The sequence below is a fragment of the Desulfovibrio sp. DV genome (assembly GCF_001936595.1).
GTDB lineage: Bacteria > Desulfobacterota > Desulfovibrionia > Desulfovibrionales > Desulfovibrionaceae > Solidesulfovibrio.
On the sequence record NZ_MLBG01000016.1, the window covers coordinates 1 to 55,135 of the forward strand.

Genomic DNA, 55,135 nt, shown 5'->3' on the forward strand with positions numbered 1-55,135 from the left:
CCAGCCTACAGCATTGCCGGCAAGGAGAGCATCCTTTTGACGGTCGACGCCAGGGTGACGGTCATGACGCTGGCCCCCGGGCAGAGCATCCCGGCTCACCGGCACAGCCAGGTGACGGATACCACCTTCTGTCTGGCCGGCCTGGCCGCGGTACATTTCCTTGACCCGGACGAGCGCGTGCGGCTGACCACCGGCGAGCGGGCCGTGGTGGCCCCGGGACGCGTCCACAGCGTGGCCAATATCGGGACCATCCCCTGCCGGTTGCTCCTCGTCCAGGGACCGGGGCACTACGATTTTTCTGCCGGCCTGAGCCCGGCGCAACCGGTGTACCCGCGCCTTTAGGCCATGCCGCGTCTCCCGGCTTCCTGCCCCCGGCACGAACCGGCCCACAGCCGTCCCCCGCAACCCGGTGACGCCCGGTTGAGACCGGTTTTTCGTCCAGACGTCATGACAATCGCCTGAGAAGCGGCTATGGTGAGCGTGATTCTCTGCGATCGCATCCAAGCCAAAGGAGCATGACATGGGCGAAAAATCGAAGCTGTTTCACTGTGATGAAAAGATGTTGACCTACGACGCCGCCGTGGTGCTGGAAAAACTCGTGGAGGGCCTCAAGCAGCGAAAGCTTGCCGCCACGGGCGAAGACGGTCCGGTGTGCGTTGATTTACCGCTGGTCGCCGAACTGGAAATCAGCTTCAAGGACAAAGCCAAATCCGGCAAAAGCAAGAAGAAGCTCTCCATTGAAATCGCCTGGAAAGAAGGCGACGCGCCCAGCCTCGACGGCTAAACCGCAAGCCAGCAGGCCAGTCAGGCGCGCGGCACCCCTTTGGGCCGCGCGCCTTTTGCGTTTCTAGCCTGCCGCGCCGGGCCGGACCAGTGGATCGGCAAACAGCTGTTTGCGCGGGATGGCCACGGTAAAGACGCTGCCTTGTCCCGGAGTCGATTCCGCCCAGATGCGGCCGCCATAATGGGCGACGATAGTGCGGCAGATGCTCAGGCCAAGGCCGGTGCCACCGATTACATCCTGGCCGTTGGCCGCGGCCTGGATGAAATTCTCGAAAATTCGCTCCAGGTCGGCGGATGCGATGCCCCGACCTGTGTCGGCGACCTGCATGACCCAGTCGCCGGCAGCATCCGGCGCGATGCGCAGCCGGACCTGTCCGTGGTCTGTGAACTTGCGGGCATTGGCCAGCAAATTGATGCACACCTGCACCATACGGTCAAAATCGGCAAACAGCCTGGGCGTGGCCGGATCGATATCAAGGATAAGGGCGACAGGGCCGTCCTCAAACAGCGAGGCCGTGGCCCGCTCGGCTCGACTGGCCAGTTCCAGGGCGTCCACGGCGCTGTCGCGCCATTCCATCTTTCCGGATTCTATCTTGGACAAATCCAGGAAATCATTGATCAGTTCGGTCAGGCGCCGGTTTTCTTCATTGATGATGTGCAGGTTGTCGCGGATGCGCCGGATGCGCGGGTGGGTCCCCAGGCCGGTGGCGCTGGAGGTCTCGATCAGCCGGTCAATATCCCGCTCGATAAGATTGGCAAAACCTCGGATGGAGGTCAGCGGGGTCCGCAGTTCGTGGGACACCGAGGACAGGATGGCGGACTTGATCCGGTCAAGCTCCAGGAGCCGCTGGTTGGCAGCTTCCAGTTCCACGGCCTTGGACCTGGCCTCCTCGGTACGTTCGGCCACCAGGGCTTCGAGGTCCCGGGTAAGAACGGCCAGGGCCTGTTCGGCCTTTTTGGCCGGGGTATTGTCCACAAGGGAGATGATGGAGGCCTCGCCGCCGGCCAGACTGGTCAAGGTCAGGAGGACAAAGCGGTGTTCACCGTCGTTGCGCACGAACCGGGTCTGCAGGGCCGGGGATTCCCCTTGGCCTCGTCCGGCCAGACCGGCCGAAAGGGCCGCCGCCATGTCCGGGCAAAATTCCGTCCATTGGCGCAGGCCTTCAAGCTTCTCCCGCGAAAGCCCGGCCAGCCGGGTAAAGGCCGGGTTGGCCAATTCGATACAATTATCCGGACCGACCAGGACGGTGGCCGCGCCGATTCCCAGAAACAGGCTGCGATAGCGGTTTTCCGAAGCGATGAGCGACCGCTTGGCCCCTTCCAGCCGGTCGAGCATGATATTCAAGTCCAGGGCCAGCCCGGCAAGCTCGTCATTGCCGGGTAGATGGAGACGCAAGGCCGATTCGCCCTTGGCGATGCGCCCGGAGAGGGTGCTGATATGCTGTAAAGGGCGCAGGATGCGGTGTTCCAAAAACAGCAGCAGCACCAGAAACAGGATCAGGCCGACCAAGGCAAAAAGCCCCAGGCTGGAATGAATGAGCCCCAGTCCCTGGTTGAAAAAATCCCGGCCGATAGTCACGGACATCCAGAAGGCAGGTTGGTTGAAGACATCGCGCACCAGGCCGAGCCCGACACAGACGGCAGCATCTTCAGTCGCGGGGAGAATTTCGATTGCTGCTGCGGTTGCCGGGTCGGGCAGTCCGGGCTCGTCAAGCGCCAGCACACGCACGTCGAGAACGGTTGCCGCGGCCAGTTCGTTGACCGTGGTTGCGTCCAGCCAACTGCCCATGACCAGGGTCCCCCGGGCCGGACCTTGTCGTTCGCTGCGAAGCACGGGCAAGGCGGCCAGGAGCATGGGCCGCCCCCCGATCATGACCACCCCCTGGCGGCCTTCGTCGCTTTGAGCCTCGGCCAGCAGTCCGCCATCCGGGGCCAGAAGGGACAGGACATCCCGGGGTACGTCGACCAAACTGTCGGTTGCGGCATCATAATACCGGCCGCCAACCAGACGCCCCGCCAGATCGAACAGGCCGATAACGGCCAGACGCTGCTTGACGAAGGTTTCCCGGGTCAGATTGGAATCCAAAAACTCCTGCCCGCCCTCGGCCATGAATCGGTAAGCCTCGTCCCAGGTGGCCCAGTCGGACACCAGCAACCCGATGCGGTTGACGCTGACAGTCAAGGCATTGTGGGCGCGTTTGACGTCATTGACCACCAGTTTGCGTTCCATATCGACAAAATTGGAAAGAAAAACAAATCTGGAAACGAGATAGAGACCGACAACAGTCAGGGCTATCGTCAAACTGGTGATGCGAAATGTCTGGTAGCGCAAACCCATGCCGACTCCATAGCAGTACCAGCGAAGAACGTTGTTGCAAAAATGAAGCGTGTGTCTGTGCTCAAATCCGGCTGTCTGACCAGCACGAATTCCCATTTCCTAGCACACCACATCGACCTGCGGCAATCCAAACAAAGGCCTCGCCAACCGGCGCACAAAACGCAGGCAGGCGAGGCACATTTCGAGGCCGGGCTTTTCCCGGACCAAAGAGGCGGGACTCGCGAAATCGGGCGACTACGACAGGATGGAGGGGGACACCCGGCCAACCGAGGCCGTGCCGGTCAGCAACATGGCCGCTTTGAGTTCGGCCCGCATTTTCTCCAGCAAAAAGGCCACGCCCTCGGCCCCGCCGCCAAAAGCCCCAACCACCAGCGGCCGACCAACCAGCACGGCATCGGCCCCAAGGGCAAGGTATTTGAGCACATCGGCCCCGGAGCGCACCCCGCCGTCAACCAGAATCACCCCCCGGCCCTTGACCGCCCGGGCAATGGCCGGCAACACCTCGGCCGCTCCCGGGGTGTGGTCGAGCACCCGGCCGCCGTGGTTGGAAACCACGATGGCCGCAGCACCGGCGGCAAAGGCGATTTCCGCCTCATCCGGCGTCATGATGCCCTTGACGATGAAAGGCAGCGGCGTGGCCTGGCTGCAGGCCTTGAGTTCCTCAGGCGATTTCGGCGACACGGGTTGGCCTTTAAGCGCCATGACCGCCAGTCCGGCCCCGTCCACATCCATGCCAACGGCAGCCGCCCCGGTCTCGGCGGCCCGGGCGAGCAAGGCCAGCACGGCTGCCTGGCCACGTGGTTTGACAAAGGGAATGCCGTGGCCGTCGCGGGCGCTGATGGCGGCCAGTCCGCTGTCGAACATGGCCGGATCGGCCCCGTCGCCGCAGCAGCCTATGGTGCCGGCCGCAGCCGCCCCATCAATCATGCGGCGAATGAATTCCGCCTCGGTCAGCCGCCCGCCCATATTGTAGACCACGCCGGTCAGAGGGGCGGCCAGAATGGGCATGGACAGCGCGCGGCCAAAAAGCGTCAGGCTCGTGTCTGCCTCCTTGACGGAATGCAGGGTGCGCATGGCCAGACGCACCCGGGACAGCGCCTCCACATTGACCTTGAAGGCCGACCCGGTCCCCATGCCGCCCATGCCCGGGGCTTCTCCGGCGCAGGCGCGTCCGTCGCACACCGGACAGACCCGGCAATATCCCTTCAGTTCTTCCCTGGCCGTCTTGCGAAGCGTCGAAAGATCCATCACAGCCTCCCGTAAAGCATCGGTAATACGAACAGCCGGCCAGCGCCGGCCGCTCCTGGCCGTCCTACGCCGGGGCGATGGCGGAGACAAGCCCGGACCCCAATGCCGTAAAGGTGTTACGACCGGAATTCCAACTTTTTTTTCACGTGACTTGCCGATTGCCCCCATGGTAAGCGCCTGCTTCGAATGCTGGCGTTTGCGCCGCCTTCCCCAACGCACAAACGAGGAGCCTATGCGGTCACTCATTGCCTGGTTTGCCATAAGCCTCATCGTCCTCAGCGGCTGTTCCGGAGGCGACAAGGATTCCTTCCGCAACGTTGATCACGACAAAAACGGCCAGATTTCCTACGAGGAATTCCTGTTCGTCTTTCCTGACGCCACCCCGGACCTGTTCGCCCGCCAGGATGCCGACGCCGACGGCGGTCTGTCCGAAGCCGAATACGCAGCCTTCATGCAGGGCGATGCCAAGACTGCCGCCAAGACGCCGGCCACGCCTTCCCAGCCCCCGGTGCGCCCGGGCGACGGCAAGCAGCTGTCCGTGCCGTTTAAAGGCGAGGAAGTCATCGAGATTCCGGCCCCGGCCAGTGAACCCGTGGCCAAGTCCAAGGCCGAAAAGGCCAAGAAAGACAAGGACCAAAAAGAGGCCAAGGCCAAGCCCGAGGCCGGCAAGAAGACCGAAGCCACGGCCTACACGGTCCTTCGCGGCGACAATCTGTCGCGTATCGCCCACAAGTTCGGGGTCACGGTGGAAGACATCACCCGGGCCAACGGCGACATGCACCCCGACACCCTGCGTGACGGCCAGGTGCTCAACATTCCGGCCCGTCCCTAGGACGCGGCTCTTCACCCATGAAAGGATTCGTCATGCGACGGTTCGTCTTCCTGATGGCGGCATCTGCCCTGCTCCTGGCTGCAACGTCGGCCCTGGCGCTGACCCAGGAGGAGATCCTCAAACGGCGTCTGGAAAAGATGACGCAGGTCGATTCCCAGATCCGCGGCGAGGAGCAGCAGCGCCAGGAGCAGATCCAGGAAGCCACGGCCGGGGTCGGCAGCGGTGCGTCCAAACAGTCCACCGAGACCATCGTCATGCCCGATCCGATCCGCCAGCCCCACCCGGAGCCCAAGGCCGGGCTATTTGATCCCAAAAGCAAACCAGCGGCCACCCAGGCTCCCCAGGCCGCGTCGCAGCCCGCAACGCCGCAGCCGGCCCCCCAACCCGCCATGCAGCCTGCGCCGCAGCCCGTGATGCCGCCGGTGGCCCAGCCAGTCATGCAGCCCGCGCCGCAGCCGCAACCCGCGGCCGCAGCCGTGGCTCCGCAGCCGGTCAGGTCGGGGGCGCAGCAACCGGCCGTGGCGGCCGCAGGCGCTCCGCATGATCCCAAAACCGCAGCCTCCCTGGCGGCCATGGCGGCCAAGGCCCAGGCCGGCGGGGACTACCAGACCGCGTTGACCATGCTCGACGAGGCCATTGCCGCCGATCCCAACGATCCTGACTTGCGCAACAACCGGGGCAATGTCATAAGCAACCTGGGCCGGCCCAAGGACGCCCTGGCCGACTATGACCGGGCCATTGCCGCCAAGACCACGGACCCGGCCTTTTTCACCAACCGGGGACTGGCGCACGAGCGTCTTGGAAACCGGGAACGGGCCTGCACCGACTACAAGAAAGCCTGCGATCTGGGTGACTGCGAGTTTTATAAAAGCTACAAGGCCGAGGGCAACTGCCGCTGACAGGGCAGAAATTGCCTCCGACCTGACCATTCTTGCTGCGTCACCCTGAAAGTATTGAAGTGGATCGTTTCTTGCAAGACCATAGGCAGCGACTTGCAGCCGCCTCCCTCTTTCCAGGCGGTGGCGTCGTGTGAGCCAAGGGGGGTCGCTCTGCCTGCCAGCGTACTCATCGTCTGCCCGGATTCCATGGAACTGGCGTTCCTGACCGGGGCCTTGTCAGGGTATTTTTCGGTGCTCGCCGCCCATGACGCCGACGAAGCCGCTCGCCTTGTGAAACGCTTCGGCCCCTGCCAGCTGGCCTACCTGACCCTTGACCAGGACTGTGAATCCGCCATCCGTCTGGTCCGCGACATAAGCGGCAGCGGCACTCGCGTCTACGCCCTGGTCCACCCCCCCTGTCCGGACACCGTGGGCCGGGCGGCAAGCTGCGGCAGCCTTGACGGCGTGTGCCTGCTTCCCCTGGCCCCGGAGGCGCTGCAGGCCAAAACCCGCGAATTTCTGGGCCGCGTCCCCACCGCCGCAGCCAGACCAAGTCCCTGCCGGGCCATCCTGACCCGCGAGGAAGTCGATTTCCTCATCGGTCGGCCGTTCATCAACCGGCTGCCGCCGCCTCGACCGATCTCCTAAACAGACTTTTCCCGGCCAAGCCAGAACCGCACCACATCCTGCGGTTCTTCACGCTCCCGAAGCACGGAAAACTGCCCCTGGCGAATGCCCAGTACCCGGGGCATCTGTCGGCTGTTGTAGCGCGACCACATGGAGAGCGTGTAGGCCCCTACGTCCCGGACGAGGACGATGTCACCAGCACCGATATCCGGCAACCGGGCCTGCCAGACCGGGAAATCTCCGGAAAAACACAGCGGCCCGGCCAGATGCCAGACCCCAATGCGACCGGTCTTTTCGCGTCCCGTTGGATCAAGCAGCCCGGTGCGGTGAGGCCAGGACTTGGGATTATAGCATTCCCGGACAAACAGGTCCGCCCCGAGATGCAGCACGGCCGTGCGATGCCCTTTCTGGCGCTTGACGTATTCCACCCGGCTGGCGGCCACGGCACAGGGCGCGGCCAGCATCCGGCCAAACTCCGTGACCAGGGCCGGATCGCCGGACAAAAGCCCCGGACACCGCTCAGCCAGGGCCGCAACATAGGCGGCCGGAGTCGGCGGCGTGTCGCTGTCGCGATACCCGGCCGGCAACCCGCCGCCCAGGTCAAACGTCTTGATCCGTCCCGCCCCCAATGCCCGGTCGATGTCGCGGCCCAGATCAAAAACAGCCCCCACCCCGGCCACCAGCAGGTCAAGCGGACAGCCCTGGGAGCCGACATGGACGTGGAGCCCTTCAAGCCAGGGATAGCGGGCAAAGGCGTCCAGAATGGCCGCCCGCTCTTCCAGGGGAACGCCGAATTTCGAATAGCGCCCGGCCACGCTCGTGGCCTTGATGCGTCCAAGCCCGGCCTGGGGATTGACCCGCAACCCGGCCCGGGGCGTTACGCCCGTGGCGGCGGCCAGGCCGGCGATGCGCTCCAGTTCCGTCAAATTGTCGGCGTTGATGTAAATCCCAAGCGTCAGCGCCAGCTGCAGTTCTTCCACTGTCTTGGCCGGCGAGTCGAACACGATGCGCGCCGGGGGAAAGCCGGCGGCCAGGGCCAGATGTATCTCCGGCAGCGAAGCGGCCTCGGCCCCGAGCCCAAGCCCGGCCAGGAAGGACAGGATCGGCGGCAACGGGCAGGACTTGACGGCAAAAGCGTGGCCGGTGCGCTCCGGAAAGGCCTCAGCCAGCCGGGTCACATTGGCTTCGAGCCGGTCAAGATCATAGACAATGACCGCTGTGTCCGTTGCACGGAAGAAACCGGCCTCAAGGGCCTGTCTGACAAGGTCCACGGGCGTGCCTCCTGGGTTCAACGCAAAAGCCACAGGCCGGAAACGGCCAGCGTGGCCAGGGTGACGGGCAGGGCCACCCGGGCGTGGCGGCCAAAACCCAGGGAAATGCCCAGCAGCCCCGCCTGATCGGCCACGATCAGATTGGCAATGCTGCCCGGAAGAATCAGATTGCCGGCCAGGGTGCTGGAGACGGCCAGGAGCGTGGCCTGTTCCGGGCTGTTGTGGCCGGGCAGGAGCAGCATGACGGCCGGGACATTGGAGACGACGTTGGACAGGACGGCCGTCATGGTGAAAAGCCACACCGGCTGCTTCAGATCAATGCCAAGCGCCGCCACGCTCCGATAGGCCTCGTCAAGCAGGCCCACAGCCGCCACCTCGCGATTGACCACAAACAGGCCGAGAAAGAGCAGCAGCAACTGCCAGTCTACCAGGGCCAGGGTCTCGCGCGAGGCCATGCGCCGGCTGAGCAGCAAGACGGCGGCGCAGCCAAGGGCCGCGTTTTCCCTGGGTATGCCGCCCCAGACAAAGACCACCATGCAAAGGCCAAGAGCCAGCAGGCCCTTGCCCGACTGCCAGGGGGAAAAAACCGGGGCAGGGATGGCCAGCACCACCTTGGGACCGCTGAAACGTCCCCGGAATCCCCACACCGTTCCGGCATAGGCGAGTAGCAGGCTTGCCGCCACGCAGGGCCACACGTCAAGCATGTAGCCGCCAAAGGAAAGGCGGGCCACCTGGCCGATGAGCATATTCTGGGGATTGCCGATGAGGGTGGCGGCCGAACCGATGTTGGCGGACAGGGCCAGACCGATGAGATAGGGCAAAGGGTTGAGCCCCCGGGCCAGGGTGGCTTCCACAATGATCGGCGTCATGGCCAGACAGACGATGTCGTTGGCCAACAGCGCGGATAAAACGGCGGCAGCGGCCATGAGGCGGGCCAGAAGCCCGGCCGGGCTGGCGGCGCTGGCCACAAGGACGCGGCTTACCCGGGTGTAGAAACCGCCCAGACGCAACTGGGCCGAAACCACCATCAGCCCGAACAGCAGGGCCAGGGTCGGGACATCGGCCGCGCTCCAGGCCTCGGCCACGGTCATTGTCCCGGCCGCGACCAGGACAAGGGCCCCGAGAACGGCCGCACCGGTCCGATCCAGGGCCAGCCCAGGCAGGCGGCCAAGAATCATGGCGGCATAGACCACGATGAAAACGACGAGGACGAGGATAGGCACAGGGTATGGCCCTAATCAGGTTCGCGAAAAAAGTCCAAAAAAAAGGCGGCCCCCCGAGGAGCCGCCAAAGAACCGTTGGGCATACTACTTGGCAAGCAGGGCGGCGTTGGAGGGGTGTTCCCCAAACCAGTGCACGTCCCCGGAATCGATGTCGTAAAGCGCGCCGACAACCTTGATCTTGCCGTCGGCTGCCATCTTTTTGAGCAACGGGCTTTTGGCGTAGGTGTCGGCGATGGCCTGCCACATGTTGGCCTCGATGGAACGGTTGATCAGTTCGGCCAGGTCGTCCGTGGCGAAACGGCTTTTCACGCTAGCCACGGCCGGCACGATGGGGGCCACCAGCTTGCCGATGTTCTCGGTGACATGCTCGCCCTTGACCACTGCCGTGACCGCGCCGCACTTGGTGTGGGCCAGGACAACGACCAGGGGCGCGCCCAGGTGCTCGGCCCCATATTCCATGGTGCCGATCTCGTCGGTGTTGGCCACGTTGCCGGCCACACGCACCACGAAGACATCGCCCACGCCCTGATCGAACAGGACCTCGACAGGAACCCGGGAATCGGCGCAGGACAGGACCGTGGCAAAGGGATGCTGGCCGCCCACCGCTGTCTCATGCCGCCGGGCGGCATCCTGGTGGGGGGCCACGGCCGCACCGGCCACATAGCGGGTGTTGCCTTCCTTGAGGCGGGCCAAGGCTTCATCGGCCGTGATGCCGGCCCCGCCGGAAAAAGCCATGGCCGCCGTCGCCATGCACATTGTCAAAATCGCCACAGTCATCGCTGTAATGTACCGTTTCATCACGACTCCTCCCTGCCTGGGTGTAAAATGGAAATTTTCCCATCCTAACGCACAGAGCCGGTCCTGGTCAAAAACATTTCGCCACGGCCCCTTTACGTCCAGGGCGTCCGCCGGATACAATCTGGCATTCCTGAATGATGCCTTGATCGTAGGGCATCGGCGGAGCCGACAATGCTTCAACTCGTGGTTTTTGGCTGCGGCGCGGCGGTCATGGTCCTGGAAATTGTCGGGGCGCGCATCCTGGCCCCGTTTCTCGGGACCTCGATTGTGGTCTGGACCGGACTGATCGGCGTGGTCATGGCCAGCCTGTCCCTGGGCTACTGGCAGGGCGGGCGCATCGCCGACCGCCATCCCACGGCCCGGGCCTTGTCCGTGGTCATCCTGCTGGCCGCCATCCTGACGGCCGCCACCGCCGTCACCAAGGCCCTGCTCCTGGCCTTCCTGGCCGGGCATGGCCTGGGTCCGCGCCTGGGAGTCATTGCCGCCGCCCTGCTCCTGTTTGCCCCGGCAGCCGGGCTGCTTGGCATGGTGTCGCCCTTTGCCGTGCGCCTGACCCTGCGCGACGCGGCCACGGCCGGAGCCACGGCCGGACGCCTCTATGCCCTCTCAACCCTGGGCAGCATCGTCGGCACCTTTGCCGCCGGATTCGTCCTGGTGGCCGCCCTGGGTTCCACTACCATTTTACTGGTCACGGCCGCCTTTCTGGCCGCCCTGTCCCTGGCCGCCTCCCGCACGGACGTCCGGGCCAAGGGGGCCGCCTTCGGCATCATCCTGCTGTGCGGCCTGTGGCTGGCGGCCGAGAATGCCATGCTGGCCGAAGCCGGCATCCACGACGTGGACACCGCTTACGGCCGGGTTCTGGTCTATCAGGGAATGGACCCGGTCTCGGCCCGGCCCATCCGGGTCATGGCCACCGGCCCGGCCCGCTGCCAATCCGCCATGTATCCCGATGCGCCGGACGAACTGGCCCTGGATTACACCCGCTTTTTCACCCTGGGCCTGGATATGGCTCCGGCTACGCCCAACGTGCTGGTCATCGGCGGCGGAGCCTTCAGCTTTCCCCGCCATGTCCTGGAGAAGCGGCCGCAAGCCTCTGTCACCGTGATTGAACTCGACCCCGGAGTGACGGAGCTGGCTTCACGGCATTTCGGCCTTGCCCCGCATCCGGGCCTGACCATCGTCCACGAGGACGCCAGAATGGTCCTCAATCGTCCGGGCGGACCCTATGATCTTATTTATCTCGACGCTTTCGGCACGGACTACGCCCCGCCTTTCCATCTGGTGACCCGGGAGGCGGCCACCCGCCTTCGCGCCCAACTCGCCCCGGACGGCGCGGTCATGGTCAATGCCATCGGCCCAATCGAAGGCGACGGGTCGCGCTTTGTCCGCTCCCTGGCCGCCACCTTTGCCGCCGTCTTTCCCGATGTGGCCCTCTACGCCCTGGGCAGTCCCCACGAGCCCCGGACGGCCCAGAACGTTATGCTGGTGGCCAGAAACCAGCCTGGTCCCATGCCTGAGCCCAACGATTCGGAATTGCGGCGTTTTCTGGGCCAGCGCCTTGCTCCCGCCCAGGGAGCCGAGGGAGCCGGGGCCATGGTGCTCACCGACGAGCACGCGCCGGTGGAATGGATGTGCGCCCTGCTTTTCGGCAACGACTAGCGGCAGTCGAGTTCAAGCCCGACCGGGCAATGGTCCGAGCCCATGACCGAAGACTCGATCCAGGCCCGTTTGACCTTGGGCCGCAGTTCCTCGGACACGAAGAAATAGTCGATGCGCCAGCCCACGTTACGGTCCCGGGCCTTGAAGCGGTAGTCCCACCATGTATAGTGGCCGGGACCGGGCTCGAACATGCGGAAGGTGTCCACGTAGCCGGCGGCCGTGAACCGGTCGAGCCAGGCCCGCTCCTCAGGCAAAAAGCCCGACGTCTTTTCGTTGGCCTTGGCGTTTTTGAGGTCAAGGGCGGTGTGGGCAGTGTTGAAGTCGCCGCAGACCACAATAGGTTTGCGGCAGCGAAGGTCCTCGGCATGGGCCAGAAAGGCGTCGTAATAGGCAAGTTTGTAGGCCAGACGCTCGGGTCCCTGCCCACCGTTGGGAAAATAGACGTTGAAGAAATAAAACTCTTCGAATTCCAGCTGTAAAAGCCGCCCTTCTCCGCCAAAGACGGCATCGGGCAATTCCGTGGCGATCGACAACGGCTCAACCCGATACAGGCAACCCACGCCGGAATAGCCTTTTTTCACTGTGGAACTCGACCAGACGGCCTTGTAGCCGGCTGTGCCGGGAAAATCCGCCTCATGCCCGGGCTGTATCTTGGACTCCTGCACTCCGGCCACATCCGCGCCACTGCCCGAGAGCCACTCCCAGAACCCTTTCTGCACCACAGCCCGCAGGCCGTTAACGTTCCAGCTCACTAAAATCATGCAATAATCCTACTCCGTTTGTGCACGCTCGTTTGCGTCATCGATCCCGTCAAACATGGCCAGAAACGCTGCCGCGCAGGTCGGACAGAACTGCCGCCCGGCTTCTTCCCGAAGGATATCCAGGGCCTGGCCCAACTTCATGCCTTTGCGGTAAGGCCGGTCGGTGGTCATGGCGTCAAAGGCGTCGGCAATGGCGATGATGCGCGCCCCAAGCGGAATTTCCTCGCCCAGGATGGCCGTGGGATAGCCCTGGCCGTCCCAACGCTCGTGATGGAGCAAAATAAGCGGCAGAACCGGGGCCAGGGAGACGATGGGACGCAGGATTTCCGCGCCGATGACGGCATGCTCCTGGATGCTGGCGTATTCCTCGGGAGTGAGCCGGCCGGGCTTCAAGAGCACCGCGTCGCGCACGCCGATCTTGCCGATGTCGTGCAGATTGGCCCCGATCTCCAGGTTGCGCAGTTCCTTGTCGTCAAGGCCCATGGCCCGGCCCAGGCGCATGGCCATGCGCGACACCCGGGCGGTGTGGCCCTTGGTGTATTCGTCCCGGGCCTCCAGGGCAGTGATCAGGGCCGACATGCTCGACAGGACGTGCTCGTGCTCTTTTTTCAGGTGGCGGTAGCTCTCGCCGAGCAGTTGCTCCACCACGAGCAGCATCTTTTCCACGTCAAAAGGTTTGACGAAATAGCGGGACACCCCAAGGCGTTCGCCGCGTTTGATGTCACTGACATGGCCCCGGGCGCTCATGATGACCACCAGGGTGTTGCGCAATTCCGGGTGGTCCCGGATGCATTCGCACAGGGCGTAGCCGTCCATCTCCGGCATCTCGATGTCGGTCACCACCACGTCGGGTTGCTCTGCCAAAGCGATGCTCAGGGCTGTGGCCCCGTTTTCGGCCGTCAGGACACAGTGGCCGTTTTTGATGAAGCTGTGGCGCAGGAGTTCGCGAGTGAGCTTGCTGTCGTCGACGACCAGAATCTTGTTGTGGCGTTTGCGCTCAGCCACATCCAGGTGCTCGGAGACTTTGCTGGAGAGCATCTCGGCGGTAAAGGACTTAAGCAGGTAGTCGTCGGCCCCGCAGGTGAAAGCCGTGTCCATGTCAATGGGGTTGTCGCTGCTCGACAGGATGATGACCGGCAGATAGCGCCCGGGGTTGTCTTCCTTGAGGCGACGGCACAACTCGAGTCCCGACATGCCCGGGAGCAGGACGCTGGTCAGCACCAACTCAAAGGAGCGCTTGCGGCAAAGCGACAGGGCCGCTTCGGCATGATGGGCGGGCACGACCCGGAAACCGCTTCCAGCCAGGGCCGCCCGGACCACATGGAGCAGCGTCCGGCCGCCATCGACGAACAAAATTTCCCGGGATCCGGGCACATTCGGCCGCTGGGCCAGGGTGTGTTTGAATTCGCCGATGACCTGGGCCAGATTCAGGCGATTGACCGGATGGACGTCTTCCCCCAGAGGATGGCAGGCCAGATCGCGCTCTTCCTGGGTTTCGTCAAACGGGCGCAGACACAACACCGGCAGTTCCCGCCCCAGCGTGGCCGCAGCCGCGCGAACATGTTCGAGGATCTGGCCGCACTCGACTGCGGCATAGGAATCCTGGATGAGCACGACATCAGGCGGGGGATCAGCGGCAGCCAGGGCGGCCGGAGCCTCTTCCGGGGACAAAAAATGGTAATCGACCTCGGTGGTGAGGTAGATCTTGCTGAGAAACGCCCGGTAAAAGACGATATCAATGATACTTACGACACGCATCGCCAGCTCCGCAAAGGCCTTTCCCGCACTGCCGCCGCCCCACGCCGACGGATCAAAGCCACCCCTGGCCGGCTCAAGGGCACTTCCCTGGCGCTCTGGCGTCGGTGAGGGTCATACGATGCGGCACAGACGGGCGCTGAGGCCTTCCGGTCCCAGTTCGATGCGGGCGTAGCCGCCGGCGGCCAGGGCCCCGGGATTGACGACGACAGTGCGGCCCAGGGTGTCCATGGCCGTGGACTCGTGAATATGGCCGGTCAGGCAGACATCAGGCTGGACGCGCTCGATAAAATCCCGCACGGCCCGGCTGCCCACATGGGTCCCTGCCCCCACCCTGTCGGTTGCGGTGCCAAGGGGCGGCGTGTGGGAAACAAGCACCAGATGCGGGCAATGGGCCACTGTCTCGTAGGCCGCCTCAAGCCAGGCCCCAATCCGGTCCTCACCGGCCTCGCTCGGAGTGCCAAAGGGCGTCGGCGTGGACCAGCCGCAGCCGAAAAAGCCCACACCCTGGGCGGTGACCCGGCCGGTGGCGTGGATGTTTATGCCTTCCCCGGTGAGGTAGGCGTCCACCTCGGCCTTGTCCATGTTGCCGATCTGGGCCAGGATGACCGGGTTGACGCCGCGAATGGCCTCGATGACCCGTTTGGCCGCAGCCACGCCGCCCTTGATGGTCAGATCGCCGCTAACGACAATGCCCGAGGCGCTGTCGAGGTCGGGGATCCGCCGAAGGAGCGAAATATCGTCGTGGATGTCGCCCATGCCTAGCCAAAATGCCCTGCCGGTCATCACTGCCTCCATCAGCCGGGTATGCACCCCCGCCCTTCCCTTGGCGGGATTCGCTTGCTACTATGAAACGGTTGTGAAAACATTGCAACCAGATCAACCCGCCATAAGCGACCAGAAGCGCAGCCTATCCGCCGCCAAGGACGACCTGCGCCGACAGATGCTGGCCGGGCGTGCCGCCTTGGCCGAGACTGATGCGTCGTTGGCCAGCCAAGCCGTGGCCGCGCAGGTGTTCTCCCTGCCCGCCTACCGCAATGCCCGGGAAATTGCCGCCTATCTGCCCATTAAAAACGAAGTGGACGCCGCACTTGTGGCCGAAAAGGCCCTGGCCGACGGCAAACGCCTGCTCCTGCCCCGCTGTCGCAACGACGCCCCCGGGCTGCTTGATCTGGGCTGTGTCTCCTGCCTGTCCGATGTCGTAGCCGGCCGCTTTGGCATCCTGGAACCCCGGCAGGCCCTCTGTCGCCCCCCAGAAGCCTTTGCCCCGGACCTGATCCTGGTTCCCGGGCTGGCTTTCGATCGGCGCGGCAACCGGCTGGGCTTTGGCGGCGGCTACTACGACCGGCTGCTGGCCCTGCCCATGGCTGCAGCTGCCTTCGTCGTCGGCCTGGGCTACGCCTTCCAACTGGTCGACCACCTTCCAGCCGAGCCGTGGGACCGGCCGGTCAACGCCGTTGTCACCGACCGGCAAACCCTCCTCGTGCCGCCATTATGAACACCATTCCCTTTGTCTTTCCCGACATCCCGAATGTGGCCTGCGCCTTTGGCCTGGGTCCGGACACCATGGCCTTTGCCGGCGGCGCCGATCCGGCCGCTGTGACGGCGCTGCGCACCGCTCTCAAAGGCGAACTGGGCTTTGCCGCCTGGCATTCGCTGCGTCAGGTGCATGGCGTGGATATGATTTTCGAGCCGGAATTCGAGACCCTCGCCCGTCCGAGCATCGAGGCCGGCGACGGCATGACCGAAACCCGTCCGGGCCATGCCCTGGCCATCAAGACGGCCGACTGCCAGCCGGTGCTGCTCGCCCATGCCTCAGGGCGCTACATCATGGCCCTGCATGTGGGCTGGCGGGGCAATGTCCAGGATTTCTGCGCCCGGGCCGTGCGCTCGTTTTGCGTGCGCTACGGGCTTTCCCCGCACGAGCTTTCGGCCGTACGCGGCCCGAGCCTTGGCCCGGGGGAGTCGCAGTTCACCGCCTTTGACAGCGAATTTGGCGAGGCCTTTCGGCCCTACTACGACCACCGCACATGCCGGGTCGATCTGTGGCGTCTCACCCGGGACCAACTCATTGCCGCCGGCCTGGACCGGGATCGCATCTTTGCCCTGGACCTGTGCACCAAAAGCCTGCCGCAGTTTTTTCCTACCGCCGCGACAAAACCACCGGCCGCCAGGCCAGCCTCATCTGGATCAGGGAACAGGAAAATCCGGTGACCTAGAGCTGGTAGCCTTCGCGCAAAAAAAGCTCCAGGCAGCAGTCGACCACGTCAGGGTCGTAGAGGCGTCCCCGGCCGGACCGTATTTCGGCCAACGACGCCTCGCGCCCCGGGGCCGCCCGGTAGGGGCGATGGGAATTCATGGCCTCGATCACGTCGGCCACGGCCAGGATGCGCGAGGCCAGAAGCACTGCGTCCGCTCCCAGGTGGCCGGGATAGCCCGAACCGTCCATGCGCTCGTGGTGTTCCAGGACCATACGGGCCACTGGCCAGGGGAAGGGGATGCTCTTGAGGATTTCGTAGCCGACGGCGCTGTGGTCGTGGACAATGCCCATTTCCATGGCATTTAAGGCCTCAGGCTTGGCCAGAATTTCGGCCGGCACATGGATCTTGCCGATATCATGGACCAGACCGGCCACCCGGACGCCTTCGCAGGCCTCCTCGGGCAGGCCGAGCCGGACCGCCAGAGCGGCGGCCAGATGGGACACCCGCTGCTGATGCCCGGCAGTGAAGGGATCACGCTTTTCCGAGGTGACGGTCAGGGCGTTGACGGTTTCGGCCAGGGCGCAGCGCAGATTGGCCACGGAATCGCGCAAGGCCTGCTCGGCCATGAGGCGTTGGCTGACATCGCGAAAGACCACCACCGTGCCGATACTGCCCCCCTGTGCGTCCAGGATGGGCGAGGTGGTCTGCTCCACCGGCACATCACGGCCGCCCGGACAGTGCAGCACGGCCTGCTCCCGCCCCGTCGGCCCATCGGCCTCGCCCGGGGTGGCTCGGTACACCGCCTCCAGGGGCTGGCCGACAATGGCCGCGGCCGCGACCCCCAGCAGCGTTTCAGCCGCCGGATTGACGAACACGACCTGGCCGGTTTCGTCCGTGGTGAGCAGGCCTTCGCCCAGGCACTTGAGGGTGATGGCTGTCAGCCGCTCGGTCTTGGCCAGTTTGCGTTCCATGCGCGATTTGTACAGGGCGATTTCCAGGGCGCTTTGCAGTTCGCGCTCCTCGAAGGGCTTTATCAGATAGCCGTACGGACCGGCTGCACCGGCCCGGCGCAGGGTGGCCCGGTCGGAATGGGCGGTCAAAAACACCACCGGTGCGGCGTAGCGTTCCCGGATAAGGGTCGCCGCATCCACGCCGTCCATCTTGCCGGCCAGGATGATGTCCATGAGGATCATATCCGGGGCGAGTTCCCCGACCAGCCGCACGGCTTCCTCGCCGCTATCGGCAATGCCGGCCACGGTATAGCCCAGGCGGGTCAGCCGATGGCGTACGTCGATGGCCACCACGGCCTCATCCTCGACAACGAGGATGCGGGCTGCGCTGGTCGTGTCCGAATCGGTATCAGGCATGGGAGGCGTCCGGGCCGCTGAGGATGTCGGCCAGGGCAGCGGCGATGGTTGGGAAACGGAAGGAAAACCCGAGTCGCAGCAACTTCTCGGGCACGATGCGGGCACTTTGCAAAAAGAGTTCCCGGCCCATCTGGCCAAGAGTCAGGCGCAGCACCGTCTCCGGCAGCCGCAGCCGGGCCGGACGGTCCAGGGCATGGCCCAGGGCGGCGGCCAGATCGTTTTGGGTCAGGGCGTCGGGAGCGGCCAGATTATAGGGGCCCGAGGCCTCCTCGCACTCCAGGAGGAAGCGGATGGCCCGGACCTCGTCGTCGAGATGCACCCAGGGAAACCACTGGCGTCCCGATCCCAGTGGACCGCCGAGAAAAAAACGGTACGGCAGGAGCATCCGGGGCAGAGCCCCGCCGTCCCGGCCGAGGACCACGGCCGTGCGCAAAACGACCCGGCGCAGGCCAAGCGTCGTTGCGGCCGCAGTGGAGGCTTCCCACTGCCCGGCCACATCGGCCAGAAAACCGCTTCCCCGGGGAGCGTCTTCCGCGGCCGGGGCCTCGCCCGTGTCGCCGTAATACCCGACAGCCGAGCCTTGGAGCAGCACCGACGGCCTGCGCTCCACGCGGGCCAACGCGTCCATGACGGCCCGGCCGGCAGCCAGGCGGCTTTCAAGAATGCGGGCCTTCCTGGCTTCGGTCCAATAGCCCGAGGCAATGTTCTCCCCGGCCAGATTGACCAGGGCGAACGCGCCGTCAAGGTGGTGGGCAAAGCCCTGCCCGCTCTTCCCGTCAAAGGGGGCGAAGACCACGCCGCCGGCCGGCCGCCGGTTCCCGCCGCTACGCGAGACGACCACGACCTCGTGCCCTTCCCCGACCAGGGAATGGGTCAATGCCCGACCAATAAAGCCCGAGCCGCCGAGGATGACCACGCGCATACAGGAGCCTCCCAGCCGCACTATGGCGGCTGAAGCCATTATACGTGATCCCGGGAGGATGGCAACTGACAGGCGGGTTCAGTAGGTGAAGTCAAGCTGGTAGGAAACAGGGCGGGCGGCGTCGAAGGACCAGAAAAAAAGGCCGTTTTTGAGCCACGGGGAAACATCCGGGCGTCCAAGGGCCAAATCGAGGGTGAGCACATAGGTGACTCCCCGCTCCAGACGATCCCAGGAGCCGAGGTCAATCAGTATTTCATTTAAATGCTTGCGAAAAAGTGCACCCAGATCCTTGTCAGCCATGGGACCCTGGCTTGGCAGGGTGACTACGAATTCACCGCTTTTCAGTCGGCGCAATTCACTTGCCCAGGTCGCAAAGCTCACTTCCTGGTCCCAGACATAGTCGCGCTTCTGGGCCAGCCTGGCCCGGCAATAGAGCGACAGGCGTTCGCCGGAGGCCAAAAACTGGCTGATGCGCTCAAGGCCCGACGGTTCAATGCCAAAGCGCACCCGAATGCGGCCTTCGTAGTTGTTGAGCACCAGATTGGTCAGGAGCAGTTCCTGGGCCCAAGCCGGGGAAAGTGCGCCAGAAAAGGCGGCCATGGTCACAACCAGGGCAATGATGCCGGCAACGCACCGAAGCTTTCTGCCCATATCCACCAGAAACGACATGCCTCTCCCGATCAACCTGTATTCATGTCAGGCGCATATCGGCCTAATCCAAGGCGGCCGCTTTGACAACTGCCCGTCCCCTCGGCTAACACCCCGCGAAAGCCAGCCCATCGGACGCAGACCTCCATGAAACCGATTCGCCTCATCGTCATCGGCCAGACCAAGGCCCCGTATTTTCGCGACGCCTGCGCCCATTACCTGGACGCCTTGCGCCGCTATCTGCCGGCCAAGGAGGAGGTGGTGCGCGACGGCAAATCCGCCGACCCGTTGCGGCGAAAGGCCGAGGAGGCCAAGAGCCTGCTGGCGCGCCTTGGTCCCCGCGATTTCCTTGTCGTCCTCGACGAACACGGCCGCTCCCTGCCTTCGCGGGAACTGGCCGGCAGACTGCAAGGCATGGTCGAGGACCCGGGCCGGGCCCCGTGCTTTGTCATTGGCGGCGCATTCGGCCTGGACGGCCCCGTCCTTGCCCGGGCCGACCTCACCCTGGCCCTGGGTCCGGGCACCTTGCCCCACGAACTGGCCCGGGTGGTCCTTTACGAACAACTCTACCGGGCAGCGGCCATCAATGCCGGCGCTCCCTATCACCACTAACACATCCAGGCGGTGCCAGCCATGCCCCTGCCCCTCATTGATGCCAACTACCTGACCAAACTGCGCCAATATTTCGAATCCGGCGACCTGGCTTTCGACTTTGAAAACGCCTCCGAGGCCGACAAAGGCGAAATCCTGGATTTCCTGGAAACGCTTATGGATCTGGCCGAGGTGGCCGACGCCACGGCCACCCGCCTCATCTTCAAGGACGCCTACATGGAGGCGGCCGAGGGCGTAAACAGCGACATATAGCGGGTCTTGCCGGCAACGACATAGCTCCCGGCGGCGGCCACGGCAAACTCCGGGGGCGTTTCATGGGCCGGCGTCGGCGAGCCGGTCATGGTCAGGACGGCCATGGGCCGGCGCACGAGCCCCCGGCAGATGCCCAGAAACTGCGGCCAGGGGGCAAAGGCCCGGCTCACACACAGGACAAAAATATCGGGCCGGGCGGCCAGAATCGGCGGCACCGTGGCCTCCACCCGCCCCTCGGCCACGGTCATGCCGGCAAGGCCCAGACGGGCCACGGCCTCGCCCAGAAAAATGGAGCGCTTTTGCCTGGCCTCGAGCAGCGCATACTCCCCCCGATTGAAAAAAGCCCGCAGCGGGATGCCCGGCAAGCCGGCCCCGGCCCCGAAATCAAGCGTCAACAGGGGCTCGCCGGCCGGCGGCAGGACATCCGCTCCGGGCCCGGCGAGAAAATCGGCCACATGCCAGGAGTCGGCCACCAGGGTGGCCAGGATTTCCTGCCACTGCGACGGCCCGACCAGATTGACCTTGCTGCTCCAGCGGCCAAGCAGCGCCAGATAGCCCGCGAGCAATCCGGCTTCCTGCGGGCCCAGTTCCCGGCCGAGCCGGGCCGCCTCACGCCTGACGGCCGCTGCGTCCGGCCCCGTTTGTCCTTGCCTCATCCGCTCCTCCCTGTCTAAATTGACCATTGCACATTTGAGCCCGTTGCTCTACCAATCGCGGCCGAAATGACGCGAAAAGCTCTTAAGGAGAGTCGAACGTGAGCGCAACCCAAAACCGCCTGGCTGTTTTGTTCCCCGGCCAGGGTTCCCAGGAAAAAGGCATGGGCCGCGCCCTGGCCGAGACTTCGGCCGAGGCGGCCGAACTGTGGCTGATGGCGGAAAAGGCGAGCGGCCTGCCGCTGCGCGAAATATATTGGGACGGCGACGAGGCGGCCATGGCCGACACGCGCTGCCTGCAGCCGGCCATGACCGCCGTGACGCTCGGCCTGTGGTTTCATCTCAAATCGAAACTGTCCCCGCTGGCGGGGTTTGCCGGCCATAGCCTGGGCGAATACGCTGCCCTGGCCGCCTCGGGTATGCTCGAGGTGCCGGCGGTATTTGAACTGACCAGCCTTCGCGGCCGGCTCATGGCCGAGGCTGACGGCGGCGACGGCAAGATGGCCGCCGTGCTGAAGCTTTCCCTGGACGACATCGAGGACGTGGTGCGTGAGGCGGCCCGGGCCACCAGCCAGGTGCTCCTTATCGCCAATTACAATTCCCCGGGCCAGTTCGTCATTTCCGGCGCAGCCCCGGCTGTCGAGGCGGCCGGCGTCCTGGTCAAGGAGCGCAAGGGCCGGGCCGTGCCCCTGGCGGTCAGCGGCGCTTTCCACAGCCCGCTTATGGCCGAACCGGCGGCCGAACTGGAAAAAGTCCTGCGCCGCAGCGGGCTTCGCGCTCCGGTAGTGGCCCCGGTCTTTCACAACGTCACCGGCGCGCCCGAGCCGGACGGGGCCAAGGCCCTGGAACTGATGTGCCGGCAGATGACCTCGCAGGTGCGCTGGATCGACACCGTTGCCGGCTTGTGGCAGGCCGGTGCGCGCACCTTTGTCGAGCTTGGCCCCAAGGGTGTCCTGACCAAGCTTCTGGCCGCCAACCTCAAAGAGGCCGGCGAACCCTACACCGCCCTGGCCGTGGCCTCGCCTGCCGACGCCGCCGCCCTGGAGGCCTGATTCTATGCGCGCCACCGAGATTTTGCGGGGTTTGCTCGAAAGCGCCCTGGCGACCCACGGCATCCCCTGGCCGGCCAAGACCACCATTGAGCCGCCCCGGGACAGGGCCCACGGCGATCTGGCCACCAACGTGGCCATGATGGCCGCCAAGGCTGCCAAAAAACCGCCTCGCGAGCTGGCCGAGACCCTGCGTGAGGCTCTGGCTGCCGATCCCCGGCTGGCCGACGTCAGCGTGGCCGGTCCGGGCTTTCTCAATGTGACCCTGAGCCCGGCTTTCTGGCAGGAAACCGTCCTGGACATTGCCCGCGCCGCCGCCGGCTACGGCCTGCTGACCATCGGCCAGGGGGTCAAGATCCAGGTGGAATTCGTTTCGGCCAACCCCACCGGACCGCTCCATATCGGCCACGGGCGCGGCGCGGCCGTGGGCGACTGCCTGGCCCGGGTGCTGCGGGCCGCCGGCTTCACTGTCGAGACCGAATACTACATCAACGACGCCGGCCGGCAGATGCGCATCCTTGGCCAGTCGATCCTCTACCGCTGCCGGGAGCTCTTGGGCGAGACCGTGGCCGAACCCGAGGATTACTACCGGGGCGACTACGTCAAGGATCTGGCCCGGGAGCTTGTCGACACCCACGGCCGCACCCTGCTGGCCATGCCCGAAGACGAGGCAACCGACCTGTGCCGCCTGCACGGCGAGCGGGAAATCCTGGCCGGCATCAAAAAGGATCTGGAAGACTTCCGGGTCCACCACGACGTCTGGTTCCCGGAATCGAACCTGCTCAAGGCCGGAGCCGTGGATGCCACCTTTGCCGAACTGCGCGACAAAAAGCTGGCCTTTGACCAGGACGGTGCCTTCTGGTTCGCCACCACCGCCTTTGGCGACGACAAGGACCGGGTGCTGGTCAAATCCGGCGGTGAACTGACCTATTTCGCCTCGGATATAGCCTACCACGCCGACAAGTTCCGCCGGGGCTTTGATGTGGTGGTGGACATCTGGGGCGCCGACCACCATGGCTACGTGCCGCGCATGAAGGCCTGCGTGGCCGCCCTTGGACGTGATCCCGAAACGAGCCTCAAGGTCATCCTGGTCCAGCTCGTCAACCTGCTCAAAGGCGGCGAACAGATTGCCATGTCCACCCGGGCCGGCAAGTTCGAGACCCTGGCCGACGTGGTGGCCGAAGTCGGGGCCGATGCGGCCCGTTTCATGTTCCTGTCGCGCAAATCCGACAGCCACCTGGACTTCGACCTTGATGCGGTCAAGGAAAAGTCCATGGACAACCCGGTCTACTACGTCCAGTATGCCCACGCGCGGGTGCGCTCGCTTTTTGCCAAGGCGGCCGAGCGGGGATTGACCGTGCCTGCGGCCGACAGCCAACTGTTGGCGCGCCTGACCACCACCGAGGATCTTGAGCTGTTAAAACTCCTCGAACAGTACCCGGACACCGTGGCTGCCGCCGCCCGGTCCTTTTCGCCGCATCTGGTCAGCTTTTACCTGCGCGATCTGGCCGCCCGGCTGCACCGCTACTACACCATAAATCCGGTGCTGACCGCCGGCGACGAAGGGCTTGCCGCCGCCCGGCTGCGGCTGCTTGAGGCCGTGGCCCAGGTGCTGCGAAACGGCCTTGGCCTGCTTGGCGTATCCGCTCCGGACAGCATGTAACCGTCTTGACATCGCCTCGCGTTTAGCCCTTATCTCTCGGCGAGGAACCGTGCCCCATGAAGCTTTTAAGCAGACTCAACGTGTCCCGTGAAAACGGCGGACCGCGCAAGTTCACCTTCGAGATCAGCATGTCCGGCGTCATATCCGTCGGCATCGTGGTGGTCCTTGGCATGTGCTGGGTATTCATTCTCGGCATCCTGGTCGGCCGGGGCTACCGGCCCGAGGCGGCCGTGCCGCAGATCGCCCAGATGATGCCTACCACCGAGGCCAAGATGCCGGACAATACCACGTCCCAGGCCCCGCCCTCGGTGCTTAAGCCCGAAGACCTCCAGTTCATGGAAGAGGTCCACAACCAGCCGGGTGCCGAGGCTCCCGACACTCCGGCCAAACCTGCGGCAGAGTCCAAAAAGCAGGCTGCGCCCCAAAAGCCGCATGAGCAGACCGAGGTGCGCCCGGTGCCCGGGGCGGCGGCGGCCGTGCCCCCGGCCCAGAACCGGCCGGCGGCCAAACAGGCGGCCGAGGATGCCAGGACCGCAGCCAAGGTCGATCCAAAGACACCCTTCGACAAGAAAGCGCCGCTGCGCTATACTGCCACGTATCAGGTTGCCTCGTTCCCTGGCCGGGAACAGGCCCAAGCCCATGTCAAAGCCTTGGCCAAAAAGGGCGTCACCGCTTCGGTGGCCGAGGCAAAGTCCAATAACACCCCGGTTTTCCGGGTCAATGTCCAGCTCAAAGGGTCTGACGCGGAAATCGCCGATGCCCTCAAGCGGACCGGTGAAAAAGGCCCTATACTTCTCGGCAAAAAACCCTTATGAGGATTCCCCGCTTTCGCGGCAAATCTGAGTGCATAAAGAGGACTGCCCATGCTTCCAGGCTCTTCCGTTCCCACCAAGGCGTTTTTCACCAAGGGCGTCGGCCGCCACAAAAACAAGCTGCAGTCTTTCGAGCTGGCGCTTCGTGAGGCTGGCATTGAAAAGCTGAACTTGGTTTACGTGTCGAGCATTTACCCGCCCCATTGCCAGTTGCTCACCCCGGAAGAGGGCGTCAAGCTGCTAAGCCCCGGGCAGATCACCTTCTGCGTTATGGCGCGAAATGCTACCGACGAAAAAAACCGCCTTGTCGGCTCTGCCGTGGGCATGGCCTTCCCGGCTGACAAGTCGAACTACGGCTACATCTCCGAGCACACCGGCTTTGGCTCTGAAGAGCAGGAGATTGGCGACTTTGCCGAGGATCTGGCCTCCACCATGCTGGCCACCACCCTTGGCATCGACTTTGACCCCGAGACGGCCTACGACGAACGTCGCCAGACCTATCTCATGAGCGGCAAAATCATTGACTCCGCCTCCATGCCCTGCGTCACCACCGGTGAAACAGGCATGTGGACCACGACCATTTCGGCGGTGGTGTTCATCCCCTAGCCCTTATGGGATTTCCCTGGGCACCCCTTGCCTGGCCGGCAGCCGCGCCCATCCGGAGACTCCGGTAATGGACGCGGCTGCACGGGCCACGCTCATTCATACCCGGCTCAAGTCAGTCTACCCTGACCCCAAGCCGGCTCTTGTCCATCGCAACGCCTACGAACTCCTCGTGGCCACGGTGCTTGCCGCCCAGTGCACCGATGCCCGGGTCAATACCGTCACGCCCGAATTTTTCCGCCGCTGGCCTGACCCCGCCGCCCTGTCCCGGGCTGCGGTGGCCGAGGTCGAAGCCGTTGTCCATGCCACGGGTTTTTTTCGGCAAAAGGCCAAGAATCTGGTGGCCGCCGCCAACATCCTCGTCGCCCGCCACGGCGGCGCCGTCCCGGCCAGCATGGCCGCACTCACCGCCCTGCCCGGAGTCGCCCGCAAGACCGCCAATATCGTTTTGTCCAATGCCCTGGGCATTAACGAGGGCATCGCCGTTGACACCCACGTGCGCCGACTGGCCTTCCGTATGGGCTTGACGACATCGGAAAACCCGGTCATCATTGAAAAAGATTTGATGCCGCTGTTTGCGCGAAACGACTATGGGGAGATCAACCACCTGCTCGTCCTGTTCGGACGCGACGTGTGCAAGGCCCGCTCCCCCCGCTGCCACAGCTGCATCCTGGATGATATCTGCCCCAAAATCGGGGTTTGACCGCCCTATGCCCATGCGACGACGCCCGGGACGTTCCCCCTGCCGATCCGGCGTCGGTCCACCCCGAGGCCCCCTATGCCAGCCATGACCGCTTCTCCCGCTGCCTCGCGCAGCGACCGACTGGTCCTTGTCGCCGTGTTCCTGGTTTCCGGAGCATCGGCTCTTCTTTTCGAAACCCTGTGGTTCCATCTGGCCGGGTTGACCTTTGGCGTCGGCATCCATGCCAGCGCCCTGGTCCTGTCGAGCTTCATGGGCGGGCTGGCTCTCGGCAACGCGCTCATTTCCCGGTTTGGCCGCGACGTCACCGACCCGGTGCGCTTTTACGCCGTCATGGAACTGCTGGTCGGCCTGTGGGGGGCGCTGCTCGTCGTTTGTTTCCCCATGCTTTCGGTCTGGCTCGGCGCCATGCTCCATCCGGCCCTGGATACGCCGCCGCTGCTCAACACCTTGCGGTTCGCCTTTTCCTTCCTGCTCTTCCTGCTGCCGGCCACGGCCATGGGCGTGACCCTGCCCCTTCTGGTCAAAGCCCTGGCCCGGCGTCCCGGCGAATTCGGCAAGGCGCTGGGACGGCTTTACGGCGTCAACACCCTGGGGGCCTGCCTGGGGGCGCTCCTTGGCGAGGCCGTGCTCATAGCCCCTCTTGGACTGGTCGGCACCGGGCTGTTCGCTGCCGGGCTCAATGTGCTGGCGGCGGTGGGCGCCTTGAGCATTGCCGCACGCTTCCGGGACGAACCGGTTCGCCAGGACGCCCCGGCCAAACCCGCCCCGGCCCCGCTCACCGGCCGGGCCAGACGGCTCCTTTTGGCCGGTTTCCTGGCCGGGGCCGGCTTTCTGGCCCTGGAAGTGGTCTGGACCCGCTTTTTGCAACTGTTCGTGCGCTCAACCAGTCTGGCCTTTGCCGTCATGCTGTCGGTGATCCTGGCCGGCATCGGCCTTGGCGGCATGTTCGCCGGGTGGTGGCTGCGCCGGGAGGCTGACGGCCGGCGCATCACCGCTCCCCTGGCCCTGCTGGTGGCTGCTGCGGCCCTGGCCTCGTTCCGGCTGTTTGAAGCCGCTTCCGGGGTGTCCATCGCCGACTACCAGGCCCTGGACTGGCGGTATGTCGCCCTGCTCTCGGTCACCCTCATGTTTCCGGCCGCCTTTGTCTCGGGCATTCTCTTTACCGCCCTGGCCGAGGCCTTCCACCGCGAAGTGGGCGACCGGGCCCGGTCGGCCGGGCTGGTGGCCATGGCCAACACCCTGGGGGCCATGGCTGGACCGCTTTTGGCCGGATTTGTTCTGATCCCGGCCATGGGCATGGAAAAAACGCTGTTTCTCCTGTGCCTTCTCTATCTCCTGCCGGCGATGCTGTGCGCCGGGGACACGCCGCCCTGGCCCTCCTTTCGCACCAACCGCTTCCTGCAGGGAACTGTGGCTGCTTTCGCCCTGTTCCTGGCTCTTTTCCCGTTCGGGTCCATGCGGGACTACCTGAACCGGGCCTGCCTGGACTTCCTCAAGGACGGCGAAACCCTGCTTCGGACCGTGGAGGGCGTGGCCGGGACGCTTCAGTACCTGCGCAAGGATTACCTGGGCCAGCCGCTTTATTACCGGCTGGTCACCGACGGCTATTCGATGTCGTCCACGGACCGCAGCGCCCGGCGCTATATGAAGCTTTTCGGCTATTTCCCCGAAGCCGTGCTGCCAAATCCCAAATCCGCCCTGCTCATCTGCTTCGGCACGGGTTCGACCGCCACGGCCCTGGTCGAGGACAAGCGCCTGGAGCGTATCGACGTGGTGGACATTTCCCGCGACGTCCTGGCCGGCAGCAAGGTGGTCTATCCCCAGCCCGGCACCAATCCCCTGGATGATCCCCGGGTCACGGCCCACGTCGAGGACGGCCGGTTCTACCTCCTGGCCACGCGCCAGAAATTCGACATCATAACGGCCGAACCGCCGCCACCCATGATGGCCGGCGTGGTCAATCTCTATTCCCGGGAATACTTCGCACTCATGCGCGACCGCTTAAACGACGGCGGCATGGTCACCTATTGGCTGCCGGTGTTTGAGTTGTCCCCTGGCGACGCCAAGGCCATTCTCAAGGCGTTTAGCGAGGTCTTCGAGCATAGCTCCCTGTGGATGGGGGATAATTTCAACTGGATGATGGTTGGGGTCAAAAAGCCCAAAGGCCCCAAGCCGGCCGCTGATTTCCCGGCCCTGTGGACGACGGGTCCCACCGCCGAGGGGCTGCGCCAGATTGCCCTCGAGAAACCGGCCCAGCTCGGCGCGCTCTTCATGCTCGACGGCAAAGCCCTGGCCGACTACCTCGGCGACGCCAAGCCGCTGACCGACAACTATCCCAAACGCCTGACCGGCTACCCGGAAAACCCGCAAGCCCAGCAGCGCGATGTCGCCACCCACTATGCCCTTATGGACACCCTGGCCTCGCGGGAACGTTTTGCCCAGTCTGCCGAGGCCGAACTGCTCTTGCCGCCCCCGGTCAAGGCCGAAGCCGAGGGCTGGTTTGAGACGCAGCAGATCATGAATGTCTTTCTCAACAATATGATCCCGCCGCCGCCGCCGCTGCCTGCCGTCAATTACGTGCTGACGGGAACGGAGCTGACCGTTTTGCCGCTGTGGCTCATGAAATCCGATCCCAAAAAGGTCGAGATCGTGGAGAAGGCCCTGGCCGCCGGAATGCCGCCTTCAGCCGAAACCGAGTTTCAGCTCGGGGTCAAGGCCCTGGCCGAGCGCAACTATCTGCTGGCCGAAGCCAAGCTCAAGCGTTCCCAGGACCTGGGCTACCCAAGCAATCTCGCCCCGGCCCGGGTCTATATCCTGTGCATGGCCGGGATGCTCTCCCAGGCCGAGGAACTGGCCCGGAGCGCCTTCAAGGGCGCCCAAGCCAGCCCCTCTGCCCGGACCTACATGGAATGGCTGGCCACGACCTTCGGCTTTACCAGTCCGTTTTAGGGCTGCCATCAAAACTTTCGATCAAATAGGAAAGAAAGCATCACATCATTCGATTTGACCTGGACCTGGGCTCGTCGGCTACCTTGCGGCAAATCGTAAGGAGTGCACCCCATGGACAGATCGCTTGATTGCCGGGGACTGGCCTGTCCCGGTCCGGTTCTTTGTTGCAAGGAATGCGTCGAAAAAGAGGCCCCGTCCACCCTGACCATCACGGTCGACAATGAGGCGGCCCGGGAAAACGTCGCCCGGTTCCTGGGGATGCGCGGCTACGCCGTCACCGTGGCCGAGGCCTCGGGCGGGGTGTCCGTGTTGACAGCCACGGCCGGCGCGGCCGGCCCGGACACGGCCCCTGCACCGTCTGCCGCCACGGCCGAGACCGGAGCCAGGACCGTGGCCTTTCTGACCGCCGACACCATCGGCCGGGGGGATGAGACCCTTGGGGCCAAGCTCATGGTCAACTTCCTTGGCACCTTGCCGGAACTGGGCGACCGCCTGTGGCGTATTGTCCTGGTCAATGGCGCTGTCCGCCTGGCCGTTGCCGGCAGTCCGGCCCTGGACAAGCTCAAGGCCCTGGCCGAGGCCGGTGTATCCATCCTCGTGTGCGGCACCTGCCTGGACTTTTACGGCATTTTGGACAAGAAAGAGGTCGGCCAGACCACCAACATGCTCGATGTGGTCACGAGCCTTGACCTCGCGGACAAGATTATCCAAATTTAACAACAGGCTCTTTGCATGCGGGCCGTTGTCATCCAAGCGGCCCGTTATCCATCTTTTGGGGCGCAGCCCGACCCCTTGGAAGGTCGCCCCATGGCCGAAGCAGTCTTCAGGAATCAGCAATGCCGGACGAAACGCCCACCACCTTTTTTTTACCGGCCGAGCGTCTCGACCAAACCAGCATCGAACGCATCTCCAGGGAAATCGCCCGATCCCCTTCGGCCGTCACCTTGTCGCTGATGCCTCTGGCCATCCTCATCATCAATGATACCCGCCAGATCGTCTATGCCAACGCCCGCTTCCTTTCCCTGGCCAACCTGACCGACGAAAACGACGTCATCGGCCTCCGCATAGGCGAAGCCCTGGGCTGCGAACACGCCGACGACAATGCCGGAGGCTGCGGCACCACGCGGTTTTGCCAGTACTGCGGCGCGGCCCAGGCCGTTGTCAAAAGCCTGGAAGGGGATCGGGGCACCCAGGAATGTTCCATCAGCCGCACCACCAGCACCACCCTTGAAGCGCTCAATTTGCAAGTGTGGGCTGTACCCATGGTCATTGAGGGCCACAAGCTCGTCATCAATTCCATTCTCGACATTGCCCACGAAAAAGCCCTGCGTGGTTTCGAACGCATCTTTTTCCACGACATCATCAATGCCGTCACCGGCATCAAAGGCATTCACGACATCATGGCCTTTGACCTGCCCGTGGACTACACTGCCGAACTGGATCTGCTGCGCCGGGCCATTGACGACATCCAGGACATCGTCGAGACCCAGCGCGACTTCCTGGCGGTTGAAACCAAGGAATACCGCAACTCCTTTTCCTGGATTGAGACCCGCGAAGTCCTTACCTATCTCGCAGCCTATTGCCAGGCGTTCAATCCGGGCGGCAAGCGTCGTCTGGTCGTTGCCCCCGAAACCGTGGCCAGGACTTTTTCCTCAGACGCCCGCATCATCCAGCGCATCATGGTCAACATGATCAAAAATGCCCTGGAAGCCTCGGCTCCGGGCGAATGCGTGACCATCGGATGCGACGCGCCCAACGGAACCATCGTTTTCTGGGTGCACAATCCGGGGGCCTTGCCTGAGGAAACCCAAATGCGCATTTTTGAAAAAGGCTATTCCACCAAAGGTGAGGGACGGGGATTTGGCACCTACAGCATGCGTCTTTTTGCCCGACAATGCCTGGGAGCGGATGTGAGGTTCACATCCGCCTGCAGCGCCGGCACACGTTTTGAACTTGTGGTGCCGGTCTAGCGTATGGATGCACTTTCCCCCCCCATGCGCATCAACAAGGCCCTGGCTGCCGCCGGGGTCTGCTCCCGCCGCCATGCCGACGAACTCGTGGCTGCCGGCCGGGTCACGGTCAACGGGACCATCGTCACCGAGCAGGGCTTGAAGATTGATCCCGCCCGGGACAGCCTGGCCGTGGACGGCGTTCCCGTGGTCCTGGCCGCAGCCGATGCCGCGCCGCTGACCGTCATGCACCACAAAAAAGCCGGCGTGGTGACCACGGCCAACGATCCCGATGGCCGGCCAACGGTTTTTGACCAGCTGCCTGAACCCTGGCGCGGCCGACGCCTGTTTTCCGTTGGCCGGCTCGACTACTATTCCGAGGGTCTGCTGCTGCTTACGACCGACGGCGAACTGGCCTTTCGCCTGGCTCACCCCCGCTGGCACGTGACCAAACGCTATCAGGTGGCGGTGCGCGGCCGGGTGACGCCGCAATCCCTGGACGTCATGCGAAACGGGATGCGTCTGGCCGAGGGCGAGTTGCTCGCCCCGGTGCGGACAGAACTGGTCGGCCGGCCGTCAGACGACCGTTTTGTCCTTGAAATGGAACTCACCCAGGGGATTAACCGGCAGATTCGGCGCATGTGCCGCGATCTTGGCCTGACGGTCCTCACCCTGGTGCGCATTGCCCAGGGACCGCTTATTCTCGGCGATCTGCCCCCCGGGCAGTACCGGCTGCTGACCCCAAACGAAACCGACGCCCTGTACCAGAGCGTGGAACTGGACCCAGGGGCCATGTCGGCCAACCCCGCTTCCACCCCGGCCCGGCCGGCCGCAGACGCCGCGCCTTCGCGCCGCAAAGCCTAGCCCGACCGTCGCCCGCTTATTCGATCACCCGCCGGACATGGGACAGACAGTCCCGGTACCAGCCGGCATAGCGCCGCACGGCCACGCCGGTCTTGTGGGAATCGATGAGCTGCCCGTCGCCCAGCCACACAGCCACGTGGGAGACGCGCGAGCCGTCGCGGCTGGTGATAAAAAGCAGATCGCCCACGGCCCAGGGTTCATCCGGGGCCAGTCGCCGGCCCGGAGCCTTGGGACCATCGGCCTGGGCCGCGATGGCAGAGGTGAAACGCAGGCCGAGGCCATAGTTGTAGACCCAGGACGTGAAGTTGGAGCAGTCCAGCCCCGGCCCCTCGCCCGGCGGATCGTAGGCCGGGATGTGGTGGTGGCGATAGGCCAGCCCGACATAGCGCCGGGCCACGGCAGCCACCCGCGCCCGTTTCCAGGCCAGGGCCTCGTACCCGGCCGGGACGGCCACGGGCGGATAGGCGGCGGACCTGGGTCCCCAACTGCCCAGAGCGGGATTGCCGTACCACGCCCCTGGCGGCACAGCCGACTGGGGCAGACGGTCCCGTTGCGGGAAATCCCCGGTCACCGCCTCCAGGGGAATGGCCGAGGCGGCCCTCGACGATACCGGGGCGGCAAGGCCGGGCAGCAGGAACATTCCCATCAGCAGAACCATGGTCCGGTAAAGCGTCTGAGTGGTCTTGTCCATGGCCCGTCATGGCATGGCTTGCCCGACCGGGCAAGCCGTACCCCGCCAAAACGCCCGCACCAGCCAAAGCCGGATGCGGGCGTTTGCCTGCGCAGCGTATCAGGACGCGGCAGACGGATGTGCCTGGGGCGCGCCGGACCTGGCCAACTGCCGGATCAGCTCCAGCCCAAGCGGCGTGGGCCGCCCTTCCACCCGGCGGTACTCCCGGCAGTCCGGAGTCCGTACCAGCAGGCCCGTATCGCAGAGTTGGCGACGCAGCAAGGCGGCATCGCCGAAACTGTGCTGGGCGTTTAGGTGCTCGTTGACCTCCCGTTCGTTCATGACGCGGCGAGCGGGAATGCGCGACCACAAGAGCCACAGGCAGGGTTGCTGTTCGCTGTGCTTGGCCGGCCAGCGGAGAAGCCGCCCGGCCGGGTCGAAGTGGCGCAGGAGGCGCTTTAGGCGCACGAAATCGACCGAGGCCTGCAACGGCGGCGTTGTCGGGAGCTTGGCCAGTTGTTCGCGGGCCTGGGCATTGGCCCGGAAATGCTGGAAATTGCGGCAGCCGGCCGATTTGGCCAGGATGTTGAGCAGTTCCACATGACCGGGAGTGTCCCCGGACTCGGCCAGACGAGTGCGCAAAGACTTGGCCAAAGCGGTTATGTCGTCAACATGAAAGGGAAATAAATCGCGTGACATCGCTTATCCTTGAAGCGTGCCTGTCCATGGAGGGAGTGTCGGTGGTCGCCGTCTTCCGACGCGGCACGGGATAAGGTGTCGGTACGGAATGGAAAACGCGGCAGGTTTAGCACCCCTTGCGGGGCGGCGACGCCTGGGTGAACTGCCGACCGGGTTTCGGCTTATCCCAGGTTTGGGTCTTTGGCAACAGCCAGACGGCGCAAAAAAGCCGGAGCCCCAGCGGACTCCGGCCATGAAAACCTGGACGTACCGGCTGCCGCAAACGGCAACCGGCGATCAGGACATACCTTTCGGCCAGCCAGCCTAGAACATGTCCTTTTCGGACTCGCTGATGGTGGCTTCGATGACGTCTTGGAGTTCCTTGGGCAGGCCCATGATGTCCACATTGAGAAAGCCGCGCACGATGGTGGAGGTGGCTTCCTCTTCGTCGAGGCCCCGGGCCATCAGGTATTCGATCTCTTCCTGGGCGATCTTGCCAACGGCCGCCTCGTGGGACAACTCCACCCCATCGACCGAGCCAAGCAGCTCCGGGATGGCATGGATGATGCCGCCGCCGAGAATAAGCCCCTTGCACTCCAGGTGGCCCTTGGCCGGCACGGAATTGCCGCCGATAAATCCCCGGGCGATGATGGTGCCGCCCGAGGCAATGGTGCGGGAGATGATCTCGCCCTTGGTGTCGGGGGCGTTTAATTCGATGCGGCTGCCGGTGTCCACATAGGACCCTTTGGGCGCGACGATGACGGAATTAAACCGGGCCACCGCCCCCCGGCCGTTGAGCCGGATAGCCGGATAGGACTGCAGGTCCTTGACGGGCTTAAGCAGCACGTAATTATTGACAAACACCCCACCCTCGTCCACCACGCCGCCGGTACGCGGCCGCACAACCGTGGACTCGGCCCAGTTGTGGATCATGGTGAAGGTGAGCTTGGCGTTCTTGCCGACAAAGATTTCGGTGATGCCGAGATGGGCCGCGCCCTTGGAGCCGTGGGCCACCGAGCAGCCGGTGATGATGTGCAGCTCCGAATCGTCGGCAACAATGATGACGTTGTGGACGTTCTGGCCGATCATGTCGCCCTTGAGAAACAGGCACGACTGGACCGGTTCGGTGATCTTGGCCCCTTTCTCGGTGCGGATGAAGTACCCGCCGTGCAGATCTCCGGCCGCAGACCGGGTGAACTCGTCCTTGTCCTTGTCCACCTGGGTCCAGAAATAGTCAGGCAAGCCGTCGTATTTGGCCAGGGCTTCCTTGATATCCAGGACTTCGACGCCCTTTTGCAGACTCTTGCAATGGACCCGGCCGTGGTCCACCTGCAGGTACGTGCCGGCGCGTTCGCGTTCCTCGACATCAATGCCGGACATGAGCATCTCGGCCTTGTCCGCCGCATCCATGGTGCGCAGATCCGGAATTTCACCAAGCGTCGAGCCGCTAAACCGGAAGGCTTTCAGATCGATCTTTTCCATGACAGCTCCCGTTGGCTAGTTGAGGCAGCGCACGCATTCCTGGTAGCCGTACTGGCTGATGTGATCCAGGATGTTGCGGGGATTGGCCTCGCAGCACAGGTGGCCGTTGAAAAGCACCTGCCCCCGGTCGGCGTTCAAATATTCGAGGATATAGCCGGTGTGGGTGATGATCAGTCCGGAGACGGGACGTTTAAGCACCCGCTGCTGCTTCATGCTGGAGTTGGGCCGGGGTTCGATGCCGCCGGTCAGCACGTCGCGCACGGTATGCCCGATCAGCTTCATGTTCTCCAGGTCGACGCCGGATTCCGGCTCGTCAAACAGCAGCAGATAGGGCTTTTGGGCCATGAGCTGGAGCAGTTCCGAGCGCTTGATCTCGCCGCCGGAAAAGCCGGCATTGACATCGCGCTCCAGGAATTCGTCCATATTGACCTTGCGGGCCAGGGCGTCCACGTCGATTTCCGCCTCGCGGGCGCACATACGCACCATGTGGCGGGTTTTGAGGCCATGGATGGTGGGCGGACGCTGAAACGACATGCCAATACCCAGGCGCGCCCGCTCGTAGATGGGGGCGTGGGTGATGTCATGGCCGCGAAACAGGATGCGGCCCTTGGTTATTTCGTAATTGCCAAAGCCCATGAGGGTCATGAGCAAGGTGGTCTTGCCCGAGCCGTTGGGACCAAAAAGAATGAACGTTTCGTTGTCGGCGATGTGCAGGTTGATGCCGGCAAGGACTTGCCGGTCGCCGATTTTCACATGCAAATCTTCGATGCGAAGCATGATTCCCTCGCTTTTTGCGCCCAATACGGGCGTTGCTCCGCCTGGGGTCTACGGAAAAACCCCGGCAAAGTCCACTCATCAGGTCGGAAAGCTCCGGAGGGAAAGGAGGAAGGGGTCAGTGGCTGTCGTAGCTGCGGATGATCGAGGCCAGTTCGTCGCAGTCATAGGGCTTGGCGAGGTAATGGCGCACGTCGAAGTGCTTGAAAAAATCCATGTGCTGCCGCACGCCATAGCCGGTCACGACCACGATGGGAATCCGGCTGACAGGCGTTTCGGCGGCCCGGATACGGCCAATGAACTCCCGGCCGTCGAGCTCGGGCAGGCGCATATCGAGGATCACAAGATCAAAGGCGTCCTTCACAACGGCTTCCAGGGCCAACCGTCCGTCGGCAACGGCGGTGATGCTGTGGCCTTCGTCTTCCAGCGTCTGGCGGGCCAGGGTGGCGTGGTTGACGTCGTCTTCGGCAAGCAGAATGCGCAGCATAAATGCTGGTCCTCCCTCCTGCCCACAAAGCAGGATTCGTGCCTTTGTACCATGCCTCCCAACAATCTGAAAACAAGAATCTTTCTCTTTTCCCTTCGAAGAGCAGCCCCATCCGGGCGTCCTGTTTTACGGCAAAACAGGAAAAACAATCAATTGCCGCCAGCCGTTGCCCGGACTGCCACAGCCCGTCCCGGCGCGGTCCTGGCCCCAGTGGCAAAGCCGTAAGCCGCCGGCACCAATTTGGAAAGCAGTTCAGCCACAAGCCACAGGCCGATAATGGTGGACAGCCCGCTGCCGAAATAAAAGGCGATCTGCTGGGCATTGCCGACCGGCCACCAGACCGAGAGCAACCGTGTTTGCAGCACCGAGATGGTCGGCTCATGGGCCAGATAGACAAAAAAACTGTGCCGGCCCATGCGCTGCAGCACCGTGCTGTCGCGGACCCAGGGTATGGCCGAAAACCGCCAGAAGGCTATGAGGCCGAAGACGAGGTTAGCCTTGAAGAGAAACTGCCGCACGGCCTCGTCAGTCAGGCCCAGGGATTTGGAGCAGACCAAAACAGCGGTCAGCAGGCAAAAAATCCAGGTCCCGGCTCGCTGCCACCAGGAGACCCCGGCCAGGGGCAGGCGGCACCGGGCCAGATACCCGCCAAGATAGAAGGCAAACATGTCGCCGCCGTAGGAATACGGCCCTTCCGACAGGCCGGCCCACAGGCAGAAAAAGGTCACCAGGCCGACGCCGGGGGCTTCCTTGAAAAACACCAGGAAAATCGGCGAGACCAGAAAAACCACGAGCAGATCGCGCAGAAACCAGAGCGGATAGTTGATCGGCGTGGTGCCAAGGCCCAAGGTCTTGGTGACAAGACCCTCAGCGAGCACGAAGTTCCAGGAACCAAGCATCTCGATGCTGCCGACAAAATAGAACCAGGCCACAAGGCCGATATTGAACAGAAGATAGGGCACGAGCACCGAGACGAATTTCTTGCGCAGCATCTCGCCGTAGGCAGTCAGGGACAGCTCGAATTTGCGCAGGAACAAAAAGCCCGAAATCGTGAAAAAAAGCGGCACAGCCACAAAATCCACATGGCCGTTTAAGATATCGAGCATGAGCGCCGCGCCCGGAGCGGTCTCGCCGGCGATGCGCACAGTGATACCGCGCGCGCCGTGGGCTAAAACGATCAGACCAATGAGAACGATGCGCAGGACGTCGATGCGTTTGGATACATCGCGGTCGAGGGGTTCGCGGGCCGGCCCGAGTTTCCAGGCCGGTTTGGCGGTTTCGGTCACGAGGGGAACTCCTGGGATGGGACCGGGTAGCCGGGCGTCCGGGATCACGGCCTCACGGCGCGGCTCCCGGACGGGAAACGGCAGGGCACGCGCCGGACAGTCCACGGTCCGGTGCGTCAACCGGCTTTTGGTCAAAGCCGCACACAGCCAGTGCCGCCGTCTGCCCGGGGCCGGAAGGCCCGGGGACAGATGCGGTCAGCCGGGTGTGCCACGCAACCGGTTGTGAATCAATGGGCGTAGGCGAGCATTTTTTGAGGCGGGCCGGGGTGACGGAATAGCCCTCTTCACGCAGGATGCGCACGAAACTGTCAATGATGCACTGCGTTGCGAAATCTTTCTTGGTAATGCTCGCAGAATGCATGATCTCGCGCAGGACGAGGTCAATCATATAGACGCAATGGGCAATGTCCTTGATATCCTTGTCCGCCATAAAGCCTCTTCATCCAACCATGGCCCGACCATGCGCCCGGGAGCCGCATCGCCCATCGACCTCGATGGGACATTGAGGCCGCCCTCTCGTCTGTCCTTTTCACAAGGCACACCAGACTTCTCTGTTTGGAAACAACACTCAGAGAGAGAGGGAAACGCCCGGACAGGCCACGAGTTTTTTAAAATCCGCCCCGTCCACAACACCCTGGCGGTAGGCGATGGCCACGTAATCCCGGCGGATGCGGTCGATAAGCCGCTCCATGTCCTCGACCAGGACCCGGGCTTCCTCTCCGGCCTCTTCCCGGGCCAGGGCTTCCAGGGCCACCATGCGGGCCTCAAGCTCTTTCATATGAACGGCCAGTTCCCCATCGACGCCCTGGACATTGACCAGATCATCGATTCTCGACTGCACCAGTTCCGGCAAATGCGCCTTGCAATCTTCCATGTCCTCCCCCTGGCCGCCGGCAAAAGCGACCGGTCGCGCCCGGCCATGACCGGACGGGTTTGGCACGATGCAACAGGCTATACCCCAACCCCGGGCCGCTGTAAAATCTGTTCGCCAATTGCCCGGTTCAGCGGGTGGCAATGACCTGCAAATCTTCCTCGATGACTTTCCTGGCGGCCAGTCCCTCGACCCAGGCCTTGGGCAGTCCGGCCAGGCCCGAGGCAGCGCCAACGACCATGCCGGCCAACAGGCCCCGGGCCGCGCTGTCGCCGCCGGCCATGACGTTGTGGGTCAGGCAGGCAGGCAAATCGCGGGGATAGCGGGCAATAAGGTGGATTACCCCCGGCATGGCCTCTTCAATGTGGCAGGTTTGGCCGAAGCCGGCTATGGCCTCCACCGTGTCCTGGCCGGCCGAGGCAAGGCCCATTTCCAGCCATTGGTTGATGGGGGCGCTGGCGTATCCGGCCTCGGCCGCCTGCATGAGCGCTGCTTCCGGGCTTTTGCCGCCAAGCACGGCCCAGGCGGTGCGGGCGAAAAATTCGGCCCCCTCAATGACCCGGGCGTGGTTGTGGGTCATCTTGGCCTGCGCCCGGGCCGCATCCACCAGGGCGGGCAGGTCGTGGCGAAGCGCGTAGACGAGTGGCGAAACCCTGGCCGCGCCGGACAGATCGCTGGAATTGGACCCGGAATTGGCCGGCCCTTCGCCGAAGTTGAAAATTTTCAGGGTCATGCGGGTGGCACCGTCGATGTATCCGTCGTAGGCCGCAAAGAGCTGCTGCCAGCGGGTGGCAAAATCCTCCAGGTCAAACCGGCCCCGGGCGGCCAGGGAGTCGAGCAAAACCAGGGTCTGATCCCCGTAATGGGTCAGCTCCCCGGCTTTCTTGCCGGCATGGTAGCTGTCCGCGGGTGGGTCGATAAACCCGGTCACCGGCCCGAAGCGCTGGGCCAGAGCTGTCGTGTCATATTCCCAATGCGGCCCAAGGGCCAATGCATCGCCGATAAAAGAGGCCAGGACCATGGCTTTAGCCGTGTCGGACATACCGCCTCCAGGGTTTGCCGGACAATATACCGGAGAACTAGGAAACAACCAAGCCCCGGACCGGGGAAAAGCCCTGGCGCACCCCGGCCATCTTCATTCGATCAGATCGTCATCAAGATCCACAATACCCAGGCGGACAGCGTAATGCACCAGTTCGGCCAGATTGGTCAGGCCGAGTTTGCCGAAAATGTTGCCGCGATGATTTTCCACGGTTTTTTTGGAAACGAACAGCTCTGCTGCGATGGCCGCCGGAGTCCTGCCCTCGGCCAACAGGCGCAGCACCTGCTGTTCGCGTCGGGTAAGCCCCTCATAGGCCGGATCCCGGGGCCGGGTCCGACGGACGGCGTATGCATCCAGTCGCATGAGCACCTGGGGCGTTATGGCCGCGTCGAGGTAGCGCTCGCCGCGCACCACCGCTTCGATGCCGGCCAGCAGGCTCGAAGCGGCCGAATCCTTGACGACATAGCCCATGGCCCCGGCCCGGAAGCATTCGGCCACCAGATCCAGGCGGGCATGCATGGTGACGACCAGCACTCCGGGGCGCGGCTGCAACCCAGGCAGACGGCTGAGGACCTCGACGCCGCTGCCCTGCCCAAGCCCGATATCGAGGAGCAGCACATCCGGCGTCAGCTCCCGGACGGCAGCCACTGCCGCAGCCACGTCAGCCGCCTCGCCAACCACGACATACCGGGGGTTGCCGGCCAAAAGCGCGGCCAGCCCCTGGCGCATCAGCCCGTGGTCGTCGACAATGAGAATCCTGACGCTGTCGGTCACGTTGCCCCCTGGCCAAGCGGTATCTCGGCCTTTATCCGCACCCCCTGCCCCGGTCGCGACCGGATAGTCAGCCTGCCGCCAAGCAGGCGCACCCGTTCGCCCATGCTCCAAAGGCCCATGCGCTTTTGCCCCAGGGCCTCCGCCAGCCGGACCTCGGGGTCAAAACCCACGCCGTCGTCGCCAACACGCAGCAGCAGCAAGGGATGGGAAGCGATCAGGCGGACGACAATGCGCGAGCAGCGGCCGTGGCGGCAGGCATTGGCCAGGGCTTCCTGGAGCACGCGGTAGAGGTTGAGCCCGGTTTGAAAATCGACCCGCACCGCGTCCAGGCCGTCGGCGGAAAATTCCACCATCAGGCCGGTGCGGGCAGCGGTCTCGTGGCAGAGGTTCGAGGCGGCCTCGACCAGCCCCAGGCGGTCAAGGGCCGGGGGGAGCAGGTCACTGGCCAGATTGCGCAGGGAGGCAATGGCCGCCCCCAGGCGGGCGGAACTCTCCCGGACCGCTTCCTGGCCGTCGGGGCTCAGGCTGTCGGCAACGCCCGGCATGGCGGCCAACCGGTCCAGGGACAGGCGCACCAGGGACAGGTTCTGGGCCACGTCGTCATGCAGTTCCCGGGCGATGCGCTGCCGCTCGGTTTCCTGGGCCCTGATCAGTTCCCGGGAGAGCTGGCGCAGCCGCTCCTCGTTGTTGCGAGACTCGATGATGCGCCCGAGATGCTCGGCCACGGCATCAAGAAGATGGCGCTCCTCGCGCAGAAACGGGCCTTCATCAGCCTCGGCGCATTTGTCCAGATAGCCGACCTCGATGCGGCCGATGACCTCGCCGCGACTGCGTATGGGGCTTTCCTGGCGGGCAACCGGCCGACGCCAGTTGGGCGTGGCTTGATTGCGTCCGCCAATGGTCACCCGCACGCAGGTCACGGCCGGATACTGCCAGGCCCGGGCAGCCACCCGGCACGCCCCGGCCAGGATGCCGTCCAGGGCCATGTCCTGGCACTGGGACAGGCGGGTGATCTCGTAGAGGCAATCGAGTTCCTTGATGCGTTCGCAAAGCGCGGCCACGGTTTTGGCGTGTTCGGCCTCGCGTGCGGCGGCCAGGGGATCGGGCGGTGCGGGAGCGTTCATGGAGGTGTCGGATTGGAGGGTCAGACCATCTGGGGATGCCGGAGACCTAGCCTTTTTCGCTGTCCTTGTCAGCCCTGGCCGCGCCATGCCGACCGGCCCCCCCGGCATTTCGGGAGACCCTCCCGGAATACCGGGGAAACATCCCGAAGCCTTTCGGGAGCCGGCCTGATTGCACCGCTCCCGCCCCGTCGTAGGATGCTCCCGTATTCCGGCCCGCCTGGGGCCGGAGGGAGGTCGTTTATGTCGCAGCCTGAAACCGTCGTTCCCGGAATCGATGCCGCCGAGTTTCCCAATGGCCGTTCCGGCATCCCGGCCGGAACGCAACGCCGCGCCTCCGGCGCACCCGGCTTGTCTGTTCGACCGCTTGGCCCCGGCCGCTGGTGCGTTGTGGCGTCCGTGCCGGATGCCGATCCGGACCTGGACGTCTATTTGTCGCCGGCCGAGGGTGGCACGATCCGGGTTGTCCGCTGGCCGGGTCGCTACGATATCCGCATCGAGGGAATGCTTGGCGAGGCGGGCATCGCCAATCTCGGCGATTGCCTGGTGGGGGCGCTTGAGGGGGGCGTCAGGCATATCGGCCTGGAGTTGCTGGACCCTAACCAAGTGGTATTGCCAACCGCCGAAGGTCTGCTGGAGTGCTTTGGCCGCCAGTCGGCCCGGCAGGGTGGGCGGCCCGGGGTGTCGGTTGCCGGCGACGGAGCCGGGGCGCGGGCTCTTGCCCTAGCCTTTGCCCGGGGCCTTTCCCGGGCAAGCCGCACCGGTTTGGGCCAAGGAGGCCGGTTATGAATATGCTGTGGTGGATCATGGCTGGCTTGGCCCTGCTTGTGGCCGTCAGCCTGGGCAAGCGGGTGCGGCCCAACCGGACGCATCTGCCCGGTGATTTCAATTTCGACGGCTATAAGACCCGGGAGATTGTCCAGCGTGGGGTGTTTGACAAGACCAAGTGGCGGTAACGTGCTCTTTGGCTATGCCCGCCGGGGCTATACCGGGACTGGGGCAATAAAAAACGGGTTGCCGCTCTCTTTCCAGACAGCGGCAACCCGTTGAAATTTTCTGGTACCGGGAGGGGGACTCGAACCCCCAAGGCCTTGCGACCGGCGGATTTTGAGTCCGCTGCGTCTACCAATTCCGCCATCCCGGCACGAATTGGTTACACTACACGACATCCCCTCCCCCGTCAAGGTCCTTATCCCTTGTCCTGGACCGCCCAACCTGATAGCCCCTCACCTGCCCACGCGCAAAAGGAGCTGCCATGTTTCCGCTCGGTCCACTCGTCAACGGCGCGGCCATCATTGCCGGAAGCCTCCTTGGCCTCACCCTGCACGGACGATTTCCCGACCGCGTGCGCACCATCATGTTCCAGGCCTTGGGCTTGTCCATCCTGGCCATCGGCATCAAGATGGCCATGTCCATGACCTCGCCCATCCTCGTTGTCGTTGCCATGCTCGTCGGGGCCGTCGTCGGCGAAGCCCTGGACATCGAACGCCAGTTCGCCCGGGCCGGCGATGCCGTAAAGGGGATGCTGCGCTCGGACAACGCCCTTTTTACCGACGGACTGGTCACCGCCTCGGTCATCTTCTGCTCCGGCACCATGGCCATCCTCGGCTCCTTTGACGAAGCCCTTCGAAACGACCACACCCTGCTTTTCACCAAATCCATCCTCGACGGCTGCGTGGCCATGATCCTGGCCACCACCTACGGAGCCGGTGTGGCCCTGTCCTTTCTGCCGGTCGCCCTCTACGAGACCGGGCTGACGCTGTTTGCCGGGGCCACCCAGGCGGCCTTCACCCCGCCCCGTCTGGCCCAATTGTCAGCGGTGGGCGGCCTGCTCATCATCGCCATCGGTATCAATATGTTGGGTCTGCTCAAGATCAAGGTGTCCAATCTGCTGCCGGCCATGCTCCTGGCCGCCGTGCTGGCTCCCTTTTTCGTCGATTAGGCGGCAATCCGGCCGGGATTTCTTTACGTGGCCGGGGTTTTGCCGTAAAGGGGACCGGCCATGCACGAACTTTCCATCGCCCAAAGTCTGCTTGCCCTCATCGAAGATGAGATGGCCAAGCACGACCAAAAGACCCTCGTTATGGTCAAGGTCAGGCACGGCCGGCTCTCTGCCGTAGTGCCGGAAGCCCTGTCCATGGCCTTTGAAGTCCTGACCACCGACACCCGGCTGGCCGGATCGCAACTGGTCATGGAAGAAACGCCTGTGGTGCTGCGCTGCAGGACATGCCAGAGGGAGTTCTCTCCCGAGTCGCCCTCGGCCGCCTTCGCCCCCTGCCCGGGCTGTGGCGAGGAACTGGGGCATACGGTCCTGTCCGGCCGCGAACTCTACATCGAATACCTCGAACTCGAATAGCGGAGACTGGCCATGCAAATCCCCGTGGTGCGCAACATTCTGGAGGCCAACAGTAATGTTGCCGCGGAACTCAAGACGTTTTTCGAACAAAAAGGCATTCTCGTCTTAAACCTCATGAGCTCCCCTGGCGCGGGCAAGACCACCGTGCTCGAACGCACGTTGACCGATCTTCGCGAAGAACTGCGCATGGCCGTAGTCGAAGGCGACCTGCAAACCGACAACGACGCCCGCCGGGTGGCCGCGACCGGTGCCCAGGCCGTCCAGATCAACACCGAGGGCGGCTGCCATCTGACCGCCTCCCAGGTTCAGGAAGCCCTCAAAAGCCTCGATCTGGCCGGACTGGATATTCTTTTTATCGAAAACGTCGGCAACCTCGTGTGCCCGGCCGAGTTCGATGTCGGCGAAGACTTCAAGGTGACGCTTCTCAGCGTGGCCGAGGGCGACGACAAACCCGAGAAATATCCGCTCATGTTCCATATTTCCGCCGCCATGCTGCTCAATAAAATCGATCTCCTTCCCTATGTCGATTTCGACCTGGACAAGGCCGGTCGCCACGCCCGCACGCTTAACGCCGACATCAGCCTCTTTCCGCTCTCGGCCCGCACCGGCGAGGGGCTTGGCGCATGGTACGACTGGCTGCGGGAAAAGGTCCGGGCCAAGCGGTCCTGAAAAGCTGCCCCTATCCCCCGGCGCGGTTTCACTTTTTTATAAAACGAAACAGGCCAAAGACCCGATCCGGTTTTCCCGGCCCGGGTCTTTTTTATGGAAGTGGCGGTATCCTTGAACAAAAGAGATCGCGCGGCGTTGGCACAACAATTGTAATGATCCCGGCGATTCCCAAATAGCTACACAGGGAGAAGGCTATGGATGCGTTACTGAAAAAGATGCTGTTTGTCCTTTCCGCCGCCTGCCTGATCCTGGCCGCGACGGCCGGATGGGTCATGGCCCAGAACTTCACCGCCGGAAGTTTCAACTTCGAACCCCGGTTCAGCGCCTTCGGAACCACCAATCCGCGCGTCAATTCCATCCTGACCTACGGCGGCGCGATCAACTACTATGTCATGGACAATTTCGCCGTGGAAGCCGAAGGCATGGGCGTGTACGTGGACCAGAACAAGCGCTTTGAAACCGCCACCGGCATGGGCAGCAAGTCTGATCCGGCCAACGGCATCGCTGGCAACTTCAACCTCCGCTGGCACTTCATTGCCACCAGCCAGGCCACCATGTTCGCCGGCGCGGGCCTCGGCGGCCTGTGGGCCGATGCCAAGGTGCCGTACAACGGCTTTGAGAACAGCGTGACCGAAAACGGTGAAATCGGTGCAACCTATGCCCTGAGCCAGCAGTTAAGCCTCAAGGGCTCGGTCAAGTACATGCATATCGGCCAGTTCAGCGACCAGGGCATCAACGCCTTCGGTGGCACGCTCGGCTTAAACGTCAGCTTCTAGATCGGGGCGGCTTGCCCGCCGCGCCAGAGTTCGGGGCCATCCCCGGATAACGGATGCGACCGGCCGCCCCTGGCGGCCGGTTTCGTTTTTGCGGCTCCCCTTTTCATTTCGGGCCGATAGCCCTATAGTGGTGAAATTAACGGCCGAAAGGTGCGGGCATGAGCAAAATACTGGATCAGGACGAAGTTGATGCGCTGCTGCGAGGACTCTCGGGCGGCGAAATCGAGGCGGAAAACGACATCCTGGAGGACGACTCCGGGGTCGTGGTCTTCGACCTGTCCAACCAGGACCGCATCATCCGGGGCCGGATGCCGGTTCTGGAAATCATCAACGACCGCTTTGCCCGGCTGGCCTCCAATGCCATGGCCAACGCCATGCGCAAGCGCGCCGACGTCAACCCGATCTCCATAGACATGTCCAAGTTCGGGGACTTCATGCGTTCCCTGCCCGTGCCCACCTCGATCAATATTTTCAAGCTCGACCCGCTTCGCGGCAACGCCATCTTAGTCGTTGATTCACGGCTGGTCTTTGCCATGGTCGAGAGTTTCTTTGGCGGGGCCGGGTCCCAGCCCAAGATCGAAGGCCGCGATTTCACCCCCATCGAGCAGGCCATCATCAACCGCGTGGTGCGCATCGCCCTGGAAAACATGGAGGAATCCTGGCAGCCGGTGCACGAGGTGCACATCGAACTGGTGCGCAGCGAGGTCAACCCCCAATTCGCCGCCATCGTGCCGCCAAGCGACGTGGTGGTCGTCGTCACCTTTGAAGTGGAACTGGAAAACGCCATCGGCTCGCTGATCGTCTGCCTGCCCTACGCCACCATCGAGCCCATCCGCTCCAAGCTCTACGCCTCCTTCCAGACCGAGCGCCTGGAAGTGGACCATGCCTGGATCGCCCGGTTCAAGGAGCGGCTCATGGAGACGCCGGTGGAACTGCTGGTGCGCTTTGGCCGGTCGCAAATCACCGGCCGCCAGCTGCTGTCGCTCAAGCCCGGCGACATCCTCATGCTCAACAACGACGTGGATGACCTGCTCGAAGCCGAAATCCAGGGTGTGCGCAAGTTCAAGGGCATCCCCGGCATGGTCAAGTCCAACAAGGCCTTCCAGATCGTCAAGGAAGAAGAAATCCGCCTGGAATAGCCTGCTCCCACCCTCCCCGGAAGCAGGGCCAGGGCCGCTGGAAAAAATCTTCCTGCCTGTCAAATAATTCCAAGACCGTGCTATTCCTGAAGAAATCCGGAAACATTACAATTCGGGCCATGGTCAGCCAATCCGGCCCGTGCTAGTCCCCACAGTCGTGGAATCAAGCAAACTTGCCCTTTCCATCCAGGCCCAGCCCGATGACACCACCTGCGGGCCGACCTGCCTGCACGCCGTGTACGGCTACTACGGCGACGTCCTGTCCCTCGACTCGGTCATTGCCGGCGTCACCACCCTGCCCGGCGGCGGCACCCTGGCCGCCCATCTCGGCTGCCACGCCCTGGACCGGGGCTATGCCGCCAAGCTCTATTCCTTTGATCTGACCGTCTTTGACATCACTTGGTTTAACTCCTCGAAAATCGATATTGCCCGCAAGCTGACCGAGCAACTGCACTACAAGACCGAACCGCGCCTTCGCGAAGCAACCTTCGCCTACAAGGCTTTTTTGCAGCGTGGCGGCAAAATCCGTTTCGAGGACCTCACCGCCGGTCTCATCCGTTCCATCCTCAAACGCAACCGGCCCATCCTGGCCGGCCTCTCGGCCACCTATCTTTATCGCACCCCCCGGGAACGCGAGCAGAACGGCATCACCTTTTTTGACGATTTGCGCGGCCACCCGGCCGGCCATTTCGTGGTCCTAAACGGCTACGAACCAGACCGTCGCACCACCCATATCGCCGATCCGCTGCTGCCAAATCCAATAAGCGCCAGCCAGTATTACGAGGTTACGCTTAACCATCTGGTGTGCGCCGTCATGCTTGGCATCGTCACCTGCGACGCCAATCTGCTCGTCTTGTCCCCCAAAAAGAAAAGCCGGCCCGAAGACCGGCAAAGGAGCTTGTGAGCGTGTCCGTTCTGGTGGTCATCGAAAACCCCGAGGACTGTTCCCTGGTTTTTTCCGGCGTCGAATCCGTTGCCGCCCGCAGCTATCTGGCCGACGAGGCCTTCACCACCCTGCGCGGCGTCAAAATCATCAATATCTGCCGTTCCTACCGCTACCAGTCCATGGGCTACTACGTCTCGCTTCTGGCCGAGGCCCGCGGCCACAGGCCCGTTCCGTCCATCACCGCCATCCAGGACATGAAGTCGGTCGGCATCATCCGGCTGGCCTCGGAGGAACTCTCCGAACTCATGGACCGGGTGCTGGCCGAGCGGGCACCCGAAAAAACCAGCTTCTCGGCCTATTTCGGCAAAACGCCGGAAAAGGGCCTGGAGCAATTGGCTTCGCGGCTGTTCAAGCTCTTCCCGGCTCCCTTCCTGCGGGCCGATCTCAGTTTCCAGAACGGCTGGCAGCTGCAAAACGTCTCCCCCCTGTCCGTGCGCGACATCCCCGAGGAAGAGCGCGATTTCGCCGAAGCCGTGTCCGCCGACTACTTCACCGGCAAAAAGGTCAGCATTCCCAAACGCCAGGTCAGCCGCTACGATCTGGCCATCCTGTACGATCCCGAGGAACAGCGCGCGCCGTCGGACGCCCGGGCCATCAAGCGCTTCACCAAGGCGGCCGAGAACCTGGGGCTTGGCGTAGAGATCATCACCCGGGAGGATTCCAACCGCCTCTCCGAGTTCGATGCGCTCTTTATCCGCGAAACCACCAACGTCGACCACCACACCTACCGCATGGCCCGAAAAGCCGCAGCCGAGGGGTTGGTCGTCATCGACGATCCGGAATCGATCCTGCGCTGCTCCAACAAGGTCTACCTGGCCGAGGTGCTCACCCGGCACAAGATACCCGCCCCGCGCACGGTCATTGCCCACTGCAAAAACATCGACCACATCCTGGAAGAACTGTCCCTGCCGTGTGTGCTCAAGCAACCCGACAGCGCCTTTTCCCAGGGCGTGGTCCTGGTGCGCGAATCCGACGCCCTGGTCCAGGAGGCCCGACGCCTCCTGGCCAAGTCCGATCTGGTCATCGCCCAGGAATACCTGCCCTCGGACTACGACTGGCGCATCGGCATCCTGGACAGGCGGCCCCTTTTCGCCTGCAAGTATTACATGGCCGCCGGCCACTGGCAGATTTTGCTCAAGGGCAAATCCGGCAAGGACATCTACGGCCGGGTGGAAACCCTGCCCGTGGCCAAGGTGCCCAAAAAAGTGATCAATGCGGCGCTCAAGGCGGCTTCGGCCATCGGCGACGGCCTCTACGGCGTTGATCTCAAGCAGGTTGGGGAAAAGGTCTACGTCATCGAAGTCAATGACAACCCCAATATCGATGTCGGCTACGAGGACGAAGTCTTGCAGGATGAACTCTACCTGCGGGTGATGGAAGTGTTCCTCAAACGCATTGAACGACGCAAAACCGGGAGCCTCAATATATGACCAAGGCCAGACCGCTTTTTTCCGCTTTCGGCATCGAGATCGAATACATGATCGTGGATCGGGAGACGCTTGACGTCAAACCCGTGGCCGACGCCCTGCTGGCTGCTGCCGCCGGCCAGGAAGGGGCCTGCGACGCGGTCATGGGGCCGGTCACCTGGTCCAACGAACTGGTGGCCCATGTGCTGGAGATGAAGGTGACCAAGCCGGCCAAGAGCCTCAAGGGCCTTGCCGCCACCTTTGCCAAGAGCGTGGAGAAGGCCGACAAGCTGCTTGCTCCGCTTGGCGCGCGCCTTTTGCCAACCGGCGCCCATCCCCTCATGGATCCCTTCAAGGAAACCGTGCTGTGGCCCCATGAGAACGGCGAACTCTACCAGACCTTTGACAGCATTTTCAATTGCAAGGGCCATGGCTGGGCCAACTTGCAAAGTATGCACCTGAACCTGCCCTTCAAGGGCGACGACGAGTTCGGCCGCCTCCATGCCGCCATCCGGGTGCTGCTGCCCATCATGCCGGCCCTGGCCGCTTCCACCCCCATTCTCGACGGCAAGGCCACCGGCTTTCTCGATGCCCGCATGGAGCACTATGCCCACAACGCCGACCGGGTTCCCTCGGTCATGGGCATGGTTATCCCGGAAGCCGTTTTTTCCATTGATGAATACCACCAACGGGTGCTTGAGCCGCTGTATCGCGACATCGCCCCCCTGGACCCCAATGGCCTGCTCCATGGCGATTTCCTCAATGCCCGGGGGGCCATTCCCCGGTTCGAGCGCTCCACCATCGAAATCCGGGTGCTCGACACCCAGGAATGTCCGGCCGCCGACTTCGCCCTGGCGGCCGTGGTCGTGGCTGCCCTGAAAGGTCTTGTTGAAGAACGTTGGTCCACCTACGAGGAGCAGAAAGCCTGGGGCACCCGGCCCCTGGCCGACATCCTGGGCAAGACCGTCCACGACGCCGGCCGCACCAAGGTTTCCGAAGACTATGCCAAGCTCTTTGGCGTCTATGCCCCGTCGGTCATCCCGGCCAGGGTCATCTGGCGGCGGCTGGCCTTAAGCGCCCTGCCGAGCATGGATTTCGATCCGGACTGGGAAAAGCCGCTCGGCGTCCTGGTCGATCAATCGAGCCTGGCCCGGCGCATCCTGGCCGCCGTGGACGGGGATTATCGCCCGGGCACCATCAAGCGCATCTACGGCCAATTGGCGGACTGCCTGAAACAAAACGAGCCGTTTAATGTCGGCATCCTGGGCGCTTCTTATTACCTGTGAGCACGGCGGCAATGCCGTGCCCGGGGACTACTCCCCGCTTTTTGCCGACTGGGGCGAGGTCCTGGCCAGCCACCGGGGTTTCGACCTCGGCGCACTGGCCACGGCCCGGGTGCTGGCCCGGGCCGTGGCCGCGCCGCTGCTCGCCGCCACGGTCAGCCGCCTGCTCGTGGATCTCAACCGGTCGGTCGGCCATCCCCGGCTTTTCTCGGGAGTGACAAAGGGTCTGCCGCACGCAGCCCGGCAGACCATCCTGGCCGCCCACTACCATCCCCACCGCGAAGCCGTGGCCCGGTTGGCGGCCGAAGGACTGGCGGCGGGCAAAACCGTGCTCCACATTGCCAGCCACAGCTTCACCCCGCGCCTCAATGGCGTGACCCGCCACTGCGACGTGGGCTTTCTCTACGATCCCGGGCGGGCGGCGGAAAAGACGTTTTGCGGCAGATGGCTGCGCGAACTGGCCTGTCTGGACGGCGACCTCATCCTGCGCCGCAATTATCCCTATCGCGGCGTATCCGACGGCTTGGCGACGGCCCTGCGGCGTCGTTTCGGGGAGCGGTATCTGGGCGTGGAGCTGGAGGTGAACCAGCGCTTTGCCCTGGGCGGCGAGGAGACGCTTACGAGTGTCAGCGACCACATAGCTGACGCGCTCGTCCGGGCCTTGGGCAGGAAGACGGTCTGCCGGTAGGCCGGCCCAACCCACCCCGCCGTTGCGCCCGGCCGGCCTTTCGTGCCATGGGAGCCGTACCGACATCGAACATCCCGACCCGACGGAGGATCGCACACCCGCCATGGCCGCCCCCTTCGCCGCATCCGACATCCTTGGGTCGCTTCCCCGGCCGGTCGTGGCCGTGGACGCCGATGGCCGGGTGGCCAGCGCCAACCCTGCCGCCCTGGCCCTGTTCGGCCCGGAGGTGGCCACGCCCGGCGCGGCCTTGCCCCTTATCCGCCCCGATCTCTGGCAACACCTCGCCCGCTGCCTCAAGGAGGCCGCCCCGGCCTATGACCGTCTCGACGTCGGGGCCAGAACCATTTCGCTGACCGCCTTTCCCGTGCGCCGCGACGGTCGCGTGGTCGGCGCAACGACCATCTGCCGTCCCTGTTCCGGTGAAGCCCATCCGGCCATGGAAGGGCAGTTGCGCTCCATCCTGGACTCGGTTTCCGACGGCATCTGGATCTGCGACGGCACCGGGGCCATTCTCGACATCAACGCCGCCTCCGAGCGCCTCAATTCCATTGAAGCGGCCGAGTATATTGGCAAAAACGTCGCCTGTATCGTGGCCGAACGTATGGTCGACCGCTCGGCCACCCTCGATGTCCTGGAAACCAAACGCCAGTCGAGCATGATCCAGCACATCACCAAGACCGGCAAGCAACTGCTGGTAACAGCCACGCCGGTCCTGGACGACCAGGGCAGGGTGGCCCTGGTGGTGGTCAACGAACGCGACGTGACGGAACTCCAGAACCTGCGCCAGGGCCTGCAAAACGCCCGCAAGGTGGAGGAACGCTACCGCAGCGAGCTGGCCGAACTGTCCCTTTTCGAACTGTCGCAAAAAGACATCGTGGCCCAGAGCCCGCAGATGCAACGGACCTTGCGCACGCTTTTAAAGCTCGCCCAGATGGACGCCTCCCGGGTCCTGCTCCTTGGCGAATCCGGCACAGGCAAGGGCCTGCTCGCCAAGTTCCTGCATCAGGTCAGCCCCAGGTCGCAAAAACCCTTTATCCAGATCAACTGCCCGGCCGTACCGGAAAAACCTTTTTGAGGCGGAACTGTTCGGGTATGAGAAAGGGGCCTTTACCGGGGCCAAGGAAGACGGCAAGGCCGGGCTTATCGAGTTGGCCATGGGCGGAACGCTCTTTCTCGACGAGGTGGGCGATATTCCGCTTTCGGTCCAGGCCAAGCTGCTCAAATATCTCGACGACCACGAACTGCGGCGTCTGGGCGGGGCTGATCCGCGCATTGTCGAATGCCGGGTGGTGGCCGCCACCAACTGCGACCTCGAAGGGCTGGTGGAACGCCGCCAGTTCCGCAAAGATCTTTACTATCGCCTCAACACCTTCGTGGTGCGCATCATTCCCCTGCGCGAACGCCGCGAGGATATCTTCGGCCTGGCCGAATTCTACCTGGCCCAGCAAAACGCCCGCCACGGCCGGGCCAAACGCCTCTCGGCCCGGGCCATGCGCCACCTTGAAGCCTACGATTTTCCCGGCAACGTCCGCGAACTCGTCAGCATCATCCAGAAAGCCTTTGTCATGAGCGACGACGACGATCTCACCGAAGCGTTGATCGAAGCCCTGGCCGGCGACATGCCCCTGCCCGCCTCCCTGCCCGGTCCCCGCCCTCTGGTCCAGTCCACCGAGCAGGCCAGTATCCGACGCCTTCGGGAAGCCATGGCTGTGTGCCGCACCACCCGGGAAATGGCCGCCCACCTCGGGGTGAGCCAGGCCACCGTGGTGCGCAAGCTCAAGCGCTACGGCCTGTCCCGGTCCTGATTCATTTCTGCATCAGCCCTTTTTGTCCAGGACCGGGAAACGCCCTTTTTCGCGTTGTCCCGATTTTGCCGTTTTTGTATCCATACGCACGGATTCATAAGCATTCGCTTCATTTTTTGCCGGACTTGCAAAAGGCGTGGCCTGGGCTGACAGGCGTTTTGCGCCTCTGGATCACCCTGATTCAGTCTGATTCAGAACTGCTTGTCATACAACGCACTGGTATTACATATTTTTTACATTTTTGCTGATTCATTAAAGAATCAAATTTATTCCCCAGCAACCAACTCGACAATACAATACTCATGAATCATTGGATTTAAATATCAGGCCCGGTTTTTGCTTTGAGTGGCCATTGCCATCTATGTGCATTTTGGTACGAGGCACTGTCGCCACTCAACCGAAACATCCGAGGATGATCCGTGAACACCACCGACAAGGCGCAAGAACTGCAAGCACTGCGCGACCGTTATGTCCCCAAGGGACATCCCAACGCCACGCCCTTTTTCGTTGAATCCGCCAAGGGCGCTTTGCTTCGCGACGTCACCGGACGCGAGTTCATCGATTTCGTCGGCGGCATCGGCGTGCTCAACGTCGGACACTGCCACCCCAAAGTCGTGGCCGCCATCAAGGATCAGGCCGGCCGTTACCTCCATACCTGCTCCATGGTCACCATGTACGAACCCTACGTCATGCTGGCCAAACGCCTGTCCGACGCCGCCCCGGGCGACGGCGACAAGAAGGCCATGTTCGTCAACAGCGGCTCGGAAGCCGTAGAGAACGCGGTCAAGATTGCCCGCTGCCACACCGGCCGAAATGGCGTCGTCGCCATGAAAAACGCCTTCCACGGCCGCACGCTCCTGGCCATGTCCATGACCAGCAAGGTCAAACCCTACAAGTTCGGCTTTGGCCCCATGGCCCCGGAAGTCTATCAGTACCCCAACTATGCCTACTGCTACCGCTGCCCGCTGGGCCTGACCTATCCCAAGTGCGGTGTTGCCTGCGCCGACAAGCTGCGCGAGTTTTTCGTGGCCACCGCCGCCGCCGAGAACATCGCCTGCATCGTGGCCGAACCGGTCCAGGGCGAAGGCGGCTTCGTGGTCCCGCCCAAGGAGTTCTTCGAAAAGATCCGGGCCATCTGCGACGAATACGGCATCGTGTTCGTGGCTGACGAAATCCAATCCGGTTTCGGCCGCACCTCCAAGCTCTTTGCCATGGAGCACTTCGGCGTCACCCCGGACCTCATGTGCGTGGCCAAGTCCATGGGCGGCGGGCTGCCCCTGGCCGGCGTGGTCGGCAAGGCCGAGATCATGGACTCCGTGTCCCCCGGCGGCATCGGCGGCACCTATGGCGGCAACCCGCTGGCCTGCCGGGCCGGACTCGCCGTCATGGACATCTTCGAACAGGACAACCTGCTCGCCAAGGCCGAACGCCTGGGCAACGCCATCAAACGGCGTTTTGCCGCCTTCAAGAAGCAGTATGAACTGATCGGCGACGAACGCGGCCTGGGGGCCATGCGCGCCCTGGAGTTCGTCTCCGACCGCACCGCCAAGACCCCGTGCCCGGAAGCGGCCAAGGGCGTGGCCAAGTTCTGCCAGGACAACGGCCTGCTCGTCCTCTCCTGCGGCAACTTCGGCAACTGCATCCGGGTACTCATGCCCCTGGTCATCACCCGCGAGCAGCTCGAACGCGGCCTCGACATCATGGAAGAAGGCATCCGCGAGGTGTCCAAGACCCTCGGCAAATAGGCTGGCAACACGACTTGACCCAGGCAACCGACAACCAACAAAGGGGTGTAGGCATGAAAAACGGTTCTTTTACCTCGCTTTTAGCCGGCTGTATGGGCGTGGCCCTCTCCGCCGCCCTGTTCGCCGTCCCGGCCCTGGCCGCTGACAAAACCGTCAAAATCGGCAACGTCGAACCGCTCTCCGGCCCCTCGGCCTCGGTCGGCGTCCAGGGCAAGCAGGCCCGGGAAATGGCCGTGGAAGAGATCAACGCCGCCGGCGGCATCAAATCCCTGGGCGGCGCCAAGCTGGAGCTGGTCTACGCCGACAGCAAGTCCGACCCCACCGTCGGCGTCACCGAGACCGAGCGCCTGATCAACACCGAAAAGGTCAACCTCATGACCGGCTGCTGGAACTCCGCCGTCACCTACCCGGCCACCCAGGTGGCCGAGCGTTACGGCATCCCCTTTGTGGTGCCGGTTGCCGTGCGCGACACCATCACCGAGCGTGGCTTTAAAAACGTCTTCCGCATCGCGGCCAAGGATTCCTGGTGGGTGCGCGACCAATTCCGCTTCCTCAAGGACATGCAGGAAGAAACCGGCGTGAAGCTGAAAAAGATCGCCTTTGTCTTTGAAAACGGCGACTGGGGCACCGGTTTTGCCGAGAAATGGCGCGAACTGGCCAAGAAAGACGGCTACGAAATCGTCCTGGACGAGCCGTACCCCTCCACCGCCACCGACCTCACCCCGGTCGTGACCAAGCTCAAGTCGGCCAACCCCGACATCGTGCTGCTGGTCTCCAACGCGGCCGATGCCATCCTGTTGACCAACACCATGACCGAAATGCAGCTGAAGCCCAAAGTCGTCCTGGCCAGCGGCGGCGGCCATGCCGACCCCAAGTTCCTGGAAAATACCGACACCAACGCCCTTGGCATCTTTGACGAAGTCGAGTGGAACACCGACGTCAACAAGCCCGCGGCCAAGCCGGCCAACGAGAAGTTCAAGAAAAAGTACGGCTATGACCTGACCGGCGAGTCTGTTGACGCCTACGTCGCCATGTACGTCATCGCCGACGCCCTGGAGCGCGCTGCTTCCACCGAGCCGGCCAAGATCCGCGACGCCCTGGCTTCCACCAACCTCACCACCGGACCGGGCATGGTCGTCTCCTACGACGGCGTCCAGTTCGACGAGACCGGCCAGAACAAGAACGCCGGCATCGTCATCGTCCAGGTGGCCAATGTGGACGGCAAGCCCGACCGCGTCACCGTGTGGCCGAAATCCGCCCGTCGCGCCGGCTACACCCCGGTCTTCCCGGCCAATAAATAGTATTCATGGCACCAACGTCCCGGACCGGCCCGAGCCGGTCCGGGGCATAACGTCCGGAGAGGCTTCATGACCGCGGTGATTCAGGCGGCGCTCAACGGCACCATGATGGGAGCCATGTACGGGCTGACGGCCCTCGGACTCACTCTGATCTTCGGAGTGATGAAGGTCGTCAACTTCGCCCACGGCTCGCTTTTAATGGTCGGCATGTTCAGCGCGTATTGGCTGATTCGTCTCACGGGCATCCACCCGTATCTGGCCCTTGTCATTGTACCGCCCGTCCTGTTCGTTTTCGGCTATTATCTGCAGGACGTGGTCATCAAACCCGTGTTTAAAGCCGAAGGCCAGGTCCGCGAACCGCTGACGGTCATCATCGTCACCACCGGTGTCTGGTATGTCCTGGACAACCTGGCGCTGAT

56 protein-coding genes, 1 tRNA gene and 2 pseudogenes are annotated in these 55,135 nt (G+C 63.6%); 35 read left to right on the plus strand and 24 right to left on the minus strand.

The annotated features are described in order from the left end of the window. Both DVDV_RS06000 and DVDV_RS06005 read left to right on the plus strand, forming a co-directional pair. Positions 1 to 342, plus strand: a 342-nt coding sequence (locus DVDV_RS06000; RefSeq protein ID WP_075353803.1) for a cupin domain-containing protein, incomplete at its 5' end; no start/stop codon positions are given. A 178-nt stretch (positions 343 to 520) separates the two neighbouring features. Continuing rightward, a complete protein-coding gene (locus DVDV_RS06005; protein ID WP_075353804.1) occupies positions 521 to 784 on the plus strand; it encodes an amphi-Trp domain-containing protein in 264 nt (87 codons plus the stop codon). Between the two features lie 63 nt (positions 785 to 847). On the opposite strand, the gene DVDV_RS06010 is transcribed toward DVDV_RS06005, so the two are convergent. Then, positions 848 to 3,121, minus strand: coding sequence for a HAMP domain-containing histidine kinase (locus DVDV_RS06010; protein ID WP_075353805.1), 2,274 nt, complete (start codon positions 3,119 to 3,121; stop codon positions 848 to 850). Positions 3,122 to 3,355: 234 nt separating this feature from the next. Then, on the minus strand, positions 3,356 to 4,369 hold the full coding sequence (locus tag DVDV_RS06015; RefSeq protein ID WP_075353806.1) for an alpha-hydroxy-acid oxidizing protein: 1,014 nt from the start codon (positions 4,367 to 4,369) through the stop codon (positions 3,356 to 3,358). Positions 4,370 to 4,601: 232 nt separating this feature from the next. Here DVDV_RS06015 and DVDV_RS06020 point away from each other — a divergent pair, with 232 nt between their 5' ends. The 3 genes from DVDV_RS06020 (at position 4,602) to DVDV_RS06030 (ending at position 6,727) form a co-directional block, all read left to right on the plus strand. Continuing rightward, positions 4,602 to 5,201, plus strand: coding sequence for a LysM peptidoglycan-binding domain-containing protein (locus tag DVDV_RS06020; RefSeq protein WP_075353807.1), 600 nt, complete (start codon positions 4,602 to 4,604; stop codon positions 5,199 to 5,201). Between the two features lie 32 nt (positions 5,202 to 5,233). Then, a complete protein-coding gene (locus DVDV_RS06025; protein WP_075353808.1) occupies positions 5,234 to 6,100 on the plus strand; it encodes a tetratricopeptide repeat protein in 867 nt (288 codons plus the stop codon). A gap of 186 nt (positions 6,101 to 6,286) precedes the next feature. Continuing rightward, entirely contained in the window at positions 6,287 to 6,727 is a 441-nt protein-coding gene (locus DVDV_RS06030; RefSeq protein ID WP_075353809.1) for a hypothetical protein, read from the plus strand. Here the strand turns inward: DVDV_RS06030 and DVDV_RS06035 are convergent. From DVDV_RS06035 to DVDV_RS06045, 3 genes are all read right to left on the minus strand, one after another. Next, complete coding sequence (locus tag DVDV_RS06035; protein ID WP_075353810.1) at positions 6,724 to 7,977, minus strand: diaminopimelate decarboxylase; 1,254 nt, start codon at positions 7,975 to 7,977, stop codon at positions 6,724 to 6,726. The genes DVDV_RS06030 and DVDV_RS06035 overlap by 4 nt on opposite strands. Before the next feature lie 17 nt (positions 7,978 to 7,994). Then, positions 7,995 to 9,200, minus strand: a complete 1,206-nt coding sequence (locus DVDV_RS06040) for an SLC13 family permease (protein ID WP_139311540.1) — start codon at positions 9,198 to 9,200, stop codon at positions 7,995 to 7,997. Between the two features lie 84 nt (positions 9,201 to 9,284). Beyond that, a complete protein-coding gene (locus DVDV_RS06045; RefSeq protein ID WP_075353811.1) occupies positions 9,285 to 9,998 on the minus strand; it encodes a carbonic anhydrase in 714 nt (237 codons plus the stop codon). A gap of 171 nt (positions 9,999 to 10,169) precedes the next feature. Here DVDV_RS06045 and DVDV_RS06050 point away from each other — a divergent pair, with 171 nt between their 5' ends. Beyond that, complete coding sequence (locus DVDV_RS06050) at positions 10,170 to 11,657, plus strand: fused MFS/spermidine synthase (RefSeq protein ID WP_075353812.1); 1,488 nt, start codon at positions 10,170 to 10,172, stop codon at positions 11,655 to 11,657. On the opposite strand, the gene DVDV_RS06055 is transcribed toward DVDV_RS06050, so the two are convergent. The 3 genes from DVDV_RS06055 to DVDV_RS06065 form a co-directional block, all read right to left on the minus strand. After that, complete coding sequence (locus DVDV_RS06055) at positions 11,654 to 12,418, minus strand: exodeoxyribonuclease III (RefSeq protein WP_075353813.1); 765 nt, start codon at positions 12,416 to 12,418, stop codon at positions 11,654 to 11,656. The genes DVDV_RS06050 and DVDV_RS06055 overlap by 4 nt on opposite strands. A gap of 9 nt (positions 12,419 to 12,427) precedes the next feature. After that, entirely contained in the window at positions 12,428 to 14,176 is a 1,749-nt protein-coding gene (locus tag DVDV_RS06060) for a response regulator (protein ID WP_075353814.1), read from the minus strand. Positions 14,177 to 14,287: 111 nt separating this feature from the next. Then, positions 14,288 to 14,959 (minus strand): metallophosphoesterase family protein, encoded by a 672-nt coding sequence (locus DVDV_RS06065; protein ID WP_075353815.1) that lies wholly within the window; start codon positions 14,957 to 14,959, stop codon positions 14,288 to 14,290. Here DVDV_RS06065 and DVDV_RS06070 point away from each other — a divergent pair. Together DVDV_RS06070 and DVDV_RS06075 are read left to right on the plus strand one after the other, a co-directional pair. Continuing rightward, positions 14,931 to 15,671, plus strand: coding sequence for a 5-formyltetrahydrofolate cyclo-ligase (locus tag DVDV_RS06070; RefSeq protein ID WP_083634674.1), 741 nt, complete (start codon positions 14,931 to 14,933; stop codon positions 15,669 to 15,671). The genes DVDV_RS06065 and DVDV_RS06070 overlap by 29 nt on opposite strands. Beyond that, positions 15,668 to 16,392 (plus strand): annotated as a pseudogene (locus tag DVDV_RS06075) (polyphenol oxidase family protein). The gene DVDV_RS06070 and the pseudogene DVDV_RS06075 overlap by 4 nt, the downstream one beginning before the upstream one ends. Here DVDV_RS06075 and DVDV_RS06080 read toward each other — a convergent pair. The 3 genes from DVDV_RS06080 to DVDV_RS06090 all read right to left on the minus strand — a co-directional run bounded on the left by DVDV_RS06080 (position 16,389) and on the right by DVDV_RS06090 (position 19,332). Continuing rightward, positions 16,389 to 17,741: an HD domain-containing phosphohydrolase gene (locus DVDV_RS06080; protein WP_075353817.1), complete on the minus strand. Its 1,353-nt coding sequence runs from the start codon at positions 17,739 to 17,741 to the stop codon at positions 16,389 to 16,391. The pseudogene DVDV_RS06075 and the gene DVDV_RS06080 sit on opposite strands and share 4 nt — an antisense overlap. Beyond that, positions 17,734 to 18,663: a TIGR01777 family oxidoreductase gene (locus DVDV_RS06085; protein WP_075353818.1), complete on the minus strand. Its 930-nt coding sequence runs from the start codon at positions 18,661 to 18,663 to the stop codon at positions 17,734 to 17,736. Before DVDV_RS06085 ends, DVDV_RS06080 begins: the two co-directional genes overlap by 8 nt. Before the next feature lie 78 nt (positions 18,664 to 18,741). After that, positions 18,742 to 19,332, minus strand: a complete 591-nt coding sequence (locus DVDV_RS06090) for a DUF4390 domain-containing protein (RefSeq protein ID WP_254845276.1) — start codon at positions 19,330 to 19,332, stop codon at positions 18,742 to 18,744. Positions 19,333 to 19,458: 126 nt separating this feature from the next. Between DVDV_RS06090 and DVDV_RS06095 the strand changes: the two genes are divergently transcribed. Then, complete coding sequence (locus tag DVDV_RS06095) at positions 19,459 to 19,923, plus strand: 23S rRNA (pseudouridine(1915)-N(3))-methyltransferase RlmH (protein WP_075353819.1); 465 nt, start codon at positions 19,459 to 19,461, stop codon at positions 19,921 to 19,923. A 21-nt stretch (positions 19,924 to 19,944) separates the two neighbouring features. Next, positions 19,945 to 20,175 (plus strand): hypothetical protein, encoded by a 231-nt coding sequence (locus DVDV_RS06100; protein ID WP_075353820.1) that lies wholly within the window; start codon positions 19,945 to 19,947, stop codon positions 20,173 to 20,175. Here the strand turns inward: DVDV_RS06100 and DVDV_RS06105 are convergent. Then, positions 20,136 to 20,831 (minus strand): 16S rRNA (guanine(527)-N(7))-methyltransferase RsmG, encoded by a 696-nt coding sequence (locus DVDV_RS06105; protein WP_075353821.1) that lies wholly within the window; start codon positions 20,829 to 20,831, stop codon positions 20,136 to 20,138. The two genes, DVDV_RS06100 and DVDV_RS06105, sit on opposite strands and share 40 nt — an antisense overlap. Positions 20,832 to 20,929: 98 nt before the next feature. Between DVDV_RS06105 and DVDV_RS06110 the strand changes: the two genes are divergently transcribed. The 9 genes from DVDV_RS06110 to DVDV_RS06150 all read left to right on the plus strand — a co-directional run bounded on the left by DVDV_RS06110 (position 20,930) and on the right by DVDV_RS06150 (position 31,420). Continuing rightward, positions 20,930 to 21,880, plus strand: a complete 951-nt coding sequence (locus tag DVDV_RS06110; RefSeq protein WP_075353822.1) for an ACP S-malonyltransferase — start codon at positions 20,930 to 20,932, stop codon at positions 21,878 to 21,880. Between the two features lie 4 nt (positions 21,881 to 21,884). Next, entirely contained in the window at positions 21,885 to 23,540 is a 1,656-nt protein-coding gene (gene argS, locus DVDV_RS06115) for an arginine--tRNA ligase (protein ID WP_075353823.1), read from the plus strand. Positions 23,541 to 23,596: 56 nt separating this feature from the next. Further along, positions 23,597 to 24,355: an SPOR domain-containing protein gene (locus DVDV_RS06120; RefSeq protein WP_075353824.1), complete on the plus strand. Its 759-nt coding sequence runs from the start codon at positions 23,597 to 23,599 to the stop codon at positions 24,353 to 24,355. Positions 24,356 to 24,403: 48 nt separating this feature from the next. Then, on the plus strand, positions 24,404 to 24,958 hold the full coding sequence (locus DVDV_RS06125; protein WP_043631488.1) for a pyruvoyl-dependent arginine decarboxylase: 555 nt from the start codon (positions 24,404 to 24,406) through the stop codon (positions 24,956 to 24,958). A gap of 67 nt (positions 24,959 to 25,025) precedes the next feature. Next, positions 25,026 to 25,658, plus strand: coding sequence for an endonuclease III (nth, locus tag DVDV_RS06130; protein WP_075353825.1), 633 nt, complete (start codon positions 25,026 to 25,028; stop codon positions 25,656 to 25,658). Positions 25,659 to 25,733: 75 nt separating this feature from the next. After that, a complete protein-coding gene (locus DVDV_RS06135; protein ID WP_075353826.1) occupies positions 25,734 to 28,607 on the plus strand; it encodes a fused MFS/spermidine synthase in 2,874 nt (957 codons plus the stop codon). Positions 28,608 to 28,718: 111 nt separating this feature from the next. After that, entirely contained in the window at positions 28,719 to 29,324 is a 606-nt protein-coding gene (gene yedF, locus DVDV_RS06140; RefSeq protein WP_075353827.1) for a sulfurtransferase-like selenium metabolism protein YedF, read from the plus strand. A 119-nt stretch (positions 29,325 to 29,443) separates the two neighbouring features. Next, entirely contained in the window at positions 29,444 to 30,577 is a 1,134-nt protein-coding gene (locus DVDV_RS06145; RefSeq protein ID WP_075353828.1) for a HAMP domain-containing sensor histidine kinase, read from the plus strand. A 3-nt stretch (positions 30,578 to 30,580) separates the two neighbouring features. Next, entirely contained in the window at positions 30,581 to 31,420 is an 840-nt protein-coding gene (locus DVDV_RS06150; protein WP_075353829.1) for a pseudouridine synthase, read from the plus strand. A 16-nt stretch (positions 31,421 to 31,436) separates the two neighbouring features. Here the strand turns inward: DVDV_RS06150 and DVDV_RS06155 are convergent, their stop codons facing one another. From DVDV_RS06155 to DVDV_RS06205, 11 genes are all read right to left on the minus strand, one after another. Next, on the minus strand, positions 31,437 to 32,111 hold the full coding sequence (locus tag DVDV_RS06155) for a C40 family peptidase (protein WP_083634673.1): 675 nt from the start codon (positions 32,109 to 32,111) through the stop codon (positions 31,437 to 31,439). A gap of 99 nt (positions 32,112 to 32,210) precedes the next feature. Next, a complete protein-coding gene (locus DVDV_RS06160) occupies positions 32,211 to 32,789 on the minus strand; it encodes a DUF2087 domain-containing protein (protein WP_075353830.1) in 579 nt (192 codons plus the stop codon). Between the two features lie 303 nt (positions 32,790 to 33,092). Next, positions 33,093 to 34,250, minus strand: a complete 1,158-nt coding sequence (locus DVDV_RS06165; RefSeq protein WP_075353831.1) for a SufD family Fe-S cluster assembly protein — start codon at positions 34,248 to 34,250, stop codon at positions 33,093 to 33,095. 15 nt (positions 34,251 to 34,265) lie between these two features. Continuing rightward, on the minus strand, positions 34,266 to 35,027 hold the full coding sequence (locus DVDV_RS06170; RefSeq protein ID WP_075353832.1) for an ABC transporter ATP-binding protein: 762 nt from the start codon (positions 35,025 to 35,027) through the stop codon (positions 34,266 to 34,268). Positions 35,028 to 35,142: 115 nt separating this feature from the next. Then, positions 35,143 to 35,511, minus strand: coding sequence for a response regulator (locus DVDV_RS06175; RefSeq protein WP_075353833.1), 369 nt, complete (start codon positions 35,509 to 35,511; stop codon positions 35,143 to 35,145). Between the two features lie 149 nt (positions 35,512 to 35,660). Beyond that, entirely contained in the window at positions 35,661 to 36,797 is a 1,137-nt protein-coding gene (locus DVDV_RS06180; RefSeq protein ID WP_075353834.1) for an acyltransferase, read from the minus strand. Positions 36,798 to 36,849: 52 nt separating this feature from the next. Further along, positions 36,850 to 37,227 carry a hypothetical protein gene (locus tag DVDV_RS23245; RefSeq protein ID WP_254845277.1) on the minus strand — a complete coding sequence of 126 codons (378 nt, stop codon included), beginning with the start codon at positions 37,225 to 37,227 and terminating at the stop codon, positions 36,850 to 36,852. A gap of 138 nt (positions 37,228 to 37,365) precedes the next feature. Next, positions 37,366 to 37,671, minus strand: coding sequence for a hypothetical protein (locus DVDV_RS06190; RefSeq protein WP_075353835.1), 306 nt, complete (start codon positions 37,669 to 37,671; stop codon positions 37,366 to 37,368). A 127-nt stretch (positions 37,672 to 37,798) separates the two neighbouring features. Further along, on the minus strand, positions 37,799 to 38,710 hold the full coding sequence (locus DVDV_RS06195) for an ADP-ribosylglycohydrolase family protein (RefSeq protein WP_075353836.1): 912 nt from the start codon (positions 38,708 to 38,710) through the stop codon (positions 37,799 to 37,801). Positions 38,711 to 38,803: 93 nt separating this feature from the next. After that, complete coding sequence (locus tag DVDV_RS06200) at positions 38,804 to 39,484, minus strand: response regulator transcription factor (protein ID WP_075353837.1); 681 nt, start codon at positions 39,482 to 39,484, stop codon at positions 38,804 to 38,806. Then, positions 39,481 to 40,608: a sensor histidine kinase gene (locus DVDV_RS06205; RefSeq protein ID WP_075353838.1), complete on the minus strand. Its 1,128-nt coding sequence runs from the start codon at positions 40,606 to 40,608 to the stop codon at positions 39,481 to 39,483. Before DVDV_RS06205 ends, DVDV_RS06200 begins: the two co-directional genes overlap by 4 nt. Before the next feature lie 240 nt (positions 40,609 to 40,848). On the opposite strand from DVDV_RS06205, the gene DVDV_RS06210 reads away from it, so the two are divergent. Further along, entirely contained in the window at positions 40,849 to 41,394 is a 546-nt protein-coding gene (locus tag DVDV_RS06210; RefSeq protein ID WP_075353839.1) for a hypothetical protein, read from the plus strand. Further along, positions 41,391 to 41,561, plus strand: coding sequence for a hypothetical protein (locus DVDV_RS22690; protein WP_175577071.1), 171 nt, complete (start codon positions 41,391 to 41,393; stop codon positions 41,559 to 41,561). The genes DVDV_RS06210 and DVDV_RS22690 overlap by 4 nt, the downstream gene beginning before the upstream one ends. A 101-nt stretch (positions 41,562 to 41,662) precedes the next feature. On the opposite strand, the gene DVDV_RS06215 is transcribed toward DVDV_RS22690, so the two are convergent. Beyond that, positions 41,663 to 41,749, minus strand: a tRNA-Leu gene (locus DVDV_RS06215). Positions 41,750 to 41,860: 111 nt separating this feature from the next. Between DVDV_RS06215 and DVDV_RS06220 the strand changes: the two genes are divergently transcribed. The 14 genes and pseudogenes from DVDV_RS06220 to DVDV_RS06280 all read left to right on the plus strand — a co-directional run. Continuing rightward, positions 41,861 to 42,547: a DUF554 domain-containing protein gene (locus DVDV_RS06220; protein WP_075353840.1), complete on the plus strand. Its 687-nt coding sequence runs from the start codon at positions 41,861 to 41,863 to the stop codon at positions 42,545 to 42,547. A gap of 60 nt (positions 42,548 to 42,607) precedes the next feature. Continuing rightward, entirely contained in the window at positions 42,608 to 42,961 is a 354-nt protein-coding gene (locus tag DVDV_RS06225) for a hydrogenase maturation nickel metallochaperone HypA (protein WP_075353841.1), read from the plus strand. A gap of 12 nt (positions 42,962 to 42,973) precedes the next feature. Continuing rightward, the gene (hypB, locus tag DVDV_RS06230; protein WP_075353842.1) at positions 42,974 to 43,630 is read left to right on the plus strand and encodes a hydrogenase nickel incorporation protein HypB; all 657 of its coding nucleotides are present in this window, start codon (positions 42,974 to 42,976) and stop codon (positions 43,628 to 43,630) included. Between the two features lie 194 nt (positions 43,631 to 43,824). Beyond that, complete coding sequence (locus tag DVDV_RS06235) at positions 43,825 to 44,406, plus strand: outer membrane beta-barrel protein (RefSeq protein WP_075353843.1); 582 nt, start codon at positions 43,825 to 43,827, stop codon at positions 44,404 to 44,406. A 158-nt stretch (positions 44,407 to 44,564) separates the two neighbouring features. Then, positions 44,565 to 45,545 (plus strand): flagellar motor switch protein FliM, encoded by a 981-nt coding sequence (gene fliM / locus DVDV_RS06240; protein ID WP_043631437.1) that lies wholly within the window; start codon positions 44,565 to 44,567, stop codon positions 45,543 to 45,545. Positions 45,546 to 45,702: 157 nt separating this feature from the next. Next, on the plus strand, positions 45,703 to 46,449 hold the full coding sequence (locus DVDV_RS06245) for a peptidase-C39 like family protein (RefSeq protein WP_075353844.1): 747 nt from the start codon (positions 45,703 to 45,705) through the stop codon (positions 46,447 to 46,449). Between the two features lie 2 nt (positions 46,450 to 46,451). Beyond that, entirely contained in the window at positions 46,452 to 47,921 is a 1,470-nt protein-coding gene (locus tag DVDV_RS06250; RefSeq protein ID WP_075353845.1) for a RimK family protein, read from the plus strand. Continuing rightward, positions 47,918 to 49,183: a glutamate-cysteine ligase family protein gene (locus DVDV_RS06255; RefSeq protein ID WP_075353846.1), complete on the plus strand. Its 1,266-nt coding sequence runs from the start codon at positions 47,918 to 47,920 to the stop codon at positions 49,181 to 49,183. The genes DVDV_RS06250 and DVDV_RS06255 overlap by 4 nt, the downstream gene beginning before the upstream one ends. Further along, positions 49,149 to 49,868, plus strand: a complete 720-nt coding sequence (locus DVDV_RS06260) for an N-formylglutamate amidohydrolase (protein WP_075353847.1) — start codon at positions 49,149 to 49,151, stop codon at positions 49,866 to 49,868. The genes DVDV_RS06255 and DVDV_RS06260 overlap by 35 nt, the downstream gene beginning before the upstream one ends. Positions 49,869 to 49,971: 103 nt before the next feature. Next, positions 49,972 to 50,943: a PAS domain-containing protein gene (locus DVDV_RS23250; protein ID WP_254845279.1), complete on the plus strand. Its 972-nt coding sequence runs from the start codon at positions 49,972 to 49,974 to the stop codon at positions 50,941 to 50,943. Next, positions 50,825 to 51,673 (plus strand): sigma 54-interacting transcriptional regulator, encoded by an 849-nt coding sequence (locus DVDV_RS23255; RefSeq protein WP_254845280.1) that lies wholly within the window; start codon positions 50,825 to 50,827, stop codon positions 51,671 to 51,673. Before DVDV_RS23250 ends, DVDV_RS23255 begins: the two co-directional genes overlap by 119 nt. Positions 51,674 to 52,092: 419 nt before the next feature. After that, positions 52,093 to 53,418 carry a 4-aminobutyrate--2-oxoglutarate transaminase gene (gabT, locus tag DVDV_RS06270; protein WP_075353848.1) on the plus strand — a complete coding sequence of 442 codons (1,326 nt, stop codon included), beginning with the start codon at positions 52,093 to 52,095 and terminating at the stop codon, positions 53,416 to 53,418. Between the two features lie 53 nt (positions 53,419 to 53,471). Further along, a complete protein-coding gene (locus tag DVDV_RS06275; protein WP_075353849.1) occupies positions 53,472 to 54,719 on the plus strand; it encodes an ABC transporter substrate-binding protein in 1,248 nt (415 codons plus the stop codon). Positions 54,720 to 54,785: 66 nt separating this feature from the next. Further along, a pseudogene (locus DVDV_RS06280) lies at positions 54,786 to 55,135 on the plus strand (branched-chain amino acid ABC transporter permease); the annotation flags it as partial.

Excerpts from the sequence above, each read along its gene's own strand:
- DVDV_RS06005 (WP_075353804.1), top strand. The coding sequence starts at position 521 with ATGGGCGAAAAATCGAAGCTGTTTCACTGTGATGAAAAGATGTTGACC.
- DVDV_RS06010 (WP_075353805.1), bottom strand. The coding sequence starts at position 3,121 with ATGGGTTTGCGCTACCAGACATTTCGCATCACCAGTTTGACGATAGCC.
- DVDV_RS06015 (WP_075353806.1), bottom strand. The coding sequence starts at position 4,369 with ATGGATCTTTCGACGCTTCGCAAGACGGCCAGGGAAGAACTGAAGGGA.
- DVDV_RS06020 (WP_075353807.1), top strand. The coding sequence starts at position 4,602 with ATGCGGTCACTCATTGCCTGGTTTGCCATAAGCCTCATCGTCCTCAGC.
- DVDV_RS06025 (WP_075353808.1), top strand. The coding sequence starts at position 5,234 with ATGCGACGGTTCGTCTTCCTGATGGCGGCATCTGCCCTGCTCCTGGCT.
- DVDV_RS06030 (WP_075353809.1), top strand. The coding sequence starts at position 6,287 with ATGGAACTGGCGTTCCTGACCGGGGCCTTGTCAGGGTATTTTTCGGTG.
- DVDV_RS06045 (WP_075353811.1), bottom strand. The coding sequence starts at position 9,998 with ATGAAACGGTACATTACAGCGATGACTGTGGCGATTTTGACAATGTGC.
- DVDV_RS06050 (WP_075353812.1), top strand. The coding sequence starts at position 10,170 with ATGCTTCAACTCGTGGTTTTTGGCTGCGGCGCGGCGGTCATGGTCCTG.
- DVDV_RS06055 (WP_075353813.1), bottom strand. The coding sequence starts at position 12,418 with ATGATTTTAGTGAGCTGGAACGTTAACGGCCTGCGGGCTGTGGTGCAG.
- DVDV_RS06060 (WP_075353814.1), bottom strand. The coding sequence starts at position 14,176 with ATGCGTGTCGTAAGTATCATTGATATCGTCTTTTACCGGGCGTTTCTC.
- DVDV_RS06070 (WP_083634674.1), top strand. The coding sequence starts at position 14,931 with ATGCCTAGCCAAAATGCCCTGCCGGTCATCACTGCCTCCATCAGCCGG.
- DVDV_RS06065 (WP_075353815.1), bottom strand. The coding sequence starts at position 14,959 with ATGACCGGCAGGGCATTTTGGCTAGGCATGGGCGACATCCACGACGAT.
- DVDV_RS06080 (WP_075353817.1), bottom strand. The coding sequence starts at position 17,741 with ATGCCTGATACCGATTCGGACACGACCAGCGCAGCCCGCATCCTCGTT.
- DVDV_RS06085 (WP_075353818.1), bottom strand. The coding sequence starts at position 18,663 with ATGCGCGTGGTCATCCTCGGCGGCTCGGGCTTTATTGGTCGGGCATTG.
- DVDV_RS06090 (WP_254845276.1), bottom strand. The coding sequence starts at position 19,332 with ATGTCGTTTCTGGTGGATATGGGCAGAAAGCTTCGGTGCGTTGCCGGC.
- DVDV_RS06095 (WP_075353819.1), top strand. The coding sequence starts at position 19,459 with ATGAAACCGATTCGCCTCATCGTCATCGGCCAGACCAAGGCCCCGTAT.
- DVDV_RS06100 (WP_075353820.1), top strand. The coding sequence starts at position 19,945 with ATGCCCCTGCCCCTCATTGATGCCAACTACCTGACCAAACTGCGCCAA.
- DVDV_RS06105 (WP_075353821.1), bottom strand. The coding sequence starts at position 20,831 with ATGAGGCAAGGACAAACGGGGCCGGACGCAGCGGCCGTCAGGCGTGAG.
- argS (WP_075353823.1), top strand. The coding sequence starts at position 21,885 with ATGCGCGCCACCGAGATTTTGCGGGGTTTGCTCGAAAGCGCCCTGGCG.
- DVDV_RS06120 (WP_075353824.1), top strand. The coding sequence starts at position 23,597 with ATGAAGCTTTTAAGCAGACTCAACGTGTCCCGTGAAAACGGCGGACCG.
- DVDV_RS06125 (WP_043631488.1), top strand. The coding sequence starts at position 24,404 with ATGCTTCCAGGCTCTTCCGTTCCCACCAAGGCGTTTTTCACCAAGGGC.
- nth (WP_075353825.1), top strand. The coding sequence starts at position 25,026 with ATGGACGCGGCTGCACGGGCCACGCTCATTCATACCCGGCTCAAGTCA.
- DVDV_RS06135 (WP_075353826.1), top strand. The coding sequence starts at position 25,734 with ATGCCAGCCATGACCGCTTCTCCCGCTGCCTCGCGCAGCGACCGACTG.
- yedF (WP_075353827.1), top strand. The coding sequence starts at position 28,719 with ATGGACAGATCGCTTGATTGCCGGGGACTGGCCTGTCCCGGTCCGGTT.
- DVDV_RS06145 (WP_075353828.1), top strand. The coding sequence starts at position 29,444 with ATGCCGGACGAAACGCCCACCACCTTTTTTTTACCGGCCGAGCGTCTC.
- DVDV_RS06150 (WP_075353829.1), top strand. The coding sequence starts at position 30,581 with ATGGATGCACTTTCCCCCCCCATGCGCATCAACAAGGCCCTGGCTGCC.
- DVDV_RS06155 (WP_083634673.1), bottom strand. The coding sequence starts at position 32,111 with ATGGACAAGACCACTCAGACGCTTTACCGGACCATGGTTCTGCTGATG.
- DVDV_RS06160 (WP_075353830.1), bottom strand. The coding sequence starts at position 32,789 with ATGTCACGCGATTTATTTCCCTTTCATGTTGACGACATAACCGCTTTG.
- DVDV_RS06165 (WP_075353831.1), bottom strand. The coding sequence starts at position 34,250 with ATGGAAAAGATCGATCTGAAAGCCTTCCGGTTTAGCGGCTCGACGCTT.
- DVDV_RS06170 (WP_075353832.1), bottom strand. The coding sequence starts at position 35,027 with ATGCTTCGCATCGAAGATTTGCATGTGAAAATCGGCGACCGGCAAGTC.
- DVDV_RS06175 (WP_075353833.1), bottom strand. The coding sequence starts at position 35,511 with ATGCTGCGCATTCTGCTTGCCGAAGACGACGTCAACCACGCCACCCTG.
- DVDV_RS23245 (WP_254845277.1), bottom strand. The coding sequence starts at position 37,227 with ATGGCGGACAAGGATATCAAGGACATTGCCCATTGCGTCTATATGATT.
- DVDV_RS06190 (WP_075353835.1), bottom strand. The coding sequence starts at position 37,671 with ATGGAAGATTGCAAGGCGCATTTGCCGGAACTGGTGCAGTCGAGAATC.
- DVDV_RS06195 (WP_075353836.1), bottom strand. The coding sequence starts at position 38,710 with ATGTCCGACACGGCTAAAGCCATGGTCCTGGCCTCTTTTATCGGCGAT.
- DVDV_RS06205 (WP_075353838.1), bottom strand. The coding sequence starts at position 40,608 with ATGAACGCTCCCGCACCGCCCGATCCCCTGGCCGCCGCACGCGAGGCC.
- DVDV_RS06210 (WP_075353839.1), top strand. The coding sequence starts at position 40,849 with ATGTCGCAGCCTGAAACCGTCGTTCCCGGAATCGATGCCGCCGAGTTT.
- DVDV_RS22690 (WP_175577071.1), top strand. The coding sequence starts at position 41,391 with ATGAATATGCTGTGGTGGATCATGGCTGGCTTGGCCCTGCTTGTGGCC.
- DVDV_RS06220 (WP_075353840.1), top strand. The coding sequence starts at position 41,861 with ATGTTTCCGCTCGGTCCACTCGTCAACGGCGCGGCCATCATTGCCGGA.
- DVDV_RS06225 (WP_075353841.1), top strand. The coding sequence starts at position 42,608 with ATGCACGAACTTTCCATCGCCCAAAGTCTGCTTGCCCTCATCGAAGAT.
- hypB (WP_075353842.1), top strand. The coding sequence starts at position 42,974 with ATGCAAATCCCCGTGGTGCGCAACATTCTGGAGGCCAACAGTAATGTT.
- DVDV_RS06235 (WP_075353843.1), top strand. The coding sequence starts at position 43,825 with ATGGATGCGTTACTGAAAAAGATGCTGTTTGTCCTTTCCGCCGCCTGC.
- fliM (WP_043631437.1), top strand. The coding sequence starts at position 44,565 with ATGAGCAAAATACTGGATCAGGACGAAGTTGATGCGCTGCTGCGAGGA.
- DVDV_RS06255 (WP_075353846.1), top strand. The coding sequence starts at position 47,918 with ATGACCAAGGCCAGACCGCTTTTTTCCGCTTTCGGCATCGAGATCGAA.
- DVDV_RS06260 (WP_075353847.1), top strand. The coding sequence starts at position 49,149 with ATGTCGGCATCCTGGGCGCTTCTTATTACCTGTGAGCACGGCGGCAAT.
- DVDV_RS23250 (WP_254845279.1), top strand. The coding sequence starts at position 49,972 with ATGGCCGCCCCCTTCGCCGCATCCGACATCCTTGGGTCGCTTCCCCGG.
- DVDV_RS06275 (WP_075353849.1), top strand. The coding sequence starts at position 53,472 with ATGAAAAACGGTTCTTTTACCTCGCTTTTAGCCGGCTGTATGGGCGTG.